Raw genomic sequence first — 57,671 nt, forward strand, 5'->3', positions numbered from 1 at the left:
TCGTCGAGTGTGATGATTGCTGGGAAACCAGCTGCAAGAATGGGAGATTCCACCGCGCACGGAGGAAAGATCGTGATAGGATGCCCCACCGTATTAATTGGATGATAAAAAGATATCATGGAACAAGAAGATTTTTTAGGCACGGGATGGAGTTTTCCACCCAGTTTCAACCTCAGCGAAAAGAGTGTGAACATGGTGAGTGACGAAGAAGATATTCGTCAGAGCCTCGATATTCTACTTTCTACGCGCTTAGGAGAACGCGTATTGCTTTCCGAATATGGATGCGGAATCAATACCATGCCTTTCGAAAATATAACGGTGACATTTCTAACCAAAATGAAAGCCATCATCAAGAAAGCGATTTTGCTTTATGAGCCCAGAATAGACCTGGAGGAAGTATTCTTTACCAGTCCGAAAGCCGAGGAAGGAATTGTGAAAGTTCAGTTGCAGTACCGCATTCGGGCCACCAATTCCAGGCTCAACTATGTATATCCCTTCTACTTAAAAGAAGGTACTTACATCAAAACCTAAGAACAACCATGTCCAATTGTGATATAGACATAGCGACCCATAAAAGAACCGCCTGCAGCCAGACGGGACGGATGCCTAAGGCACTCCATACCGATTTTGTTGCCGTCGATGAGCGCACAATCGCCGACCTGATTGTGAGCACCAATACCTTGTCCCAGCACATCAACTTTTACAATAAGGATAATGTGTTGTTGGATAATTGGGATACTTTCTTTCAATGGGAAACCACAGCCATTTTGGCCCAGATTGCCAGTTTGGATATAGCCAAATACCTTTCCGACTTTCAGCTAAAACGAAGGGAATTGCTGTTTGTGCCCGATTTGGGCGATCAGCAGGATATCATTCTTCCGTTTTTTGAAGGTATTGGAAACCATGCTCAGGATCTCTTCAAAAAAGTGGAGCACCTGCCCAAGGATTTCGACCTTCGGGAGTATTTGATGGGGACACAGGCCCGATTGGAATTGCTACTCACTACCATAGAAAGTGAATTGGCGGCTTCTACCGATCTGTTGTATACCCTTCAGCATCACCTTTTCAATAAGAACATTCAGAATTTCTTCGGATTGTTGACCCAATGGAAGGATAAGAGCGAGACCAAACTGTATGATAATTTGGAGAACTATCCAGAGCATTCACCACAGTATGCCCTGTATCTGGCATTTCTGAAGTTATTCGGCTTTGCCCAAGAGAACCTAAACGAATACACCCAGCGCCACCTCGATTTTTACTATCGAAAGATCCTTCGGTTAAGTCCGGAAGGCGCACAACCCGATCACGTTCACTTGTATATAGAACCGCATAAAAATGAAGCTCCATTTTTACTAGAAGAAGGAGCCGTTTTTAAGGCTGGAAAGGACAGTGAAGGGAACGAGAAATACTACGGAGCTACTTCCGATGTGGCCATCAACCAAGCCAAGGTGTCTACTTTGTATGGCGCTTCCAAGGAGTCCAGTAAGTATTACTTTCAGGATAGCACAGAGCTGAATGCCGCAGGCGACAGTTGGAAACCCTTTCCACAGCAAACACTATTCAGTGATATCGGTTTTGTATTGGCAGCACCCATACTGTTCCTTAGAGGAGGAAGCCGGGAAATACATTTGACCTTCAAGGATGCTTCCAACAAAATTGTGGAAGTTCCTACCGATAAATTCGACTTCTTCTTAAGTGGGGAAGAAGGTTGGTTAGAACCTGTAGTGGGTAAGGACCGAGATAGCGTGACCCTTTCCCTGAATCCAGACGACAAACCCATCCTTCCTTTCGATGCAGAGATTCACGAGGGCGTAGATTTGGAAACTCCGTTTCCTGCGCTAAAGATCGTTGCCAAAGATGGAACCCTGACCCGCGTAACCTTTTCGAGTGTTACGGTTAAGGTGGTGGTTACCGGATATGATCACTTCAAACTTTTCAGTAATACGGGAGAATTAGATCATACCAAGTCTTTTGAACCCTATGGAGCATTGCCCAGAAATGGAATGGGGCTCATCTTTGCCTGTAAGGAATTCTTTCAGAAAAAGAATGCCAAAGGAACCCTCTGGCTGAAGGCCGATACAGATGAGTGGTGGGCGTACCTAGTAATGCTTGTGATTTCCAGACTAACTTTCTTGGAAGACGGAAAATGGTTGGACGGAAACCACTGGGATTTTACCAGTGGATATGCATTCACGAATAAAAGCGCTATCCCTTATGACTTTAGTGAAAATGAAGAATTGGTGCCTGGCAAGACCGAAGGATTTGCCAATTTCTTTCTGAACTGGTTCAGTTTTGAAGGCAACTCGTACTTAGAAGATTATATAAATGCAGCTAAAGCCGAAGGAAATACGACATTACCTTATTTACCTGTCTTGGCATCTGTATTATTCGATTACGAAGCCTCGGCCACATTCAGCTCAAGCGGCGGAAGAACGACCTCAGATTTCTCTTTAATGCACTTGTATCCCAAAGGGTACAAAATGTTGAAGGGATCCAAACTAAGCTTGTTGCCAAGCATTAATAACGATGGAGAACTGTTTATAGGTATTGGCGATTTGGAAGGTGGAAATAGTGTAAGTCTATTGTTCCAAGTAGCCGAAGGAAGCGCCAATCCAAGGCAAACGCCTATCGATCTAAAGTGGAAGTATTTGAGTGGAACCACTTGGACCGAATTCGAGCCCGAAGACCTAGGCGACGACACCAATGGGCTTACACAGTCGGGTATCGTAAAAATGAATAGTCCTGAAGACTTAAAATGGGACGAACAAACCGAGCTTCCCTCGGGATACTGGTGGATAAAGATAGAAGCCGCAGAACGTATCGATGCCATTTGCGATCTCATCGGGATTCATGCCCAAGCCTTAAAAGCTGTCTTGACCGATTTTGAAGAGGCCGGCACGCAGTTCATCGAGAACACACCGGAAAAGACCATTTCCAAACTCTACAAGACGCGAAATGAGATCAAGAAAATAGAACAGCCCTATCCTTCTTTTGGAGGCAAGTTGGAAGAGGACGATAATATGTTCTATCAACGGACCAGTGAGCGCCTACGCCATAAAGGCAAGGCTATTACCATGTGGGATTACGAGAAACTGGTATTGGACAACTTTCCAGATGTGTTCCAAGTGAAATGCTTGAACCATCACCGTTACGATACGGCCGAACTTTCTAACACCAGTGCCGGGTATGTTACTATCATTCCTGTGGCCAAAGGCGGTACTATAGATGTTCCCGACTATTGGAAACCCATTGTGGATTTGGGGACGATGAAGAACATTCAAACCTTCCTAAAGGAGAGAGCGACACCGCATGCCCGCATCGCAGTAAAACCTCCAAAATTGGAAAAACTGGAGTTGGATTTTAAAGTGAAATACATTGAAATCCCAGGTGCCGATACCCGATTGTACGCCCAGCAATTGCAGGATGTGATCAATATCTTCTTAAGTCCTTGGGCCTATAATGATGAGGTGGTTGCAGACTTTCAGGAAGAGATCGAGAAGTCGCGATTAATTCAATTGATCGAGCACCAGAGCTATGTGGATTATATCTCAGACTTCAAAGTGAATCACCTTATTCTGGAAGAGACCACAGATGATATTAAACAAAGAATGAACGACGTGGAACGAATCATCCCTAAGACTGCATACAGTCTTTTCGTACCACATACGCATAAAATAGAAACCCTAACCGTAGAATGCTGCTCATGAAAACGGAATATTACATAGATAAGACCCGCAGCTTAACGCCCTCTCAGGACTACGAATACCTAAGGGAAGCAGGACAGCAGTATATAGAATCGTTGGCCCATAAATTGTGGACCGATTATAACGCACATGATCCAGGGATCACCATACTGGAGGCTCTCTGTTATGTGATTACGGAATTGGGGTACCGAACCAATTTTGCCATAGAAGATTTGTTGACGAATGAGGATGGTAAAATAGATAACGATTCCTTTTTTACGGCGCGCGAAATCCTAACCAATGCGCCCTTAACCGTTTTGGACTACCGAAAGGTCCTTATGGATATTGAAGGCATAAACAACGCTTGGCTCATCTACAGCAATGGCAAAACAGACGACTTGGGGTACGAGCAGCCTTTGGAAAATGAAATTCCCATTTACATAAATCCCAAAGAAGACAAGCTAAGCTTTAGCAACTTGGATAAGTATGGGAATTCCTTGAACCGATTGGCGCTACGAGGACTCAATAAGATCGTAGTAGAACTGAGTGAAGACATGACTCTGGGCGAACTTAATGAAGTAGCCCTAGATCACTCTTGGTTCGATGGAGATCGCTTTGTGGAAGTGCATATCACGTTAGAATTCGATTCGTGGAATGATCCCAAAGCAGACTTGCTTCGATTAATGAATAAGCCCACCAAGATCAAGTTCAAGCAGATCGAGGAATTAGAGGACACCATTAAGATCACTGTCGAGAGGCAGATTAAACCTACAGATACCTTAACGCTTTATTTTACGCCAAGGGATCCGGACGAATTGCAACAGGTAAAGGACTACTTCGATGTGGAGAAGACTATTTGCTACGCCATTAACCTTATGGCCGAAAAGAAGAAAAAGGTCGACGCCATCTTTGCGGAAGTAAACAATGTACTTTACGAAAACCGAAACCTTACCGAAGATTGGTTGTGCGTGGAAACCATTTGTGAAGTAGAAGTGGGAGTCTGTGCCGATATTGAATTGAACAATGAAGTGGATGCTGAGGAAATCTTAGCGCAGGTACAACAAACCATCGACGAGATCCTTACTCCACCCATTCCTTTCTATACCTTGAACCAGATGTTGGATATGGATAAGGACCCACGGGAAATTTTTAGTGGGCCTTCCTTACAACACGGGTTCTTATTGGATGAAGAGGTGCAAAATGCCCAATTGGCCGATTGCATTCATGCTTCGGACATCATTGCGGCCATCATGGACCTTCCCGGAGTTAAGGCGGTAAACAATCTCTTGATGACCGCTTACGATAAAGACGGTACGCCTATAGAGTCTGCCATGAACCAACCGTGGTGCCTTAATTTGGATGGGCAGAAAAAGCCCGTTTTCGCCTTCGATAAGTCCAAATTATTATTGTTTAGGGATGGAATTCCTTTCCTAATTCCCGAAAAGGGCGGTTTGGAGCTTAGTCAAGGTGTATACTATTTAAAAACACAGAACAATACCTTAAAGCTACAGAATCCGGAGAACGATTTTGCCATTCCGGAAGGACGTTTCTATCAGTTGGACGAATACCACAGTGTACAGAACGACTTCCCTGTTACTTATGGAATTGGAATGGGACAATTGCTGGATACAACGCCGGCACTTCGTAAAGCCCAAGCCAAACAGTTGAAAGCTTATTTGCAGCATTTCGATCAGTTATTGGGCGATTATTTCAGTCAGCTGTATCACGCCAAGGAACTGTTCGACCTTAAAACGATTCAAAAAACCTATTTCCCCAAATACATAGATAATATTCCTGGAATCGACGAGGAATTATTTGCCGATGAAGCCTATGCGGCCCTCTTTCAAACAACCTTAATAAACGGAGAGGAAGATGATGACCGCTCACTCTACGAAAACGATCCCACTTTTTACGATAGAAGAAACCGTTTTCTGGATCACTTAATGGCCCGTTTTGGCGAATCCTTCAACGATTATGTCTTCATGAGCTATGCCATGCAGGAAAATGCCAATGGTATTGCAGAATTGACCTTTCAGGATCAGGAATTGATCGAGGACAAGCAACGATTCCTATCGCAATATCCCAAATTGAGCTATGCACGGGGATTAGGTTTCAATTATTGTCAAGCACTTTCGGCAGATCCAGAACACCCTTGGCAATTTGCCAAGCGTGGCGGATACGAAAAAAGGGTAGCTGCCTTGTTGGGAATCAATTCCATCGTGCTTCAAGACATCGTGGACGATGATCCCAAGAACAATTGGAGTTATGAAACCGATATCGGAACCTTGGAGTTTCAGTTGCTGAATACAGTTCCCCTTTCACAAGCGGAGCGTTGGGAATTGGCCCATCAACTCATGCACACCATTAGTGCCTATCGCATCGATACCTTTTCAAAAAGCTATATCTACTTTGTGAACAAGGATCATAAGAAAATTGCCAAGTTCAAGCAGGAATTCGATACCGAAAGAGAAGCCAAGGAGTTCATTCCGAAGTTATACCAAGCCTTGAATTCACATCTGGAAAACTTCTATTGCTTGGAGCATATTTTATTGCGTCCCATGGTAGAGGATGATCTTACCGATGAGGATTTGCTTACCGTATGCCTAAACGATGATTGCTTTTCTGAAGATCACAATGATCCCTATTCCTTTAAAGCGACCATGGTCATGCCCGGATGGTTGGCCCGTTTCAGAAACCGTTACTTCCGGGACTATGCGGAACGAATCATTCGTCAAGAAGCACCTGCGCATACCATGATAAAGGTTTGTTGGGTAGGTCGGGACGATATGATTGCCTTTCAGGATGTATACAGAAAATGGATTTTGGCCTACCAGAAATTCAAGGCCAAGTTCTGTGGTGGCAATTTAAGCACCACTGCCAAAAAACAATACAACAAAGCGTTGTCCGACTTGATCGAGCAGGTCAAGGAGCTAAACACCATTTACGACGAGGGTACTTTGTACGATTGTCAGGAAAGTGAGTTGGACAACCCCATCATATTAAATAACAGTTCTTTAGGAACCCTTCAAAATATTGAGCCATGATACTTATAAATGATAGTTATCCCGTTTTTGAAGCAGATCAGGTACTCAGTCAAAAACACCTAAACCGATTGATAAGCTACCTCGAGGAGCAGGACAGGGCTTCCCGTACCCAACTATTGGGCATGGGCGTGGTATGCGGATTGGAAATTAGCAAACCCAACGCCACGACAGTAGCCATTAGTTGTGGAACCGGGATTACCTCTTTGGGGTACTTGGTACCCTTAGAAGATTCCAACTTCACACATTTCAAGAATACGACCATTTCAGAAAATTTCTTGAATCCCGATATAGAGCAGCATCCGTATTTGGAAAACCTGTACCAATACACCCAGATGTATCAACCCTTCGAAAATTGCATGGAGCTGTTGGAGGCCGATTCTGACGATGAAGACAAGCAATTACTTACGGAAGAGGTACTGGATAACAAGGTTGTTATGCTTTTGGTAGAGGCGTTGCTTATCGATGAGAAGAACTGTATTACATTAGATTGTGCCGATAAGGGAAAACGTTTGGAGTTTAAGATCCGTCCACTATTGATCGATGCCGATCTGTTGGTGGAATCTGAATTCGATTTGGAGATCTGCAATCGCATTTATTTCGATAACCTTCGATTGCCTCGTTATAGCGTACCCAAGGCCACCCTTACTACAACCGCCGATGTGCTCAACGCATACAATTCACTCATTTCGGGCTCGAAGGGACAATTGAACGATGCGGTGCATGAGTTGCATAATCATTATGCAGATGCCTTTAGTTCTTTAGACAATTACATTGTACTGAACAATGTAGAAGGCCGAATCAACACCGTACATACCCAAACCCAAGACGGCATTTATTTGCAATACGTTTGGGATTGGATGAACGATCTAACGGCTACCTACAATGAAATTGCTCAATTCCATGCCTGCAATCCAAGTTTGTGCTGTCCCGATAAAGGAAAGTTCCCTTTCCATGTATTATTGGGCTCTGCCGAATTTGCTACCGAAGAGATATTGCCGGGCAACGATCTGTTCAAGTTTAGAACCCCGTTTATAAAAACAGGAATTCTAGCGGCGGAAGAAAAGGACCAGAAAGAAACCTTGAAGGGACTTTTGGAAAAGCTGATCCGTTTGGTCACTACGTTCGATCTCAATTTGGAAATCACCCAAACACGGGGGATCAAAATAACGCCTTCCCATGTTGGGAGGACTCCCCTTTCCGAAAGAGCCATTCCGTATTACTATTCAGAAATTGATGAATTGAACACAAAATGGTCGCCAGCACTGACCATGGAGGGGCTTAACCAAAACATTTTAAGCTACCATTCAGACGAATACAACACCACAAATCCAAGTGTAACCGATCCATTGGAATACGATGTAGAACCCTATAATTTCTTTAGGGTAGAAGGACATTTGGGAAGGAATTATTCCGAAGCCTTGACTGAGATCATCGCCCAGCAGGAAGGCAATCGATTGCCTTTTAAGGTGATTGGTCTGAATGCGGTCGACTACTCCAACAATACCATCGATATTTCCAACCAAACGGAGATTTGGGACGATATGGAACTCGACTACGATTTGGCCAAGGAAAAGACCTATAACATTACCGAATATGTAATCGACTGGATAAAGGATAACAAAGATGAGATACAGGAGCACTATCCTGCCATGACCGACCAGACCATAACCAATTTGGAGAGTATTTTGGTGGAAACACGTGATCTATTATCTGAAGACCTAGCCGATTTCCTTCCTAATTATGAGGCCTTTTATGAAGTATTCGAGAACCTGAACGATCTGTTCTTATTCCACAGAAGATGTATTAAAATTAGTGGGGAAATAGACGAACACGCCATTATCGAGGATTTGGTAGATCACTTGGATGAGATCAACAATCTCTTTTTGGAAGACCCTTTTACCATCATTCACGAAGAAGCCAATCGTAGATGGGAAAACTCTTTTAAAGAGACCTTCCTTTCTTCTTTCTTGGAAAAGCATCCGGGCATTACCCATGAAGCAGGTGTGACCAAAGGAGGAACGTTCATTTTGGTGTATGCCGATAGCAGCGTATTCGAAACTGACAGAGCCGTTATTGGAACTGTTGCTTTGGTGGAACGAATTAAGAGCTACAAGCGATTGTTCCGTTTTTCTGAAGTGGAGGAGCGTGAAATACAAAGCAAGAATGTAGTTCGTAAACGAGCACTTGCCAAAGGTCGCAAACCCGCGGAGCAGACCACAGGTGAGTTGGCAAAGCACGAAAAGGCGATGAAGTCCAGAGTAATGGAAGCAGCTAAGAAAGACATGCAAGGTTTGCCAAAAGCAACCCGTGCGTTCATGGAAGAACGTTTTGCTAAGGCCTTCGATTCCCGAATTGTTGGAAAAGTTCCAGGAGGAACTCCAGGTAGGGTTACGGGAGAAGAAATTCTTGTTACCGGAACACGTAATCCGGTCAGGAGAATTCCAGAGCGCGTGATCATTGCAGACTTCTATTTGCCATACATCTGTTGCTCTAGTGGAAATAACATCAATATTGTGCTTCCTACACAAGATACCGAGCCCATTGTGGCCGATTTCGAAGGAGTAGATTTCGACGAGAACGACTTTTTTACAAACGATCAATAACCTTTAAAATATAATGCCATGTCAACAAGACCTATAGTAGAACAAGCCATAGCGGCTATAGAAGACAACGGTAACAACACCGCATTCGAAGTACGTGATGTACTCACAAAAATGTTGGATTATACCGAAAATGAAGATACAACGCCACCGCCACCACCTCCCATTGATTTCTTCCATTTTTTCAACGATGGAAACTTTGTGGAAGACCCAAGGGGAGCCCGTATGTGGTACTCCTGTAGAGGAATTAAGAACGCCATAGATGTGGGAGGTACAGCAAACTTCACCTTCAGAATACGCATTTTGGAAGGCAATTTGGGCGATCCAGAATTTCCAATTGAGCCTGAGTTTTATCAACTCTTAAAGGAGATTGTTTCCACAGATCGGGAACTAACCTTTACGGTGCCGTTCCTACGCGGGGCAGGAAGTGATTTCCCAGAAACAGCCAATATTCGAATTAATATTAAGAATCAGGATAGGATGGCCATTTTCATTCAAACCGAACAAGGGATATCGAGGGACAGTGAGATTTTCACCTCTATTCAATTCCATGCACCAGAATTCTTTAATGGATAAATAATAATGCACCTTATACGGAAGAATCATATCGAAGTTCAGTGCTCCGAAAAACCCTTCGCCAATCTCCTTAAAGATGAATTGAGTGGGGTTTTTGAGCATGAATTGTATCCGAAACTCGAGCAGCTTTTGGATCGGTATGATGTGGCCGATAGGGTCTGGAGCATAGAGCATCTTTCTGTAGACATTCCTGCCATTTCCAAGAAGCATTGGAAACAGGAATTGGTAGATAATATCTTATTCCAAGTAGAGGAATACCTAAAACTACATGCCTTACTTCCTCATGATGAGGTAGCGGCAACGGAAAAAAAGAAGCACCCTTCTATTTCCAAAAAAAAGGCACTACAAGAACTTTTACTGTATTATCTGGAACGAGGAACATTACCGACCAATGCGCTATTGCAGGAGTTGGATGTTCTTTTTGAAACGGTTGAAATCGACTCAGCATTTTGGGAGCAATTGCTTACTAAAGTGCAAATGGAACCCGCGGTGGTATTACGATGGACTTTCAACGTTCCACAATCGGTAAAGGCTAAGTTGTACGAAGCAGTCGATATTGATGCAATACGCACATGGGGAAGCGTTCGGAGTATACTTATGAAAGCGGTTGAAGAGGAATTCAGTGTCGCTCCGCAAAAGAGTATTGAGGATTTTGGACATTTCCTTTTTTGGATGGCCGTATTTCAACGAGAAAAGGGTGAGCGGAAGGATACGATCTTATCCGAAAAGATACTTCGGCTTGCAACATCCTATTTTCAACTTTCCCCTGAAATATTAGGCACTGTCTTGAGTCTTTGGGAAAAACAGGAAGCAACCATACCATTACCGACGCTTTCTAAAACAATATTGTACCTTAAAACCTATCTCGCTGAAAATGAGTTTGAAGTATTCGGCGCAGTTAAAGAAGAAGTCAACGAAAAGGACGATATAGAGGCCATTTTGGAGGCGCTTCAGGGAAGCCGGGAAGAGAGTCAAAGTCATACACAATCACCCATGGATCATTCCGTATACATACAAAACGCTGGATTGGTATTGCTCCACCCTTTTTTGGCACCCTTATTTCAGAAATTAGGGTATCTGGAAGATACAAAATGGAAGCGTGTCCAACTGCAACACCGTGCGGTCTTGGTATTGCAATACCTCAGCAACTTTGACATAGAGATATTTGAAAGCGACCTCCTATTAAACAAAATTCTCTGCGGTGTAAAGCCCACGGACACGGTTCGTACCGAATGGGAAATTACAGCGGAAGAAAAGGAGGAATGCGATAGTCTGTTGCAAGCGGTGATTGATCATTGGTCCATCTTGAAGGATACTTCGGTGCCTACGCTGCAGGAAACCTTTTTACAACGCGACGGAAAACTACTGGAATACAAGGAAAACAAATACGAGCTCACTTTAGAACAGAAGGGCTTGGACATATTATTGGATCATTTGCCATGGGGAATTGGAACGATAAAAACCCCCTGGATGGAGCATTTCTTATCATGCTATTGGAATTGAATATAACGAACTATGACAGGTGGATTTGTACAGAAAAAGGAAGCACCAACGGCTTCAAAAACAAACCCAAGGAAGGCCACTCCTTTCATTGGGGGAGTTACTGTGCAACGAAAATTGGCCATTGGTTCGGCAGAAGATGCTTATGAAAAGGAAGCAGACCATGTAGCAGATCAAGTGGTGCAAATGAAGTTAGCTCCCAAAAGTATACCTACCACTGGAGCCCTTGTACAGCGTAAATGTACCGCTTGCGAAAGGGAAGAGAAAGTTCAGAAAAAGCCCATTGCTGCGTCTATAACCCCGATGATTCAGAGACAAGGAGGTTCGGGAGAGGGAATTGCTTCTCAGTCGCTCACACAGCAAATTAGTAGCAATAAGGGAAGTGGTCATAAAATGGATCACAGTACCCTGAGTTTTATGGAAAGTCGATTTGGGGCAGATTTCTCAGGTGTTTCCATTCATACAGGTTCTCAGGCTATTCAGATGAGCCAAGAACTGAATGCCCAAGCCTTCACGGTTGGAAATGATATTTATTTCAACGAAGGGAAATACAACCCTTCCTCTACCTCAGGCAAACACCTATTGGCTCATGAACTAACACATACATTGCAGCAAAAAGCAACCAATAGCGCAATCCAGAGACGTCTATTTGTCAGCCCAACACATCATTCCGCTTTGAATGCGGCAGATCCTGCTGCGGGTCTAACGAGGGCCCAGCGATTTTCTATGATGGATACATTGGTACAAGGGCTTTGTCCGAATTTTGAAGTGGATACATCGACAGGAGAGGTAGTAGATAAGACAAGAACTTCGCGTCTTTCTTCAGAATACAGCTCGTCCTCGTCTCCTGTGGGCTGCTGCTGCCTTGCATTAATCACAAAATCGACTAATGATTGGACCATTGCCGTAAGTGAATTGGACGGGCCACATACGCGGATTGGTAGTAAATTGATCGTAATGTCCTCTTCGAGAGTGCCTATAGAGTTCGGTTCTTTTACAGCATCGAATACACTGGCATTTCAAGGAGAAATTTCAGCATTTGGCCATGAGTTATGCGGTCATGCTGTATTGGCCGATATAAATGCCCATCCCCCACATAGGGATCGCACCACAAGCGATGTCCATGATCCTACGGTACGAATTGAAAATCTTATTTCTACCGAACAAGGTGTTCCCGCCAGCGAATTGAGAGGGTTGGCACGATCAGGGTCGCACCGCGGGGAGTCTGTGGATAAGATTACGGTTAGAAACTTTCCTTCTGGAGGAACTGCAGTAGCTTCATTGCCCTCTAGCGAACAGGCTAAAATACGCTTTGCGGCCAGTTATATTATGGCTAATAGTTCTTGGGTGGATGTAATTGGACATACCGATAGTTCCGGAAATGCTACGACAAATGATAGGATTAGTAGGGATAGAGCGAATAATGTAAAGAGCCAATTGAATACTCTTGGGGTTCCCAATACCATAACAAAATTCCGATTGAGAGGCGTAAATCGCTTTACACGCGTAGAAGGCGTTCGTGACCGCTTCCCTCCACGTCCCCCTTTAAATGCTTCACCAGGGAATTGGAGAAGGGTAGAAATTTTAATTGCAGGATTCCCTGCGGGAGCACAAAACCCTGTTCCGAGAACACCTACACGCGTTGCAGCCGTTCCCAGACCACGAACAGTAGGAGCACTATCGAGGTCTTCGGATTCCTGTGTGTCGCTTTTGGTGCGTGGAGCCTATGCAATACCGTAGCAAATGAAACGATAAGGAAGAGCATCATCATACAATTGAAAATGAACGCAGTTGCACTACATAAAACAAAAACGCCTACTTCGAAGATCACAACATCTTCGCCATTTGTTGGTGCCCAGACCATTAAAAGAAAATTAGCCATTGGTGCTTCTAATGATGTGTATGAAGTAGAGGCGGATCGTGTAGCAGACCGTGTGGTAGGAATGGGGAATTCGCAAGTGGATTCACTTACACAAACTGGATCCCTGGTGCAACGTAAATGCGCCAATTGCAACAAAGAAGAAAGCATACAGAAAAAGCCGATTGCCGAGACCATCACACCTATGATTCAGAAGAAAGGGGAAGGTACGGGGATTGCATCCAAAGCTTTAACCCAGCAGATTGGTCAAAGTAAGGGAGGAGGTCATAAAATGGATCAAGGCACCCAAAGTTTTATGGAGAACCGATTTGGTGCGGACTTTTCCCAAGTAAATATTCATACCGGTGCCGAAGCGATTCAAATGAGTCGTGAACTGAGCGCTAAGGCGTTTACTGTTGGCAATGATATTTATTTTAATGAAGGTCAATATAGTCCGGAGTCCCATTCGGGCAAGCATCTATTGGCACATGAGTTAACCCATACCATTCAACAGGGAGGAATAGGGAAAAACAAAATACAACGACTCCCTTTTCAAGGAGGCGATCCAATTCATGATCCCATTTTAGATCAATATAGTGAGGAAACAGGCATGCCGAGAGATTCGGCTTCTCAACATGATCCTTCATACGCACAATGGCTACAGGGAAAAATCCCTAGAAAGACGATCTGGCTTAACATAGGATTCGATTCTAGTGCAAAATTCAATAAAACGACTTTCGATAAGCTTAAAAAGTCCATTGCCGTAGAAAGAAAAGCCCTTACCCATTGTTGTGTGACCCATGCTAAAGCATGTAATATTGATTTAAAAGTGCACTACGATTATAACAAGAAAAACAAACCGGCTCCCAAGGACGGTGATTATGATAGTGATGTAGCAGCCGACAGAAAATTAAGGGATAAAAATTTAGACAATATTACGGCCCCAAATGGAGGTGTAAAAGTTCTTGTTACAGAATCTACGCTGAGCCAAACTTGGCAGGGAAAGAGAATTTTCCCAAGGGCCAACGCACCCGCCAAAGGTGTGGTTTGGAACAGGAAAAAGGCAGCAGATGATACCATAGCCCATGAATCTGGGCACAAAGCCGGTTATGTAGGAAATGTTCAAAGCAATAAGCATCACTCCGATCCGGATAACTTAATGAGTTCAGGAAAGATTCGAAATGCAAATGCAAAACCCGATGCCGAGTGGTGCAATAAAATGGCAGCAACTGCAGTATAAGAAGGCTTTGCAAAGGGAGTAAGTAGTATAAATTCCTTCAATAGGAGAAAAAACAAAGCAATGAAATTAATCGCTCTTATCGTTTTTATAGCATTGGCGGTAATTACGGGTGTTTTTCTTCTAACCTGGAGAAAAAAGAAGAAAACCATCGTAGAAAAACCAAATACAGTTACACCACAGGTCAAGGAACCTTCAGTTAAGGAGTTGCCGCAAGAAGAGCTTCCCACTACAAATGAAATTGTAAGTGGAACCTATCGTTTGGTGGATCAAGTTTTTATCAACAGAATACAGTACACGGCCAAGGCCAAAATCCCGCAATCGCATCTTAAGACCATAGCTAAGGAATTGGAAGTCATTAAGCAAAATGAAATTCTTATTTCCGCTATTGTCAAGGGGAATCTCACGCTTAACTATACGGATGGGAAGTCTATAGAAGTAGGGACCGTCTACAATATGGAAGAAAACCAATACGATCCCATAATTTACTTGGAGGGAAAACAATATAGCATTTCTGAAGAGTTCAGAAAAAGCATTCAGCAATTATCGGAGATCCATTAAACAGCGAAGCATGCAAAGCTTGGTGCCACAGCATAAAAAACAACCTTCCAGCAAAAATTCCTCTTTTGTTCCACCCGCTCCTACCATTCAAAAAAAGCTAGGCATTGGTGCTTCCAATGATCCCTATGAAGTGGAGGCAGATCAGGTAGCGGATAAGGTAGTACGTATGCAACCCAGCCCGAAAAGGATTTCCACCCAAAAAAGGGCCTTGGTACAACGAAAATGTTCAGCTTGTGCTAAGGAAGAAAAGATTCAGAAGAAATCCATTGGCACATCTATAACACCCCTTATACAGAAGAAAGGTGTTGGCGCCAAAGGCGGAACAGCATCAAAATCGCTTAGTCAACAAATACATACGAGCAAGGGAAGTGGATCTAAGATGGATCGCGGCACCCGGGACTTTATGGAAAATCGTTTCGAAACCGACTTTTCTGAGGTCAACATACACACCGGTCCACAAGCCATCCAAATGAGCCGTGAACTGAATGCACAAGCCTTTACGGTAGGGAACGATATCTATTTTAATAAAGGCAAGTACAATCCTTCCAGCACTTCGGGAAAGCATCTATTGGCTCACGAACTTACACATACCATACAACAGGGAGGAATTCAACGGAAGATGATCCAGCGGGATTTTGCACTGGAGCCACCCAATCCCGATGCGGAATGCAATGACCTTACCGAAGATGAGGTGAATGAAGCCATTCGTTACAATCAGAGGCAGCGTTACCAAGAACGGGATATCCGATTAATGAGGGATGTACTTGGTGTTTCTCCAGAACCGGTAGAATACGATGCGGCATTCATCAATGCCATTGCGTGTTTCCAAGCACAGAACAATTTGGATGTAGATGGAAAAATAGGACCTACTACGGGAACTACCATTGGACGGGAGGTTCGTGCCGAAGGTCAATTTTTGGGAAGACCGGACGGAAATGATCTGTTAGCAGCGGCACGTAGACTTTGTGCCGACGGTTACAAGACCGTAACCATAGACTTTGTTCGATTGGATGGGGCCACACGTTCTCCCACGGCAGATTTAGCCGTTGCCAATAGGGTGTTTAGACAATGTTGTGTTCGGTTTGTTATGCGAAAGAATGTTAGGGCTTCCGCTGCGGACACGCGCACTTGGCTAGGAGGTGATACAGACTTGAATCTTTCAGGAATTACGTGTCCAACGCCTACAGTAGAGGAAAGAACCATGTATACACAAGCAACGGCTACTCATAGCTTGTCCAGCGATGTTAGGGTATTTTATCCAGCTTCAACTTCGGGATATGCTGCATTGGCCTTTAGCCGTCCACCCTACTGCGCCGGAGGTTTTTCACACCATGCGGTTATTTACCCAGGAGCGCTACGGGATACATTAGCCCACGAACTGGGGCATATCTTCCTGAACAGTGGAACGCATGCAGGAATACGAAATCCTGCAAGTACTAGGAACCTAATGTTTGCTCCGGGACGAACAGCCTCTGTATTGGACCGGGATCAATGCAGAATAATACGAGGAAATGTATAAATAGATTGAAATAGAGAACAATGTTAGCCATAGAAACCATATCTAGATATTCTGCTTCATCCCCTTCTTCACAAACAAAAAAAGGAGGATTCATCAAAGGATTACCGGTGCAGCGAAAGCTCTCCATTGGGGCATCTAATGATGCCTATGAGGTAGAAGCCGATCGTGTGGCCGATAAGGTTGTTGGGGTAAGTAGTGGTCAGGTAAATGTAAGTTCGCAAACGGGAGCTTTGGTACAACGAAAATGTACAGACTGCGAAAAGGAGGAAGGCATACAAATGAAAGCCACTTCCCAAACGGGAGCGGGAGGAACGGCTTCTTCGGCACTTACACAACAAATTCAAAATAATAGGGGAGGCGGAAATGCCATGGATGCCTCCACACAAAACTTTATGGAAAGTCGGTTTGGCGCTAATTTTTCTGGAGTTAAGATTCATACAGATTCCCAGGCCATTCAAATGAGCCGGGAGCTAAACGCGCAAGCTTTCACCGTGGGGAATGATATCTACTTTAATGCTGGGAAATACAATCCGAACAGTATCTCGGGGAAGCATCTTTTGGCGCATGAGCTTACGCATACCATACAGCAAGGAGGAAAGGCAATGGGGATACAGAAAGCTGCCGATACTGGAGATCCCATTCACGATCATTTGGAAGAGCAGTTTCGCAGGGATAGGGGAATCCCAGAAGGGCATCCTGTGTCGCACCACGGAAGGGAATATGGTTCTTGGCTTAGCGATAGTGTAGCTGCTTTAAATGCCTTTGATAGCTTTCAGTTGCGACCGCATCATTTGAGAATCCAATCTGTACGGGATCGATTTCAGCGCATGACCTTGGATCAACTTCATCAATACAGGGAAAATTACATCATTAGTGGTGCGAACATCACCCAAGTGGTAAACCATATAGCTAGTATTATGCTGGGAAGGCCCTTACAACCCTGCACGACTGCAGAGCAAAGGACAACGGAACAAAAAGCAAGGCGAGCATTGGGCCAAATGCCATCCATTCTTAACAAAGCAGACCGAGCCATGACCCGATTGCATAGTGCCTGGATAAATCACAAAGCAGATTTGTTGCGTGGAACAAGGCGACTTACCGGTCAGGTTCCCTGTGCGTTTAGAAGTAACTTCAACGTTAAAGAGACCGATGCCGATTTTGGAGTGGCACACATTCGAGTGATGTTTCGTTTAAGGCGTCTTCGAGGTAGGTTACGACATCCGGTGGCATTTACTTGCGAAGCGATTAATAATCCCATTTGTTTATCTGGACAGGGACTGGACTCGGACGGGTATGTTGTGAACCATAGAAGTCCCATCCATCTTTGCCAAGGGTTCCGAAGTAGTGTAGATCAAAATCACCAAACGGCACTCATTATTCATGAATTCTTCCACCTTATTCCTGGAGTTCGGGATCAAGGAGGATATTCTCAATTTGGAACAAACGCCATGTCCTGTACCACAGGCTCTAAGTTTTCGGCCACTATGAATGATCTGGTCGGATCTGCAGATTCTTTAGCAGGATTCCTAATGCATATAGAACAAACGAACCCCAATGATATTAGAGTAAGATGATGTCCTTTGCCACATACGAGCCATCAAGGAAATATAAAGTGCAATCTCCTGCATCTAAAACTCCTTTTATTCAAAAAAAGCTTGCGATAGGATCTTCCAACGGTCCGCTCGAAACGGAAGCCGATCGGGTAGCCGATAAGGTCGTTGGAATGAGCGAGGGTAACGTAAGCGTTGGGACTCAATCAGGAGCCTTGGTCCAGCGTAAATGCACAGACTGCGAAAAGGAGGGAGGCATACAGATGAAAGCTTCTTCTCAAGGTAGAGACGGAGGTATGGCCTCTTCGGCACTTACACAGCAAATTCAAAGTAGTAAGGGTGGAGGAAATGCCATGGATGCCTCGACCCAAACATTTATGGAAAGTCGGTTTGGCGCCGATTTTTCGGATGTGAAAATACATACAGATTCTCAGGCAGTGCAAATGAGCCGTGATTTGAATGCGCAGGCTTTTACCGTAGGGAATGATATTTATTTCAATGAAGGAAAGTACGATCCTGCGACCTACCAAGGAAAGCATTTATTGGCACACGAGCTTACCCATACCATTCAGCAAGGAGGGATACAGCGAAAAATGATCCAAGCCAAGAAGGATAAGAAGCCCAAAAAACCGAAAAGAATCAATGTCTGGGGGTTCTGGGTACGAAAGCGAATGTGTAAGTGTGCTCCCGATGTTCAGAGTGCTATAGACAATGCTGTGTATTTTTCTAATGAGTACAAGGCCTGTGATACCGCTGCGAACAAAACGGGGAGCGATGTGGAGGATTGCGTAGACAAGCGGAATCCGACTTCTACCGTTGCAGGCAGCACCTCAGCAGGTGGTGGTATTAAGATAAAGGCGAAGGTGCGGAGTCTATGCGAAAGGGTGGTGTATCAAGGCACAAAACGCCATGAATATTATCATGCACGGCAGGCCGATCGCTACGCCAAAAGCGTAGGAGGAAAATTTTATACCGATTGGGTGAAATTAAAACGAAGAAAAAAACGGCGATTAAAAATATTGAAGAAACGGTACCCAGCAGAGCACAAAAAGTTTATGAAATTATGGAACAGCGGTCGCGAATGGGTAAAGGGAGAAGTGGAGTCTTACGGAAAAGAACGATTGTTTTTACTCGATGTGAAACGAGCGCTAAAGAAAATATGCTGATAAGATAAAATATATGGTTACAGGAGTCCAGAAATATGATTCTATCCCTCAGGGGAATACAGAAGCTAAGTCTTTTGTATCCCCTACTCCTGTTATTCAGAAAAAACTGAAGATTGGAGCCACAGACGATGCATATGAGAAGGAAGCCGATGCTATTGCCGATAAGGTGATGCAAGCAAATGCTGAGCCAACTGCTGCACCTTCCGGTTCGGGGCCCTTGGTTCAGAAAAAGTGTAGTAATTGTGAAGAAGAATTGCAGAAAAAGTCGCTTTCTGAAAGTATCACCCCATGGGTGCAAAAGAGGGCTTTGAGTTCTTCTTCGGAAGGAACGGCTTCGGATGCCGTTACCCAACAGATTCAAAGTTCGAAGGGGGGTGGAAGTGCCATGGATACCGGAACCCGCTCGTTTATGGAAAGTCAATTTGGAAATGATTTTTCCAATGTTCGAATTCATACGGGAAGTGAAGCCATCCAGTTGAGCCAGGATCTCAATGCAAAGGCTTTTACGGTAGGGAATGATGTGTATTTTAATGAAGGAAAGTACAATCCAAACACCCGACAGGGAAAGCACTTATTAGCCCATGAATTGACACATGTGGTGCAGCAAGGTCATGCATCTCAAAACACGATAAGAAGATTCCCTGTCGAGACTGGGACATTACCTACATTTGGTCAATTGAAAGAGACTTGCGCCAGTGCTTCGCAAATTTCGGCATTGATGATTCAGGGTAAGAATAGTAAGAATGACAGTTCCCTTATTGCCGCTATAGAAAATGTAATTACTTGGTTAATCCATTCTAAATCCACCTATGTAGATAATCTAAAGGCTAAAGGCTATACCAATGCAGAGGATCTTCAAAAGATAGCCGTTTCTTCTTGCTATGATATAAGGGATAATTTACTGGCAGGTACTCCTATGACCCAAGATAATTATCAGGAGCTGGCTACCATACTGCATTTGTATTATTCCAGTACTGGAAATCTGAATGTTGGGCTTAAGGTGAATGAAATGGATAATGTAAGAACCCGATTGGGTATCGATGGAGGTGCTTCCGACGGACTAAATAGTGGTAGTGATATCTTTAATAATTCCGTTACGAATGCTCTTTTGCCTGGCCAAACCGCTCAAGTAGGCTGGTTTGTTAAAATAAAAACGTATTCCGATGGTACGTATAAATATGGTTATCACGCCTTCTTAATAGGACGTACTTCTATAGGAGAATGGTTCCTTCACGATCAAGCTTATACTCCGGCGAAAGCATTTGAGGATACTTCAAAATCTGGATTGGAGGATCAGGTTAAGAAAGCTGTTAAAGAGGGTACATATTGGTTAATGTTTAATAAGCCAAGCTTTTCTGCGGCTGGAATGTGGACAGGAATCAAGTTGCTTAATACTGAAACAGGACCGCAATCCAAACAAGGAGAGCTTATTTCTAAAGGCACCCATCTTGCCGAAGTCGATTACAGCAGTGTTCGTTTTGGAGATCATGTGTATGCAGGGGATTTCTTAGGGGCAGCCCATACCATAAAGGATGCCTACAAAGTAGCAAGAACGGCTAGTTCTGGAAAAGGGGTTGCCTTGGTCGAGATGCCAAAGGGTACATTTTTATTGTATGAAACGAATGCGGTTGCTACCCACAATTTGCAAGTCGATTCTATTGATGAGAGCGGTGGAGGGAAATTGACTAGGAAAATATACTACAGAGCTTACTTATTCCTCACAGATGGTAGCTCCGAAAAGATAATCAAGGTGTATTGATGTCAAGTAAAGATTTTGATCATGAATGAGATGAAACAGGAACATAAGGTACAGTCTAAGGCCCAAAGCCCGTCGAAGGCGTTTATGGAGCCCAACCTTGTTATTCAAAAGAAATTGACTGTGGGTGCTTCCAATGATCCTCTTGAGGCGGAAGCCGATCGCGTGGCCGATCGCGTTGTGGGAATGAGCGATGGTCAAGTAAATGTCGGTTCACAATCGGGAGCCCTGGTGCAACGAACATACACAGACTTCGAAAAAGAAGAAGGCATTCAGATGAAAGCGACTTCACAAGGGGGAAATGGAGGAACGGCTTCTTCGGCCCTTACGCAACAAATTCAAAGCAGTAAGGGAGGCGGTCGGCCAATGGATCAAGGTACACAGAGTTTCATGGAAACCCGTTTCGGGTCCGATTTCTCCCAAGTAAGGATCCATACGGGTCCAAGTGCCCAACAGATGAGCCATGATTTAAACGCAAAGGCCTTTACGGTTGGGAACGATATATATTTTAATGCAGGGCAGTACAACCCGAATTCTGGAGAAGGAGAACACCTGTTGGCGCATGAATTAACACATACCATTCAACAAAAGGGAATTCAAAGGAAGATTCAAAAGAAGGACGGAGATAAAGAGGATGATGGCAAAAAGAAAAGCTCATTCGACTATAAATTACTCCCGCCAGAGATAAAGTGGCGTATTTCTTCTTTTATGCTTTTGGCCGACGTCTCCAAGTTGAAACTGGATTACGATTCCAATTTCTTTATTCGAGGGCTTCAATACAAGTATGGCAGCACCTTGAGTTTGCTCATGCAGCATAATGACTTTAAAATGAATGTTGGGGTGGTTCCACAAACCCCAGAGTTAAAGTTGGGAGCTACCTACAATAAATTCTACTTAGGGTCCTCCTATAATTTCGGGACTTCAACATTTGGATTGAACATGGGTTGGGGTGCTAAACCCTTACCCTACAACTACGAAATGTATAGCATTTTTAACAAAGCAGGGGGTTCAATACCCACTCTTATCGGCAATACACCCACGGCACTGGAAATGCCACCATGGACATTCTATCAACAGAACAAGGATGACATTGGCAATGTTACCAAAGCAGTGTCCACCATAAAGAAAATCACCGATCATGGTAAAAAGGATATCCATTTGGGTGCGAACTTTAGATTAACCTATGATCCTATAAATAAAACAGCATTTATGTTCACCCTCGTCGGACGCTTTAGATAGGCGCTCGCTGTAAGGGTTTTATGAAAATTAATAGTTGAATGCAGACACCGGTCCAAGAAAATACAAGGCAATCGAAAGCACGGGCAAAAACCAAAGCCTTTGTGCCGCCGACTCCTGTGATTCAAAAAAAGCTGAAGATCGGTGCAGTAAATGATCCCTATGAAGCGGAAGCGGATGCGATCGCCGATAAGGTGATGCAATCCAGTTTTGAACCAGCGACCCCACCTTCCAGTTCTGGACCTTTGGTTCAGAAAAAATGCAGTAATTGTAAAGAAGAACTACAAAAGAAACCGCTATCCGAAAGTATTACCCCATTGGTGCAAAGAAGTGCCTTGAGTCATACTTCAGGAGGAGAGGCATCGGATGCCATTAGCCAGCAGATTCAGAATTCGAAGGGAAGTGGAAGTATGATGGATAGGGGAACCCGTTCGTTCATGGAAAGCCGGTTCGGAAGTGATTTTTCGGGCGTGCGCATCCATACGGGAAGTGAGGCCATTCAGATGAGCAAATCATTGCATGCACAAGCCTTTACCGTAGGCAATGACATCTATTTCAATCAAGGAAAATACAATCCTTCCAGTGCTTCCGGGAAGCATCTGTTGGCACATGAATTAACGCATACCATTCAACAAAAAGGAGCACAAAGCATTCAAAGGATTCCTACGGAAAGTGGAATAGAGGACGATAGATACGATTATTCTACCCATTGCGGGTGGATAGATTGGAGCCATGCCAGTCCTGGAGTTGCCCGCAGATTGATCCAAGAAGTACAGGCCGCTTCAGATAGAATAGGAGCTGGAGATCCAGCACCACAGGCAGTAGCTGCACCAGCTATGCAATCCAGTGTACCCGTAATAGGTACTGTATTGAGTTCGGTGACACCGCATTTTAATGTTACTAGACAATTAAGCTCGAGTGAAGTAAACAGGGTGGCCTTACGCGCATGGCAAATGCAGTCCTTAGGTTTCGAATCACTACAACAATGGACACAAAGTATAGGCTCTTCGTCTTTTTCTGAAGAAGATCTTACCTCCAATATAATAGCCTTCTACATGGCGGTGAATGGGCATACTCGCTCAGGGATAGAACAAATATGCGATGTTTGGAGCAATGAAAGGTCGTTAACGCATTTCGAAACCTATAATTTTAGAAGATGGGGTAGTTTTACTCCTCCTACTTTGCCTTCTGGAGGCTCATGGCCTTTTAACTCCATCACTCCCGCTCCGCTCGACGGTAGTATGATGAGTGTGCCTGAGGCTACTTTTGAAACCACTACGAGCTCTGGCCGCTATTCTTTAGGAGGCATACACCTTATCATGCAAGGAGGGTTGCATATTGTTTCCTCTTCCGGAAATACAGTCGATATAAGCAGTACTTCCACAGATATTGCCGATGCCCCAGAGTTCAGTATCAGCCCACTTACTATTACAAACGATTTACAGTTTAGATGGATTATAAAAGACAGTTCGGATCGACGCTATTTAATGTGGGGAACTTCTGGTTCTGTAAAACACTTTGGAAATCACCCCCAGGCCTTTATACAGCATCGTACAAGGGATTTACTACGTCGACGTGGAATAACGAGGGCTACTATTTTGTGCCGAGCGATTGCTGGACGCGGTAATCCAGGAGGTGTTCAACGCTTATTTGAAAAGGATGTAAACTTTACTTGGTAATTGTATGCAAACCGCATCTCAGGAACATATCACCCAATCCAAAGCACAAGCCCAACCCAAGGCTTTTGTACCACCTGTCCCTGTGGTTCAGAAAAAGCTAAAAATTGGTGAGTCAGACGACCCGTATGAAGCAGAAGCCGATGCTGTGGCCGATAAGGTAGTCCATCAAATGGATACTCCACCTATTCCCCCGACGAATACGGGAGGACCCTTAGTGCAGAAGAAGTGCAGCAATTGTGAGGATGAGGAATTACGAAGGAAACCGCTTTCCGAAACCATTACGCCTTTAGCGCAACGAAAGGCCTTGGCGAGTCAAGATTCGAGAGTGGCCTCACCTGAAGTTACCCAACAGATCAACAATTCGAGAGGTGCCGGTAATGCCATGGATGGCAACACCCAGTCCTTTATGGAAGATCGTTTTGGGAGCGATTTCTCCGATGTTCGCATTCATACCGACAACAATGCCACACAGTTGAGTAAGTCCCTGAATGCACAAGCCTTCACCGTGGGGAATGACATCTACTTTAACGAAGGCAAATACAACCCTGGTACTACCCAAGGAAAGCACTTGTTGGCGCATGAGCTAACGCATACCATTCAGCAAGGAGGCGCTATTTCAAAAAAGATCAATAAGAAGTCCGGGAAACGGATACAGCGTAATATTCTAGATGATATAGGAAGTGCTATTGGAAGTGCGGCCGAAACCACATGGGATTATACGGGTGGCGCGGCTATACGGTTTGGAGGACGTGTAATTGAATGGGCCGAGGATCGAGCCGAAGAGATTATTGAAGATATCGCACCGGGATTGTTGGATTTCCTGCGAAATGGTTGGGATAGCCTAAAAGAAATGTTGGCCAAATCCTTGGACCGAATGACGGGCGGACTTTTCAGCCAATTACAAGCGGAGGGATTATCGGGTATTCTGGAGGAATTCGTTTCCAGCATCATCGATTCCCTAAGCGGGAAGATTGCCGATGCCTGTACCGCCTTTGCCCAATTGGCCCGAAAGATTTTCAACTTCATTGAAAAACTCACGGGAAGGGCCCTGCAACGGATCCGTGCCATTTTCAACAAAATATCTGCGGGACTTTCATGGCTCTGGACCGAAGTAGGAAAACCTGTGGTCGAAGCTGTGAAATCGGTGGCTCGCGATGTTTGGGATTGGGTAGTGGAGAAAGCCAATTGGGTATGGGATCTTATTAAACCAATCCGGGATGCAGTGGCCAGGGCCTGGGAATGGATTAAGGATGCTTTCAATATTGCCTGGAATACCGGAAAGTCGGTATTGGATTGGCTTACAGAAAAACTAGAGGACGCCTGGAATTGGATCGTATCTGCCATAGAGCCCATTAAGAAACCCCTCATGGTCATTGGGAGTATTCTATTATTACTATCTCCCCTCGGACCTTTCGTCCTCATCGGTGCAGCGGCCTATGGTATTTATCGAGCGGTGATTTGGGTGAAAGACAATTGGGACAACGAGGTATTCGTGAAGTTCCGTGAAATGATCAAGGAGAATATTCTGGATCCCATTGCCAGTGGCATCAATCAGTTACAAAACCTAGCCGTACAAGCCTTCAATTGGTTAAGTGGAGCCTTCGAACGATTGAAGCAACAGGTCATGCAGCTTATGGAGTCCTTGGGTATTTTAACCCTCTTCCAGACCATTAAGAATGCCTTGCGTCGATTTGGACAAGCCATTAGCGATGGTATCGACAAGGTGAAAAATAAGTTGAGCGAAATTTATGCACAGGTAAGTCAGGTCGTTTCAGACATTTGGAACGAAATCCGTCCGTATGTAATCATCGCAGCCAAGCTGTTTTACCTCGCACTTAACCCATGGTTGTGGCCCATTGTACTTTCGGCTTGGTTTTGGAGGGCACTTCCCGATTGTTTCAAACCCGCCATTGTCGATTTCGTCATCAAAGTGATGATTTTGGTACTGCGTAGCATGCCTAACTTCAAGAATTTCGGAGAAACTTGGTTCCAGGTAAAAACACAGATGATCGAATTCTTGCAGGACCTATTGAAGAAATCGGACGAAGAAAAAATCACTGCGAGTAACCGTGTTGCCAAAATGGTATCCGAATTGGATCTGGAGATTATCAGCAATCAAGTAGAAGCTTTGATCGCGATGCCAGGTGAGATTGAAGGACAGATGGAGGAGGAGTTATTGGGTATGGATCTTACAAAACCCTTGCCTTTTGAAATTGGAAGTCAGGTAGCCAGTTTGGCGACTCAATTTGAAAGTCTAGGTCTGGGAGATCAGGTTGGGGAGGATGATGCCGCCCTATTCTCTAAACAAACCTATGGCGACAATGATATAGGGGTAGATAGCGTTGGAGAGTTTGCACCGAGTGCCGCATTGATTGCCGATATTCAGAGTCGTACGGGCGATGATGGGGTATTGGAATTTGGAAATGCCGCCGATGCCGATTCGCGTACAGTACATTCAGAATTGAGCGACATTATTAGCCATACGGGAGGCACCCATATTTCTAACTTTACTGGTGGCGATGCTGCTGGGGGTGGTGATGCTGGTGCAGATCCCGGACCCGATCCAATGGCCGATTTAAGCCCGGAAGAACAAACAGAGTTGCGTTTGCAGCATATGATGGCTCAGAGCGAAGAAAGTATGGCCAATCAGGCATGCGATCCACCAAAACAAATGGGACAGAACGAAGGCGCCCAGTCCTTTCCGGAGCATGCCAAGTTTGGACCGCTTACCCGAGGACAACGGGCACGATATACCTTAAATCAGATGTGGTCCGGTATGAAACACTGGTGGAAGTGCAACCGCCATTGGCTCATTCCTACCCTAATAGGAATCATTGTGGTATTGGTTGTGGCCGAAGTATTGTCCGGAGGATGGGTAACCGCGGCTATTCCTGTGATTTTCGAAGCGCTCATTCCATTAATGATTGGGGTGGCTGCTATACGTAGTGCTTATTATATAGGAGAATACGTTTATAAGTCCATCAAAGGAGATATTAACGGAGCTGCCAAGTCATTGGCGCGATCGTTAGCCGTGGTGGCTGTAGAACTCATTTTTGCCTTACTGGGAAGTTCTGCCTTCTGGAGATCTGTAAAGACCGGAGCCGCTGGTGCGGTGAATTTTGCACGAGGTGCTGGAAAGGCTATTTCCAGGGTGGCTCCTAGATTGGGTCGTGCTGGATCCATGGCCATGCAAGGTGCAAGACGGGTTGGGGGTGCTGTAATGACATCGGGAAGAGCGATGATTCAAAGAGGTAGATTGGTAATGCGTGGGGTGAGTGGTCGTATTGGACAAGGAGTGAGAACCTTGGAGGAATTGGCAGAGGGACTATTTAGGCGTGTCCGTTTCAGAAGGTTTAGAATCCGTTTCCAGCGAGGTTGGTTTAGACTGGAAGGATACATTAACCCTTGGGTGTTACTGGCCACTGGGAATGTTCGGGAGATAGACGATGCGACGATGCAAGCGGCTCGTGGAAACAGTAAGACGACTTTAGGTAGGGAAGTAATGGTAGACGGACAACGAGGAGTCATTATAGGCGCAACTGATGATGCTTCTCGATTAACTCAGCATTTGCAGAATAATGCAGCAAGAGGAGGAAGAGCTTTGGATGAGAATCGAGAGATTTTCGAAGGCATCATGAGTGGGCGTCTCACAGGATCTACAGCGGTATATGCGCGTGCTGTAGATACCATAATTGATAACTCGCGTGCCGCTACCCGATTGATACAAGGTAGGGTTCCAAGAGAACAGATACAGCGTATTGTAATGAATGCGTTGAGTCATCCGGGAGCGGACGTTCCTACAATACTGAGTAGACTGCAACGAGTGCAACGATTCAATATAAACACGTTTAACAGATTGCTTTCCGAGCTTTCTCACCCCATGCGAAATAAGTATATAGGAGGTGAGTTCGTATTGGCTTTCTTGTCCCGACAGAGCAATGAATTCATTGCTGGGGTACGTGGATTTGAGGTGGTACAACGATCGAGAAGGATCGATGTGCTTATCAACGGATTGGAATATGAATTCAAGAATTGGGGAGATTTCACAAACGCCCAAGGCTTAGTGAACCAGATGGTAAACGATTTCGTTCCTGGGGTTGGTTTATTGAATTCCCGATATGTAATTGCCTCAAGAGCCGGAAGTACTACCGATCTTATAGCGGCGCTCACCACTAGAATAAATAATACATTTACAAACCCTGCCGATGCACAGCGGGCAATTAGTCAATTAAATCAAGTAATATTACGTTTCTAATGAATCATACCTGCTACAAAGGAAGTTATGAACGCTGTGTTCCTCTTAAGGGAAGCATCCAAAATGCCGATACGATTCGTTTGCGGTATACCGATGTATCCGCGTCACCTTTGGTTATGGATGGGAATCTGGTATTGGCTAAGGCAGATAAATCCCTGCAATGGATTTCTATGGAGTCCGATACCACTATTTGGAAGTTGAGCTTCTCTAAGGCCATACGGGAATTATTTCAGACAGGAAATCTTCTCTTTGCTTCCGATGGTGGTACATTGTATGCCATTCACTTAGAAGATGGTTTATTGATCAAGGAGTTTGCCGATATAAACCCTAGCCTTCTTTTTGCCGTTGTAGCGAATAATGCGCTTGTTTTTCCATCCTTTAAAGAAGGTTCGCGTTTATGTTCCATTCAGTTATCGAAGTTAGAATGGAAAGACCCCATGGCACTAGAGGGATTGGCTGATTTTTCGTTGAAATATCACGAACATTTCATTATAAACGAAGCCCCTAATTTCCTGAAATGTATTGATCCAGAAAATGGAAGAGAGCTTTGGAAGGTGGATGTATTGAAAGACACGGTCCAGGGAAGCTTTGTAAACGAAGTGCCATTCGTAAAAGATGGGAAGGTATTCGTTACCGTTTTTCCCGATCGTATATTGAATATCGATATACAGACCGGAACCGTGCATTGGAATAAAACATTTGGAACAGGGATGAATACCTTTTCCGTTCCAGACTTTGAGGAAAACACCTTATGGGCGTTATCTGGTAATACCCTTCTGGAGATCGACCGATCTACGGGAGCAATTATTTCTAAAGTTTCCATCCCTTTGGAAGGGAATTTTAAGCTATCCCATTCGGGAAGTGATGCGCTTATTGCGTATTCATCTCATAAAAATGAGGTAATTTCCCTTCAGAAACGATCCAATACCTTTCAAAGGCTGTTGAATTTGAAGGACGGTGCTACCCTTCCTCCTATAATTGCGAATGGTCGGTTAGTGGTGTTGGATAAAAAGAACAACCTATATTTTTAAATAGACGAACATGCCCTTTCAGAATCTCAAAAAATACATTCTACAACGTTTCGATCCCGAAGCGAAGGAAACCGCTTTTTCTTTTCAGAATACCTTTTCCGAAGTCTTGGGACGGGAAACCACCCATGAGGAAGGACTCATTATTCTACTAGCGATGGCCCCTCATGTGATCCCTGGATTTTATGACGGTATTTTAAAGGAATTGTTCCCCGAAGGAGGCGAATTTCCGGAATGGGGTGGTGTAAAAGACGATACCTACCGAAGTATGCAGGCTACAGGGGAAACCTTGCAGCACATTATTGCCCAGGATGATATGCAGAAGCGATTGCGATTGTTGGATTATTTTCAGGAAGAACATTGGTTTTTTAAAGAACAACTCTTGTATATCGCACCCGTAAATGAAGGCATGCCATTTATGAGCGGAAAAGTAATCGTTCCACCAGAAAGTTTGCACCTTCTCATGTTTGGGGAAGAATTGAAGCCCAGTTTTGGCCCCGATTTCCCAGCCAAGGAGATCACCACCCAAATGGATTGGGAAGATTTGGTGTTGAATCCCATGACCCAGGAGCAGATCCATCAGATCCGACTGTGGATAAAGCACAAGGATCTCTTACGTGAAGATTGGGGCATGGCCAAGCGTATGGCGCCAGGATATAAGGCCTTGTTCTGTGGACCTTCGGGAACGGGAAAAACATTGACGGCTTCCTTGTTGGGAAAAGAGTTTGAGCGTCCTGTATATCGAATCGATCTATCGCAGGTAATTTCCAAATACATTGGGGAGACCGAGAAAAATTTGGAAAAGGTATTCATACGCGCAGAAAACAAGAATTGGATTTTGTTCTTTGACGAGGCCGATGCGCTTTTCGGAAAAAGATCGGCCACCCGTAGTGCCCAAGATCGATTTGCCAATCAAAGTGTGAGTTATTTGCTGCAGCGTATTGAGTATTTCAATGGCGTGGTGATTTTGGCCAGTAACTACAAGAATAATATAGATCAAGCCTTTATTAGAAGGTTTAATTCCATCATCAGCTTTGCCAAGCCCAATGCAGAAGAGCGTCTGCGTCTTTGGGAAATGGCTGTTCCTACCAATATTTCGGTACATAGGGAGATTCTCATCCAGATTTCCGAAAATTATGAGCTTACAGGAGCTCAGATTAACAATGCCCTGTCCTATTGTTGCTTGCATGTAGCGGAAAATGGAAGGAGCGATATTGGGATGGAAGACTTCCTGAAAGCCATTAAGGTTGAGTTCAATAAGGAAGAGAAAATCTTTGTGAATTTGTAAGGTACTAGGGCATCTCGATACATCACGCTTCTAGCGTGATACTCGATGACCCTCCTCGGGCTTTTTCCCGAAGACCCTTGAATGTGAAGGGACTTCGAGTGATTTTTCTGGTCCCTGAGCCTGCCTGCCCGCAGGCAGGTGATCTGAAGGATTGTATCGAGAAGTCAAAATCACTCGGCGACATGGGTTTTGCACACGTATTTTTCTCTCCAAAAATGTAAGGTCCATCTTGCCCTTTCGTCATTTTATATTGCGTAATGAAAGATGTACTTTTGTCTTTCGAAATTTACAATGTAGTATACCGATGAAATTCAACACCAAAACAATACATGGGGGTCAGAAACACGATCCCGCTTACGGTGCAGTAATGCCCCCGATTTATCAAACTTCTACCTATGCCCAGTCCACGCCAGGGGGGCACAAGGGGTTCGAATATTCCCGTACCCATAATCCTACAAGACAGGCCTTGGAGAATGCTTTTGCAAGCATTGAAAACGGAACCTACGGATTGGCCTTTGCCAGCGGATTGGCAGCCATCGATGCCGTGATCAAATTATTGAAGCCAGGCGATGAGGTGATCTCTACCAACGATTTGTACGGAGGAACCTATCGTTTATTTACCAAGGTATTCGAGGGTTTTGGAGTAAAGTTCCATTTCATAGGTATGGAGAATGCCGATAAGGTAGAGAGCTATGTAAATGAAAACACCAAGTTGATTTGGGCCGAAACCCCAACCAACCCAATGATGAACATTATCGACATCAAGGCCTTGGCCGAGGTAGCAAAAAAGCACAATATCTTATTGGGTGTGGACAATACCTTTGCGACACCCTACCTGCAACAGCCTTTGGATTTAGGAGCGGATATCGTAATGCACAGTGCCACCAAGTATTTGGGAGGGCATAGCGATGTGGTTATGGGTGCTTTGGTTGTGAAGGATGAGGCTTTGGCTGAGCGTCTTTATTTCATCCAGAATGCCAGTGGAGCCGTTTGTGGTCCGCAGGATAGCTTTTTGGTATTGAGAGGTATTAAGACCTTGCATGTACGTATGCAGCGCCACTGTGAGAATGGGAAGAAGGTAGCCGAATACTTGGCAAACCATCCGAAAATCGAAAAAGTATACTGGCCAGGATTCGAAAGTCACCCCAATCATGAAGTAGCGAAGGCGCAGATGAAGGATTTTGGGGGAATGATCTCCTTTGTGACCAAAGGAAACGATTATGACGAGGCGATTCGCATAGTAGAAAACATGAAGATCTTCACCCTTGCTGAAAGCTTGGGAGGTGTGGAGAGTCTTAGTGGGCATCCTGCGAGCATGACCCATGCCAGCATCCCGAAAGAAGAACGTGAAAAGACAGGCGTAGTAGATGCTTTGATTCGACTAAGTGTTGGGATTGAAGACGCCGATGATCTTATTGCCGATTTGGAGCAGGCAATCGGCTCCTAAGAAATAGTATGATACAATGGAAAGGGCGGTGCAATGCACCGCCCTTTCTTATATAAAGTGTATCGTTTTTAATCTAGATAATAGATATAACCAATATTCAACCAGAAAATCCAGTCATTGGCCTTGTTTTCTGGCACCTCTTGAACACCATTATTCTCTAAACTTGGGTTTAGTCCATCTACCCAGTTGGAAAAGTAGTACTGCCAACGGGCGTCAATCATAAGGTCGCTTAATGGGCTCAATTTATAACGTGTTCCGGCACTCATTACAATAGACCAAGTAGAATCCCCTTCTTGTTGAAAGGCATTGAAATACTTCACAGGCGTCGTCGAGACTGTGTTAAGAGGTCCAAGTTCACTATACGCTTCCGGATCGAAACTTACCCAGTGTACACCAAAACTGCCAAAAGGAGCAAATCTATAGGCCCCAGCAGCATAATCACGGATACTCAGAGGGAAGTATTCCAATTGCGCTCCAATATCGAAAACACGTGTAGAACCTTTCATTCCCCGCAGTTGTTCTGCCCAAATAGAGGTCTTGTCCGGGTCCACCCATTCTCCTAGGTGTTCGAAATTGGTCACATGGTAATCTATCTCACTTCTAATTTTAAAGTGATCGTTGAAATAGGTATCTCTCGTATAACAGTTACAGTCTGCTCTATATGAGAAGTTCAGGTAGTGAACGATTCCTACCCCAAAACCTACATTTCCAATGTTGGTCTCAAAATCATAGCGCTGTCCATAATCCGAATAAAAAGCAACCGGACCGGTTATGATACCGATCTCGTGCGAGAAGCCCAATTGGGCAAAAACCTCCTGTTTAGCAACAGCGAGGGTAAGAAATACCATAAGCAATATTCTGGCATTCATTATATATGTGGTTTAGATTGAGACGTAACAAATATATAAAAACATATCTAACACAGAAATATATTCAGTGTAATTGGGTTATTTACACGAAATAACAACTTTCTTTTTTATAGATAACTTATATTTGCCAACAATAACGAAAACGTTTTCAATTTATTGAATTCTCAGTTTGAAAATGTTATTTCAGGAAATTTTAAAGGATTATCATTTTTTCGACCTTTTTTTATTAATTCAAAGATTTTTATTGTGAAGCAAAGCATTAAAGATTTCATCTCCTACGCGGAGAATTTAAATCCCAATGAACCCGAATTTATCCAGGCAGTTACTGAAGTTGCCGAAACCGTAATCCCTTTTATCGAGGAGAACGAAAAGTACCAAGGAAAGATGCTTTTAGAGCGTATGGTAGAACCCGAAAGAACCATTATGTTTAGGGTTCCATGGACCGATGATAGTGGGAATATTCAAGTAAATAAAGGATATCGTGTAGAGTTTAACTCCGCGATTGGACCTTATAAAGGAGGACTTCGATTCCACCCAAGCGTTAATTTGAGCATTTTGAAGTTTTTGGGCTTCGAACAGGTATTCAAAAACAGCTTAACTACCCTTCCTATGGGGGGCGGTAAAGGAGGGTCTAACTTCAACCCAAAAGGAAAGAGCGATGCAGAGGTAATGCGCTTCTGTCAGAGCTTCATGACCGAGCTTTCCAGACATATTGGGCCTAATACCGACGTTCCTGCGGGTGATATCGGTGTAGGAGGACGTGAAATTGGTTATATGTTTGGTCAATACAAGCGTTTACGTAATGAATTTACTGGGGTTCTTACTGGTAAAGGAATGAGCTATGGAGGATCCTTGATCCGTCCAGAGGCTACCGGGTATGGAAACGTATACTTTGCCCAAAATATGTTGGAAACCAAAGGCGAGAGCTTTAAAGGTAAGACAGTAGTAATTTCTGGATCTGGAAATGTAGCCCAATATGCAGCTGAAAAAGCCATGCAATTGGGAGGAAAAGTAGTTACTTTCTCCGATTCTTCAGGGTTTATCTATGATGCAGAGGGAATTAACGAAGAGAAATTGGCTTTCGTTATGGAGCTGAAAAACGTAAGACGAGGGCGAATCAAAGAATACGTAGAAAAATATCCGTCCGCTAGTTATACCGAAGGACAACGTCCATGGAGTGTGGCTTGCGATATCGCCTTGCCTTGTGCTACTCAAAATGAATTGAACGAGGAAGAGGCCAAAACATTGGTGGCCAATGGCTGTATATGCGTCGGAGAAGGTGCGAATATGCCTACAACTCCCGAAGCGATTGCTGTTTTCCAAGAAGCGAAGATCCTTTTCTCACCAGGAAAGGCATCTAATGCAGGGGGTGTAGCCACTTCCGGATTAGAAATGTCCCAAAACTCATTGCGCTATAACTGGACGCGCGAAGAAGTAGATCAGAAACTTCATGGGATTATGAACGACATCCATGCTGCTTGTGTTAAATTTGGTAAAGACGGTGATGGATACGTAGATTATGTAAAAGGAGCGAATGTTGCAGGTTTTGTGAAAGTGGCAGATGCCATGTTGGACCAAGGCGTTGTTTAATTCCCTTTATACCTTATAATAGAAAGGTTGTCCGTTTGGGCGACCTTTTTCTTTTGTATACCGCAATAATTCCTATTTTAGCGTGTTTATGAAAAGAGAAAACCAAGGGACTTCCTTTATGAAGAAAATCATAGCACTGGCACTGTGTTTTCTAAGTGCATTCGCTACAGCCCAAAATTTTGAGGATAGCTGGAAGGGATTTTTCTCCTATGTGTCTGTTAAGGACATTTCGCAAGGGAATGGAAAGGTCTATGTGGCTGCCGAAAACTCGGTGTTTGCCTATGACCTTTTAAGCCAACAAATCGAAACCATTTCCACTATCAATGGGTTGTCTGGGGAAGTTATATCCAGTATCTATTATAGTGAAGATTTTGGGGTATTGCTAGTAGGGTACGAAAACGGCCTAATGGACGTGATTGTAGATGGCGATGAGGATATCCTAAATGTAGTAGATATATTCGATAAGCCTACCATTCCGCCCGATAGGAAAAGAATCAATGACTTTTACGAATACGATGGCCGTGTATACATTTCTGCCCAATTTGGTATTACGGTCTACGATCTTGCTCGCTTGGAATTTGGTGACACCTATTTTATTGGCGATTTGGGAACCCAAATAGAAATTACCCAAACCACTGTGGCCGACCCCTATATTTATGCTTCCTCTAGTGAAGGAGGCGTTCGACGGGCTTTGGTAGACGACGAAGACCTTATCGATTTTGCACGATGGACCACCCTTACCGCTGGAAATATCCGTGGAGTACAAACCTTGGGTACAGAGGTATTCATTGCCAGAAATAACAATATTATACAACGCTATGACGAAGGTGTTGGTTTTGTGCAAGTGGAGAATCTGGGAACCCCTATCCTTGATTTTGAAACCGAAGGCGATATTCTCGCCATTACCACCGAAGAATCCATTAGAGGATATGGTATTGGGTACAGTTTGGTAGCCGTAGTGAACAACACCCTTCCCGGTTTCGATTTTCAGTTACAATCGGGTATGGGATTCAACAATACCTTCTTTTTGGGAACCACCAACAATGGCTTGCTCATTGTTCCATTTGGAAGTCAGGATGTACTCCAGGCACTACCGGATGGGCCTATTCTTAACAAACCCTTTTCCATAGATACCTCGCCGGGACAGCTTTGGGTCACTTTTGGAGACTTAACAGCTACTAGTAACCCCTTTCCACTTAGCCGATTTGGTATTAGTAATTTAAGGGAAGAAACTTGGACCAATATTCCTTATGAAACGCTAAATACGGGTCTGGGAGGTAGTGTGCGAGAACCGACCGATTTGGTAAACGTTACCATAAACCCTAACAATCCCAACGATGTATATATGAGTTCCTTTATTGGAGGATTGCTTCATATAACCGATCAGACTCCGGATGATTTTTTGGATCAGGTATCCAGTAACTTGCTTGAAGCTACTGTGGATGGTGATAATGCCGGAATCCGTTTGTATGGTACTACTTATGACCGTCAAGGGAACCTTTGGGTGTTACAGTCTAAACTGGATGAAGGCTTGCTCAAGCTAAACAATGGGACTGGAGATCAGTTTGAAAGGGTAGATCTCTCCGGTATCATGGACAACGTTTCGGAACAGGCATTGATCGACGTGGAAATAAGTCGTGAAGGATTTGTGTTCTTCGGCTCGGCAGAGAATGGGCTTATAGGATACAATCCCACCAATGGGTCCTTAAATCGTATTGTCGATGGCCCAGGAAGTGGAAACCTTCCGCTACCCAATGCTAGAGCGATTGCATTCGATAGGCAAAATCGTCTATGGATCGGTACTTCCCGTGGACTGCGTGTGCTTTTCAATGTAGGTGGATTCTTCGATGAAGAAGCCAATACCGATGCACAGGAGATCATTATCGTAGAGAATGGAGTGCCTCAGGAATTGTTGTTTCAACAAACCATCACCGATATAGAGGTAGATGGATCCAATAATAAATGGATTTCTACCGCCACTTCAGGAGTGTTTTATCTGTCTTCCAACGGACAGGAAACCCTACTGCGTTTTACAAAGTCCAATTCACCTTTGCCTTCCGATAATGTGCAGGATATTGCCATAGACGGTTCTACGGGAAGGGTATATTTTGCGACTGTAAATGGACTGGTGGCCTTCGAAGGAACCTCAACCGCTCCTAGGGAAAATTTAGAAAATGTATATGCTTTCCCTAATCCCGTGCGTCCCGGCTTTAATGGTAATGTAACCATCGACGGGCTTACCGCTCAGGCCAATGTTAAGATTACCGATATTGAAGGTAATTTGGTGTTCGAAACAACGAGCGAAGGGGGAAGTGTACTTTGGGATACTACGGCTTTCGGGCAATATCGAGTAGCATCGGGAGTATATTTGGTGATGATCACTACCGAAGATGCCTTGGAGACCAAGGTTTCCAAAATCATGATAGTGCGTTAGCCATGCAGGTTTCTACGCGTGCATTGGTGTTTTCTTCCGTAAAATATGCCGAAGCAGACCTTATTGTAAGTTGCTTTACCGAAGATTATGGGCTAAAATCCTATTTGCTTCGGGGTATCATGAAGTCCAAGAAAGGAAAGCTGCGGGCATCGCTCTTTCAGCCCCTTACCCAATTACATTTGGAAGCCATTCACAAGGATAAGGGAACCTTGGAACGTATCAAGGAGGCAAAGGTGTTAGTACCTTATACTACTTTGCATACCCAAGTCGTAAAATCTTCAGTTGTGTTGTTTTTAGCAGAAATGCTGAAGAACAGCATTCAGGAAGAAGAAGCCAATGGAGATTTGTTCGAGTACATTTCGGTATCCCTTCAATGGTTGGATGCGCACGAAGCCATTGCCAATTTCCACATACTTTTTTTACTGAAATTAACCGCCTATTTGGGGATTTATCCGGACACTTCTGGGATGGAATATCCCTACTTCAATTTGTTGGAAGGAAATTTCGAAAAAGAACCCCTGGGCGACTATTCCGAATCGGGGGATGCCGTAGACACCTTAAAACGCTTTTTCGGCATAAATTTTGATGATTTAGAGGGAACAAAAACCACCAAAAAACAACGTTTTGAAGCCCTCAATTTGCTATTGTCGTATTATCAATTACATTTGCAGGGCTATAAAAAACCGAAGTCGCTTTTGGTCTTGAACCAACTATTTAATTGATGATGCGTGTTGTACTGTTCATCCTATGTTTCATAGGATTTTCTATATCTATTTGTGCCCAAAACATTCGAGTGGTCGATGAGGATAATGGAGATCCACTTCCCTCTGTGGCGATTTATAATGAAGACAAAAGCAAAAATGCCCTAACCGACTTCGACGGAATGGCAAATATCTCTGGTTTTAGCGATAGTGAAGCCATCTTTTTTCAATATCAAGGATACAGTTCCCTTTCACTTACCAAAAATGAAATTATAGCTGCTGGTAATCGGGTTAGATTATCGGCTGAAACCAATCAGTTGGATGAAGTAGTACTTTCCATTTCAAAATTTGGTCAGAACAAGCGCGATATTCCACAACAAATTACTGCGGTGAATTCTGAAGATGTGATTTTCAGAAATCCACAAACCGCTGCCGATCTATTAGAAGGCACTGGCCAAGTATACGTTCAAAAAAGTCAGTTGGGAGGAGGAAGTCCATTGATCCGTGGATTCTCGACCAACCGATTACTTATTACTGTGGATGGGGTTCGTTTCAATAATGCAATTTTCCGTGGTGGAAATGTACAGAACGTCATTTCTATCGATCCCCTTTCTGTAGATCGTACCGAGGTAATTTTAGGCCCCGGTTCGGTAGTGTATGGTAGTGATGCCGTGGGAGGTGTTATGAACTTCTACACCAAAAAGCCCAGTTTTTCTTTTCAGGAAGGATTCGATCTTTCCGGAAGTGTATTGGCTCGCCATGCGACTGCCAATAAGGAAAAGACCGTACATGCCGATATTAATATAGGCGGTAAGGAATGGGCCTTCTTAACCAGTGTTTCCTATAGCGATTTCCAAGATTTGAAGATGGGGAGCAACGGTCCCGACGATTATTTGCGTAATGAATTTGTAGAGACCATTAATGGGGTAGATACGGTATTGACCAATAGCGATCCGAAAGTGCAAAAATTCACGGGTTACGAGCAGATCAATATGATGCAGAAGGTACGTTATATGCCTTCCGAACAGTGGGATCTTAATTTAGGACTGTTCTATACTACTACCAGCGATTATGATAGATATGATCGTCTTATACGAAAACGTGATGGACATTTACGCTCTGCCGAATGGTACTATGGGCCCCAAGAATGGATCAGTGGAAATATTCAGGTATCCCACCAACAAGATGGGGTCGCGCTATTTGATGATAGTAAATTGACGTTAAGCTACCAGCGATTTAAGGAAAGTCGAAACGATCGTGATTTTGGGGGTACCGTATTGTTCGAAAGCGATGAAAAAGTAAGTGCCTATACAGGAGGCTTGGATTTCACTAAAAAAGTAGCCCCTAAGAGTACCATTTTCTATGGCGTGGAATATGTATATAATAAGGTGAATAGCGAAGGTACCCAAACCGACATTACGACCTTGGTGAGTAGTAAAGACGCTTCGCGCTATCCGGATGGATCCACTTGGCAATCTATGGCGGCCTATGCCAGTTTGCAGGCCAAGTTGTCGTCTACCGTTTCGTTTCAGGGAGGACTGCGTTACAATCATATCTTGATCGACGCAGATTTCACCGAGAACAATCAATTTTTCCAATTACCATTTAACGATGCCGAAGTAAATACAGGTGCCCTTACTGGAAGTGCAGGGTTAACCTGGCAAGCAAGTAAGCTATTGGGCTGGCGTTTCAATTTCGGAACTGCCTTTAGAGCGCCCAACGTAGATGATATTGGAAAGATTTTCGATAGCGAACCCGGAAGCGTAGTCGTCCCCAATCCCGATGTAGAGGCCGAATATTCCTATAACTTCGAAGTAGGTGCCAATCTGAATTTCGAAGATGTGGTGAAGTTCGATTTAGCCACGTATTACACCATTTTAAAAGATGCTTTGGTACGTCGTGATTTCAGTTTGAATGGACAGACCCAAATTGAATATCAGGGCGAATTGAGCAATGTGCAGGCCATTCAGAATGCTGGGCGTTCCCGTGTGTATGGTTTTGAAGCTGGGATGGAAGTCAATTTCTCTGAAGATGTGCAGCTAACTTCCCAGATCAATGTCACCGATGGCTATACCGAAGAGGAAGACGGAAGTCGCGTCGCGGTGCGCCACGTTGCTCCCATGTTTGGAAACAGTCATTTGTTGTTCAAGAAAAAGAAATGGAAGTTAGATGGCTTTGTGGAATACAATGGCCAATTCGATTTCGAAGATCTGGCACCTAGCCAGCAGAACAATGCCTTTTTATATGCTTTGGACGACAACGGAAATCCGTTCTCTCCTTCATGGTACACGGTAAACTTTGCGGGGCAATACCAGGTGACGGATGCCTTGCAACTTACCGCTACTTTAGAGAATATTACCGATCAGCGGTACCGTCCCTATTCTTCGGGAATTGCCGCTCCCGGACGTAATTTGATTGTGGCAGCGAGTTATTCTTTTTAAGGGAATTAAGTTATTGAGGTAGGGCTGGAAAATTGTTTCTTACCATAGAGGTAAATGCGGCTTCTTTCTTTGCGGCTTGATCTACATATAGTTTAGCGGTATTGATAATTTCGACGAGAAAAGTTTCGTCATGAATGCCAAGTAGGGCAAAAATTTGATCCTTTTGATCTTGTGTAGCTGTACTAAGATCCATCCTCGAAAGAACAATATTCTTCCTAACTTCTACCAAGTGCTTCCTTCTTTTTTCATTTAATTTCGTTCTATTAAGACCAAATGCCTGGATGGACTTTTTACCCTTATCTGTCTTGTGAAAAGGGATTTCTTCTCTAAATCCTATTTCATTTTCTGGATTTTCGAAAGAAGGATGCGCTAAAAGTGTATTGCTTGTTTGCTCTTGTGGCGCGTGGTGATCTACGGATCGTAAGGTTTGGTCTACCAAAGGAAAACGATTTTTCTTGTGACGTTGATTGCAAATCTGACAGGAAAAAAAGAGATTGGTCCATTCGTAGGCAAGCCAATAATAACCAGGATAACTTAGTGTGTCGTTGGCTTTTTGCTGGTAGGCGCCTTTGGGTCTAAAGTGTTCTACATCGCCAAAAGCAATATCATCAAAGTCTTTGTTTTCGCAGAAACAGCACTTATTAAACTGCTCGTCTTTTAGTTGATTTTTTACGTTGGCATTACCATAAATTTTTGAATCAAACGTTAGTTTAAACGGATTGTTCACCTTATGGTATTTCTGTTTGTAAACCGCTGGATTGGCATCATAGAGCGCTTTATGCGCATCCGTAGCAGGAATGCCTTTATTGACTAAAACCTGCGGAACGTTAGCTGATTTGTGGATTCGGATCATTCTCCCCCTTTTTTTCAAGTATTTCGGCAATTTTGTCTACCGCGCTGTAGGCATCCTTCTCTACTTGGGTTTCCCAAACAGGAACATCGCCTAAAGATTCGCCGATTTGCCTTAATTTTACTTCATCATGTGGGGAGATGGTTCGACTACCTAGTATTCGTTTTCGTTCTTTAAGTAGTTCTTCGGTATTCTGAGAATGGCCGGAGGAAAGCCCAAACAGATCACTGGTCAGTATCTGATCGATCCTCCAATTTTGTACACTTTCTGGATTATTGTCCACTACGACCTGATTTCCTTTTTTCTTCACGAGAATAAGGTTTCCGTCATTAATGGTTTGTGCAATTAATGGACTATGAGCGGTGGCTATAAACTGAGTTCCTTTAAAGGTTTCCAATAAAAAGCTCACCACATCGCGCTGCAATTTAGGATGTAAATGCAGATCTATTTCATCAATAAGACATACGGCTGGTTCACTAAGAGGATCCTTGCTTTCTGGGTAACGTTCTATAAGTCCTTTGGCAAAGTCTACCATCCAGGCAAGGAATGTCTTATAGCCCAAACTAAGTTCATGTAGAGGCACCCATCCATAGGCAGTTTTAAAAAGTACGGCAGTTCTATTGTCCAACAATTCGATTTTAATGCTGGTAATTTCATTCCGCATGATCTTTCGCAAGGCTCTAAAGATGAGGTTACGGGTTTTTTTGGCGCCATCCTTTTTAAGGGAATGATAATCCGCTCGTACCAACCATTCTTCTACATTGGTCAATTCCTCGTCTTCTTGAAACAAACTTATCGCGGGAAACTCCGATTCGTTGGTCATGCTCTTAGAACCTATTCTGCGAGCAGCACCGTAGGCATAAAGCACGAGATCCTCATAAAAATTAGGAGGGATAGCATTCAGATTTTCTGGCTTATGCATCACTTCGAACCCTGAAGAAGACAATTGAATCTCAAAATCTACTTCCGTTCGGGATCCATTGTTCAAAACAGCATTAAATCCTACTTCTGGACTTCTTTTGGAGTTGCTTCGGCGGAATGAATTCCAAGGGATAAAACGATGGTATCGAAAATCCATGGGGTCCAGCATAGACAAAGCCAATGCTCTTAAAATTGAAGTTTTGCCCACACCATTGTCTCCGAGAATTACATTCCATCTACATGCTTCTTCACGATTTTGCTTTTGCGAAAAGTTCAAGGTTTGCTTTTTGCCGAAACACCTAAAATTTTCTATAGTGAGTTTGGTAAAGTATATCTTACTTCGTTTTTGTCTCATACTTACACAGTTTCGCCCATGGCGATTCTCAAAAACATTTGTACCATAAAGATACTAATGTTTGGTGGTTTTGCGACCATTTTTTTGAGAGCTTTAAGACTTACGCACTATTCCGACTCGCGTTGATATTCCCGAACAACGACCGTGTCACCATCTTTTCGAACACTTCCAGTTGTTCTGGAGGCGCATTTTGAGCCCGTAACTGCTGAATCTCTCGCAAAGCATACTGCTGAATCGTAAGAAGAGGAAGAACAATCTTTTCCCGCACACGAATAGAGGCGCGCATAGCTTTAGAATCTTCCATCAACGTTTCATAGCCCGTTACTTTTAGTAGCATGCGTTTGCTGCGTTCGTATTCGGTATTGATGAGCGACCAAAATTCCCCGTATTCCGGATCGTCCTTCATATAAGCGGTGAGCGGGAAGAAGGACTTGGTAAGGCTCATCATACTGTTTTCGAGCAGCGTTCTAAAGAAAGGTGAATGTTGGTACAACGATACCACCTTATCGAATACTCCATTTCGTTCGAAGGTCTCTAGAGCGAGTCCCACACCATAGAAACCGGGAACGTTTTGTTTTAGCTGACTCCAACTTCCCACAAAGGGAATGGCACGCAGGTCGCTAAAGACCAACTCGCTGCCTTTGCCCCGTTTGGAAGGCCGACTTCCAATATTCGTTTTGGCGTAGTATTGTAGGGTGCTCATCTGCTCCAAATAGGATAGGAATTTGGGATGACTTTTAAAGTCTTTATAAGCTTCGTAGCTCATGGAAGCCAGTAGGTTCATGGTTTCCCGATCTGCGTCCGAAAGAGCGGTGTCTTCATCGCTGAATACCTCATTGGCAATCCCGGAACTAATGAGCTGTTCCATATTGTATTGGCAGGAATCGATGGTTCCGAAATTGGAAGAAATTGTCTGTCCTTGCACGGTAAGCTGTACCTCTTCATGTTCTATGGTATCGCCTAGGGAAGCATAGAATTGGTGGGTTTTTCCGCCACCACGGGCCGGGGGTCCACCACGACCGTCGAAAAAGAGGGCCGTGATGCCATATGTACGGGAGACTTCGGTAAGGCGTTCTTTGGCCGTGAAAATACTCCAATTAGCCATGAGATAGCCTCCGTCTTTGGTTCCGTCGCTAAAGCCTAGCATGATAGACTGTCGATTGCCACGCCGTTTTAAGTGAGCGGCGTAATGCGGATTCGTATACAGGGTTTCCATCACTTCGTTCGCTACTTGCAGGTCATCTACGGTTTCGAATAATGGAATGATATCTACGGTGGGTGCTTCCCAATCACAAAGACGCACCATAGCAAAGGCTTCGAGTACGTTTACGACGCTACCATTGTTACTAATAATGTATCGATTGCATCCCTGTTCCCCATTGGATTTCTGAATCTGCTTCATAGCATGCATGGAAGCCAAGGTTTTTTCGGCCATTTCGTCCGTTAGGGAAGTAGGATTTATGCTCCCAGTTAGGGCTGCCAATTGTTCGATCTTTTCTTCCTCCGAAAGTTCCGAATAGTTGTTGGTAAACAGTTGCGGATGGCACTCTGCGATGTTGGTCATCACTCGGGTATGCACTCTAGAGTCCTGACGGATGTCTAAGGAGGCAAAGTGCGTCCCAAAGAGCTGTACTTTGTGAATGAGGTCCTGTACCTCGTCTACAAATAGGGATTGGTGTTCATTTTCCAATAGGACTTTCATGGCTTCCAATTGCTCCCGCATACTGGCGGCTGTCAATGTCGCTTTTTCCGCAGGAAGGGTAAGGTGTTCGTAAACCGAACTTTCTAAAGCGATAATAAGCGGCTCTACCCCTTTAAAGGTGAGTCTTCGCCGAAGGTTTCGTAGGTCTTTATAATAGTTCTTTAGCAGTGTAAGACGGAGTCGCTCCGCTACTTTTAGGGTGATCTCGGTAGTAACGAAGGGATTTCCATCACGATCCCCTCCGGGCCAGAACCCAAGGTTGATTACCTGATTGTCGAGGTTTTCGCCTTCAAAGATGTTGTTTTGTATGTAGTTGTAAATGGCACTTACACTGTGGTAAAACACATTCTCCAAGTACCAGATGAGGCTCACCGCTTCATCATAGGGAGTGGGTTTCTGTTTTTTAAAGAAGGGTGTTTTTCCCAATTGCGCCAGTAGCATTTTAATGGCATCGAGGTCGTTGTCTTCTATGGCAATGGCCAGATCGGTAATGATTCCCAGTACCGGTCCCGGATAGAATTGCGTAGGGTGAGCGGTAAGTACGGGACGTACCTTAAATCGCTCCAAGTATTGCTTTAGGGCTTCCTTTTTGTTTTTGTCCTCGGCCTCTTCCCGAACGTTTCGCAGGGTTCCCCGCCCGTCCATATTGTTGATAATGGTAAAGGTGGCGTCTTCTATGGCATCGAAGAGTACGACTTGCCGCTCGATGTATTGGATAAAACGAAACAGCAGATTGATCTTTTCTTCTTCAGATGGTGCCTCGGCATACCGACTGAAAAAGTGGTTTACGATCTCGGTAGGGTTCTTCTGTTTTTCGAAGCCCTGTTGGCACACTTCCTGAAATAGGGGGAGCAATGCCCCGGTATGAGTGATTTCATCGAAGGGCAGCGTCATAAAGATGCTGTTATAGATCTGGTATTTGGAGAGCACGTATTGGTTAAATCGCTCCTCTTTGGTGTACCGCATATTTCTGTGTTTTTACCTATATAAAGGTACCGAAAAAGCGAGTGCACACCCTAGTTTTTCCTCATTTTCCCATGATTTTCGGGGCGAAATCGTTTTAGGGATTTGTCACCCTGAGCTTGTCGAAGGGTATGATATGTCAAAGCACTTTCTGATCCCTACTCCCAAGGCATCAATTCAGGCTCGCAAAACGATTGTTTTGCGGATAAGAAGTAGCCTAAATTAAACGAGAATTCTAATAAAATGACCGCGTTGTTTTTTTGGATTTTATAAATGGCAAATAATGTATGAGGCCTTTGTAATCCGTCCATATACAGAATACAGACAACGGAAAAATGCCGAACCTGGCTTATGCGATTTTCTTTTTCTTCTTTTAGTTGTCAAACCCAAAAACCCCCACCATCCGGCAGGGGCTCACTATACTTATAAATAGATTTATGTTATTCCTTCAAAAACCGCAGCACTTCCTTTCCGTAGTCTGAGGTGATTTCCACGAAATAGATGCTCGGAGCCAAGGAACGCACGTCTATGGAAGAAGCTTCTGAGGCGACTACCTGTTTTACAATACTTCCCGAAGGGGAATAGATAGTTGCCGTTTCCCACTGTGTCCGTTCGGACGACAAATACAAGGTTTCCGAAACCGGATTGGGACTTAGGGTGAAGAGTGATGTTTGGAGCTCATCTACACCTAGACTGCAAGTTCCTGAGAAATCGGGATTGCAGATATCGTCTACATAATACAAATGATCCACGCTATCCGACCTAAAATTGATGCCGCCTAACGAAGTAGGCGTGGTTCCCGCTTCATCTTTAAAATCCGTTCCTGGTGGGATCACTTCAACTCCATTCATATACAAAAACCATGTAGCCACGGAAATCCCCCCGCTAATATCAAACCCCATATATACCCGAAACCATTGATCGTGCGGAAAAGTGAAGTCTACCTGCCCCAAGGCGGTGTCCTCGATATATCCTTCCCCAGGGGAACCAAGATCTGGATTAAACCGCAAGTCGCCCACGAGATTCTCCCCCGGACCTACGGGAACCACTCCTTGTATGTTAAAAGTGGCTTCCTTGTTGCTAGGGACATACATCCAAAAGTCTAGATACCACACCCCGAAAATCTTGTTTCCCAGATTGAAAATGGCATTGGTGGTCTCATCCCCTGGAACCATACCGGATTGGGTGCCAGAACGTGCCTGTTCGTCGGTAGCAATAATCCCAGCATCGCAGGGACTGTTCCAAGAAGACCAGCTGTTTTCGCAGATTGCTTCCCCTAAGGTGTAGCTTTCCATGTTGTCAAATTCTTGTGCGCATACATGCACATGGTACACTAATAGTACCATCGCCAAAAAGTACTTTGTTTTCATAATAGTTGGTTATAAATGATGAGCCTAGAAATTACAACATATTAAAACACAGCGTCCTTGTTATCATGAAAGCCTGTCTGGATTCTTGAAATCGCCCAGACAACGTAACAACTTTTACCTTTCCTCGTCTTCCTATAGACAACCATTTGTAACACCATGACGTCTTTTAAGGAAAACCATCTTATGAAGTTTCATTTACCCCTATTCATATTACTATTTAGTATCACAACGGCCTTTGGGCAGTCCTTCTCCGCCAAAGTGGTCGATGCCAAAACCGGAAAACCCGTTTCTTTTGCCACCGTGCAAACGGGCGAGCACCAAGGCCTCATTACCAACGAGGAAGGGGTGTTTACCGTGCAGTTGGCCGATCTACGGCATCCGCAGGACTCTGTGTATGTATCCTCCATGGGCTATGAGAAGCTTGGCTGGATCGTTGCTAAACCTGCCGATACGGTCATTGCCCTTGCACCCAAGGCTTTTGAGCTAAAACAGGTATTTGTAAGCAATACCAATCTGGACGTTCGGGATATTATCGATAGTGTGAAGTACCGCATGTACGATAACTATAAAATGGACCTCAGCAAAAAGAAGATCTTCTTTCGGCAGAGCGATAACAATCAAATGCACACCGTAGATTTTGGGTTTCAGAAGTCCACCATTGCCGAGCTGAACAAACAACTTATCGATAGCATTGCCATGCTGGTGCCAAGACAATCCTATAATTACAAGGAAGTGGCGGGTGAATTCTATGGGAACTACCAGAATCACAAACTGTATATAGACAAAGCCGCAGAATTGTATGACAAGTCCAAAGATGTGTCTTTCGATGGACTTTCGGACAAGCTGGAACGCATCTTTAAGGAGAACGTAAAGCCGGATTCTTACCTCAAGATCAAATCCGGAATCTTTGGCACCAAGGTAGAACTGGATTCCATTACCGAAGCCGAGGAAGACGGTGCTGCCATCAAGGCCGAAGTGGAGAAGCAGCAGGCCCCGTCCCACTTTCAACAAGGCATCATCGATCGTATTTCTGAGTTGTACGAGCAGCTGTTCTTTCACGAAGGTAGCAAGCTCGATATGTTCGAAAAATCCAATCGTTATCGCTTTACCAAGCGTGACTATACCTTTATCGATAACGAACCGGTATACATCATCGATTTCGAACCCAAAGGCAAGAAAGACTTTAAAGGAACTCTCTACGTAAACACCAGCGACTTTGCCGTGGTGCGATTGGAATTCGATAACGTACGGCCTTTAAAACGTTTTGGTCTGTTAGGCATCAAGTTCCGTCAGAATGTATTCCGCGGAAAGATGCTTTTTGCCAAGGAAATGGACGGTACCTATGGACCTCGTTACTTAGAGCTGGAAGACGGTAGTTTCTTTGGGGTGGATCGCCCGTTAAAGGTGATTGAAAAGAACAAACACGTTAAGGGACGACGTAAGCAGAACGAGCTTTCTTTGGAGTTGAAGGTGGAAACTTCTAACGTTATTAAATACGAGCTGGTCGTTTTCGATTCGGAATACATTTCCCAAAGTAGATATGACTCGGCTCCCGAGAACCCAGATATAAAAGCGACGTATCTATCTCAATACGATCCCAGTTTCTGGCAAGGGCATACCATTATAGAGCCCAATGCTGCGATACAGGAGTTTAGGGTTGTAGAGTAGTTTTTCCGTTCATTTCTTTTGCCTGCCCAAAAGAAACGAACCAAAGAAAAGGGCACTTTTATGAGGAATTTTTCAGCATGGCTGAAAACCGACTTGTCAACTCCGCGGCCTTTTCAAGGCCTGAATCCCGGAACTTGACGGTGTCTATTCTGCATAAAAGGTTTTAAGGGGATCTATTTTATGGACACTGATTGATTTTGACCAAATCAAAATTGTATCGAAGTGTTACCTCCCAAACCCAATGACAATATTTTTTACACATGTTAATTTTTTTGTCATTGCATGGGTTTTGATGTCTTTTTCGCCCAAGAAGGGTGGTGTTGAGGGGATATTTCAGGAAAAATCCCCTGCACTGGGTACCTGCAATACAATCGGGTTTTTATAACTTAGCTGTAAATCAGCTAGCTATGTACCGAATAACATGTTACAAAGAAGATTGCGACACCCCTTATTTTTATGTGGATCCTAAAGGTGGACGCATTCCCATTACCGAAGCTCCGGATACTTCTGGGATAACCTTCGCCAAGGCAAATATCCCCAAAATGAAAGTACTCCTGGAAAAAGTAGAGGAAAAACCGGAAGAAGAATTCTCCGAAGAAGACAAAGCCTTGCTCAAGGAATGGTGTAAACAATTGGGCCCGAAACCTGCAAACAACACAGGTAAGACCAAAGTGGAAACCGAAGAAGATGTGAACGATTATCTCGTGGTGTACTGTGATAATAACCACAAAAACTACGTTCCTTTTTACAATCCGAAACGAACTTCCTAAAAACCAACCATCATGAGTGACGAAGTTAAAAACAACGAAACCGAAACACCGGCGGAAACACCCTTCGTAAGGTACGACGAGTATTGGTTAACCAAGGCCCGGACATTGATAGACGGAAGCATTGAAACCTTTAATAAGCGTCTTAAAACACTAAATAACTTCCTTAATTACCTTGCTGGGGGAACCTTTTTAGCGGGAGCATCCTTTGCTACCTATATGAAATCCACCGAGCTGGAAGTGTATGTATTGGCTGCTATTCCCCTATTGGTGATTGCCGTTGCCAAAATGTTTGTAGGGGTAAAAGGTTCGGAACCCGCTATGGAAGATACCAATATGCGGAGTCCCGCAGAAATAAATGAAGATTATGCCAAGTTGCTTACAAAGCTATCCGGACAGGTAAAAGAGGCAGGCGTTTGGGTAGGAATCGCCACAGCGTTTACGTTGGTATGCCTACCGTTTTCCATTTACTTTCATAACAAACATGCTGCGGTAGAACAACCGGCTTCCTATGTGCATATAGAAAGTGACGGAACCGAAGTGCGAGTTACTGGTTTGTTGCCTAAAGGGGAAGACATTAGTGTCTTTTTGCATGGTAAAAATGCCAAGAAGGAAAAAGTGCCAGCTTACACCACAACCTTGCTAAAGGAAGAAAACGGAAGCTTTAATGCGGTCTATTCCATAAAGGATTTAGGCCTTACCCTAGACAGTGTTGTGGTACAATATGGAAAGGACAATAAGCTGCATAGTTACACCTATAAATTGGTAAAGGGAGGTGCTTCGGCCAATCCAGCTCGCGCGGAAGATAAGCCCAAGAAAGACCCTAAAGCAGATAAAAAGAAAAAGGATACCACCAAAGTAACGAAGAAGGATACGGTGGGGTAGCACTAGGCATAAAACATTGGGACGGCTTCTTTTTATGAAATTTTAATGTTTTTGAAATGATTAAGTGGCATAAAGTTTATCGGGGAGTGGCCATGTTACTTCATGATTTTTACAATAAACATCGGGAAAACCCGGGCAAGGATCTTTTTGAAATTCTCAGGGAGGATAAACCCTTTCGGAAAAACAACCCTTGGGCCGATAAGTTCTTTGAACCCTCAAAGAGCCCTAGTTTCGATCCCATTCATCTGTTTTCTAGCTTTAGTGGAAGTAGTCAGACAGAAAAATCACGGGTAGACCGTATTAACATTCTTGTCCGCATTTTAACTTCAAGCAAGAGTTTTCAGCAGTTCAAAGAAATCGACTTTGAGGGATGCCCAAGTCCGGTAACGGTAAACCTTATTAGCAAGAGGAATCTGGAGGACCAGAAAGACATTTGGTCAACCTTTGCCTCCGTATATACCAAAAAGCAAGCGGCCCTAAATGCTGAGGTTTTCGATAAGGCCCGTAAATGGTACGGCATAGATACTATTTCCTTTACGCAATTTCTATTTTGGCTAGATTCCAGGAATTTCATTCCGTTAGACACCTATACGATTAGTTTACTTATGTCGGCCAAAAGGATTGAACATAGGCCAGAAACCTATGAGGACTACAAAGATCTGTTGAGTCTACGTGAAACTTCGGTGTACCGGGATGTAACCCAGATGGCCTACAAGGTGATGAAGGAAGGTAAGCAAGTGATTATTTATACCCGTAAGGTTGGTGCCTATTTAAAAGCACCAACAGAACATATACGAAAGACCCCGTTTCGTCTTATCGCGGTAAAACCTGTAAAGGGACTTGCTACAAAATATCGCAAAATTCTAGAGGAGGATAAACTGTATAAATTTTATAATGCTTTTTCCTTTCACGAAAATGAAACCAAGGTAACTGTAAAAGGCCCTTCACTGGACTTGTATAGGGTCAAGGGACTTCCCAATATTTCTATATCTGCCATAGTTGGAAAAAATGGACAAGGCAAGAGTACGATATCCGAATTGGTGTACATGGCGATTTACAACCTATCGGTCGCTAAAGGGCTGTTGGATGATGCAGCCAAACTACTTGAGGATTTTTGTATCGATCTGTATTATCAATCCAATTATTTCTACAAAATGGAATTCAGGAATGCCGATATTCAGATCTATAGGTATGAGCAAATTGAAGATTCCTATTCCAATCCAGAAAAACTGTCTTTGGAAAACTTTAGGCTGGATCAGTTTTTCTATACCGTGGCCATTAACTATTCACATTATGGATTGAATTCTAGAAAATTCGATTACGACTGGATCACGCCACTCTCCCATAAAAACGATGGTTACCAAACCCCTGTGGTTATTAATCCTATGAGGACCGAAGGGAATTTTAACATCAATCGCGAAGACGAATTGTTACGGGCACGACTATTGGCCAATGTTCTTGAACCCATAGGGGACGAAACATTTACACTTCGGGATATAGCAGAGAATAAGCGGGCCGTAACCATTACGCTAAAATTAGATCACGAAAAAATTGAAAGACTACAAAAGGTAACCGGTTCCAAAAGCGCAAAAACCCGCCAGATGAAAGTACTTCCCTTAATATACGATCACTTCGATATAAGATCGGTAAAGGGAGTCCCTTTCAAGGACGAGATAGAGTCTTATATAGTTCAGAAGCTTATCGAAATTTGCCTTCGATACAAACAAATATACAGCGGGTACTATAGTGAAAAGTCCAAGAATTTCTATGTGAAGAAAATACCGGATCTATTAAAGTTGATCGATCTGGACAAGAGTCATATAACCTATAAATTGAAAAGGGCGATCAATTATCTTAAGTATAACCATTACGATTCCTTTTTGAAGGGTTTCAAAGATAAAGTGGCTATCAATGTTGACAAACTCTCACTTGCTATTGAGGATATTAAGGCTAACGAATCTGATGTACAATTGGAGACCATTACCTTGATTCCGCCCAGCATTTTTTATGCTCAGATTGTATTAGAGGATGACTCCAACCTAGATACAATTAGCTCTGGTGAAAATCAGATGATCAATGTGATCAGTTCCATTATCTACCACCTCAACAATTTGGAGTCCGTTTCCATATCGGATAGTTTGTACAATTATGGTTTTGTCCAAATCATGATGGATGAAGTGGAGCTGTATTTTCATCCCGATTTTCAACGAAAATTCATCAAGTATCTTTTGCAGTATTTAAGCAAGATGAACCTTGATAGAATAGAGGGAATCAACTTGTGCTTTATCACCCATTCACCCTTCATACTTTCCGATCTTGTAAAGGATAATATTCTGTTTTTGGGAGGTGAGAACGGAACGTCCTCTCCTACTTTTGGGGCAAATATTTACAATTTGCTTTCGGATTCCTTTTTTATGGAGGAAGGGACCATAGGTGCCTTTGCAAAAGATAAGATCATGGAAGTGATCGATCATTTAAGTTCGGATGCCGAATTGGATGAAAAAACCTTAGAAGAGGTAAACTATATCATAGATAATATTGGCGAACCCCTTATAAAAGCCCAGTTGGAAAAACTGAAGCACAGGCGAGACGATAACCTCGAAATTGTGAGGTTGAAAAAGGAAATTGAAGAATTGAAAGCTGGGCAACAATCATGATTACAATAGCTAAAAATCCCGCCAAAGCACAAGAATATGCCGATCTTATATTGACCTCTAAAGGGAATTACATTTCTCCATTGGATAAACTGAATAATTGGAACGGTAATTTGAGCAATGAGGAGCAAGAAGTTCTCGATTACCTTATACAGAATCTACGCAAACTTTTGGTTGCAGAACCGGAGGAACAGCAGGAAATAATCGACAGTTTTAAAGAGGATACTGGGGGAACGAGTTTTCAGGATCGTATATATGATAGTGTCTCAGGGAATCTTACTCCTTTTGGCGAGGGAATCAAGAAAAAATTTAATTACGAAGGCTTTAGGTCAAGTGCAAAAGCCATTTGGCTTGCCAAGCAGATTCCTGTTAAATCCTGCCCCTACTGCAATGCCCAGTATACCCTTAGTGTAAAACAAAAGAATGCGAAAACGAAATTGTTATTTCATTTAGATCATTACTATCCAAAAAGTGTTTATCCCTATCTAAGCCTTTCTTTCTATAACCTTATTCCAAGCTGTGCCAGTTGTAATATGAGCAAATCGGATGAGCCATTTTCACTTTCGGATTTTTTGCATCCCTATGTAAACAGCGTAGACGACATTGCTAGGTACGAAACCGATAAGGGAAATTTGGTGAAGTTTCTCACGGACATGAACAACTTTGAGGAGTATATAAATTTAACGCTCGAACTTCGGGAGCAGTTTTTGGGTGATGCTAAATGGAGGGAAAAGCTGGAAAAGTATAAGAAGATGTTCAAGGTAGAATCCCAATACAATGAGTTTAAGGATGTGGTAGCAGAAACCTACCTTAAGGGGATTTTTTATTCCAAAAGCCGTAAGGATGAGTTGGTTGATTTTTTTAAGGACCACCAGAATATCACCTTGACCGAAGAAATGATCAATAGATTTATAATCGGTAATTATACAGATAAAGAAGACTTGCTGAAACGTCCCCTAGCCAAGATGATGAGGGATATAAGCGAGGACTTTGGGCTACTATAACAGCATTTCAAATCACAAAGCTTCCTTCATAATCGCTTCCACCACTTCGGGATTAAGTAAGGTGGAAGTATCGCCTAGGTTATCGGTATCTTGATGGGCGATCTTTCTTAAAATGCGTCGCATGATCTTTCCACTACGGGTTTTGGGCAATCCAGGCGTAAACTGAATCTTATCCAATTTGGCAATGGGGCCAATGCGTTCGGTAATGAGCTGATTGATCTCCTTTCGGAGATTATCGTTGTCCCGTGTTTCGCCCACTTCCTTCAGAATGACATATCCGTACAAGGCGTTTCCTTTAATGTCATGCGGGAAGCCTACAATGGCACTTTCGGCTACAGCGGGATGTTCATTAATGGCATCCTCAATAGGAGCGGTTCCCAAATTATGACCGGAAACGATGATCACATCGTCTACGCGGCCTGTGATTCGGTAGTAACCTGTCTGATCACGAAGCGATCCGTCGCCTGTGAAGTATTTGTTTTTGAAAGCGGAAAAATAGGTGTCCCGATAGCGCCCGTGATCGCCCCAAATGGTTCTAGCCATGCTGGGCCATGGGAATTTTATGCACAATCGTCCGCTAGCTGGATTCTGTGAAATCTCCTTGCCATTTTCGTCCATAAGGCAGGGCTGAATCCCAGGCATAGGTAAGGTGGCAAAGGTTGGGATGGTAGGGGTAGCATACGGAATGGGTGAAATGAGAATACCTCCTGTTTCGGTTTGCCACCACGTATCTACAATGGGACTGTTTTTCTTTCCGATATTATCATTGTACCAATGCCAAGCTTCTTCATTAATGGGCTCTCCTACAGTACCCAATACTTTTAGGGATGAGAGGTCGTACTTTTCTACATAGCTCAAGTTCTCCTTAGCCAAGGCTCGAATGGCTGTAGGTGCGGTATAAAACTGATTGATTTTATGCTTCTGAACGATTTCCCAGAATCGCCCCCAATCGGGATAAGTGGGAACCCCTTCGAACATGACGGTGGTAGCACCATTGGCCAACGGGCCATAGACGATATAACTATGTCCGGTAATCCAACCGATATCGGCCGTACACCAATACACATCGTCCTCCTGATACTGAAATACATTTTTGAAGGTAAATGCCGTATACACCATATATCCAGCTGTGGTGTGTACCATGCCCTTGGGCTTTCCGGTAGAACCGGAAGTGTACAAAATGAACAGGGGATCCTCGGCATCCATTGCTTCTGGGACACAGTCTTTGTAGGCATTGTCCAATAAGGGCTGTAACCAATGGTCGCGCCCTTCTTTCATGGAAATTTTGGAATGGATACGTTGGGCTACCAACACATTTTCTACCCCTTCACAGGACGTAAGGGCTTCGTCTACAATACCTTTTAAGTCGATTGTTTTGGGACCGCGGAAAGAACCATCGGCCGTAATGACCATTTTGCAATCACAATCATTAATGCGCGTCGCCAAAGCAGTTGCCGAAAAGCCCGCAAACACAACGGAGTGAATCGCTCCAATCCTTGCACAGGCCAATACCGAAATAGCCAATTCGGGTATCATGGGCAGATAAATACATACGCGATCCCCTTTACCTACACCCATTTCCTTCAGTACATTGGCAAACTGACACACTCGTTTGTGTAATTGCCGATAGGTGATGTGTTCTGCAGGCTCTTTGGGGTCGTTCGGTTCAAAAAGGATGGCGGTTTTATCGCCACGATGGGTTAAATGCCGATCGATGCAGTTTTCGGTAATGTTTAGTTGTGCCCCTTGAAACCAAGATACCTCCGGCTTTGAAAAATCCCACGAGAGTACTTTATCCCATTTTCGTTTCCACTGAAAATGCTCTTCGGCAATTTCTTCCCAAAAAATCTCGGGCTGGGCAACGCTTTTTCGGTATACTTGAAAATACTCTTCTAGGTTTTTAATGTGGTATTGACTCATGGTTCGGCAACTTCAATAAAAATGGTGAGCAACGAATTTAAACAAGATAATCCATTTATGGGCATAGGAAGAATGATATTGCTCAGGAATTTACCTCCAATTTCATGACATAGTCACGTTGGGGTTCGTCCCCAAGCATAAAGGGATGGATCCCGTCTTTGTAAAACCCATTCCGTTCGTAAAAATCGATGGCTTTGGTATTCTGATCCCAAACACCCAACCAGATATATGGGAGCTTTCTTTCTTTGGCTACTTCGATGGATTTCAACAGCAGGGCATGTCCCAAGCCTTTACCATGGTGTTGGGGTGAAACGTAGATACGCTCTATTTCCAAGGAATTAGGAAAGCGGGCTTCGGTTTGGGTTTCGCCTTCATTCAGTTTAATGTATCCCGCCAAAGTACCTTTGGACCGAATGAAGAAATAGTGAATGTCTGTATTTTGAATTTCCGAAGCTAAGTGGGCCGAATTGAAATGTGTAGCGATATAGGACTTCATATTCTCGGGCGTATTGAAGGCGGCGTAGGTATGGATAAAGGTGGCCACGGCCAGTTCCCGAAGTTGTTCAACCTCAGCCAAAGTCACAGGTGTGATATCAAAATCCATTTGCTTCATATAGACTAGGACCCAACGATTAATTGCTCTAACAGATCGCCCACAAAATAAGCCACAAAGGCGGCAATGGCACCTAATGCTAGGGTTTCTAGGACTCCTTTCCAGATTTTAGTTTCGGTCACATAGGTTTTCAAAAAGCCGATGAAAATAAATCCGATTCCAGCGAGGACACAAGTAATAAGGAAGCGGTCTCCCGATATGGGGTAGAAGTAATCCCAAACATAGGTAAGCAAGGGGATAAGACCAATTAAGAGGAACGCCATATAGGTAACCAGTCCCATTTTAAAGGGAGATTTGGTTTCCTCGATCATTCCCAATTCTTCTTTCATCATAGCATCTACCCAGCGGTCACGATCGGCCGTAATCACCTCGACCACCTGTTCCAGTAATTCTCCTTCAAACCCTTTGGCCGCATAAATTTCCCGAATTTCCTCCCGCTCCACATCGGGAAGGTTATCGACTTCCCAATATTCAACCTGCTTGTGTTTTTGGTAATTGTCTTTTTCCGATTTGGATGAAAGGTAAGCCCCAATGCTCATGGCGAAGCCATCGGCCAGTAAATTGGCAAATCCAAGGATGATGATCACCGCACTGTCCAATCCTGCACCCACGGCACCTGCTACCACGGCAAAAGTCGTAACGCAGCCATCGATCCCACCATAGACGAATTCACCAAGGTAGGCCTCATACTTGCTTAAAAAGCCTTTTTTGGAGTGTAGTACGTCTTCGTTATGCATGATGCGGATATTATAAGTGGTTGTAACCTACTTCTTAAACCTGTTTTTCTTTTCGTTCATTTTGTCTTGATACAAAACCAACCAAAAAATCAAGAAGTTTTCAAGGAAATTTTTGTGATTATATCACAAAACCACTGTCAAATCCTTTCGTTGCATGCTCCTTTTTGCTGCGCAAAACGCAGTTCCACTCGATTTGCAGTTATTTCTGTGAAAACTTCGGTCGTGAATAGGTTAAAGGTATAAAATTTAAGAGGAAAATTAGATCGGTTTTTTAAAACATCGGCTGGTTTCTACACCTATGTATTGTCCATAATTTGGGATGGGCGAAAACCCATATTTTTGATAGAGGGCAATGGCGGCCTCAAAACTAGCACCGGTTTCTAAAATGAGATGGGTATACCCCAATTCCTGAGCCCAAACTTCCAATTCTTGAAGGACTTTACGGCCAAATCCCTTTCCTCTTTGGCTGGGAAGCGTGTACATCCTCTTTATTTCTACCGAATCCTTATCGAAAGGTTTCATGGCGCCACAAGCTGCTGCTTGGTCATCTTCGTAGAGAACGATCACATGATTCAGGTTTTCAATGCTATTGAATTGATCATAGTAGTCGTGCATATCGCCATCCTTAACCGTAAGAAAGGCGTCCAGTTCGGCTACGAGTTGTACAAAGTCGGGATGGGTGGAGTTGGTTCGTTCTAGTTTCATGTTGTTTTTTGGGTTCCTATGAGATAAAGGACCACTCCGGGTCCGGATTTTACCTTTCCGATGTTCCAATCGAATTGATCATGATTCTTTACTTGTGTAACTAGTCCTTGCATTTCTTTTACCGAATAGGTGCGAAGTGAACTCACCATCCCATCCCACCACACGAAACACGGAACAATTGGGAAAAGATAGGTAAAGAAGATCCTTCCGAATTTGAAGGGTCGAATAAAGGGGGTCGTTAGCAAAACCGTGAGAGGTGAAAAGAACATGCCCAAGAAGCTGGGAAGGCTTCGTTCCTGCCCTTCGAAAATGGCAATGGCATTGTTCGAGTCCACCGCATTCTGAAGAATTTGCACCGCATCTTTCGGCTTAAAATGATGTAGGGAAAGGAATTGGGTTCGCAATCCGGTAAGATGTTCAGGGACCTCACGAGCATCCACACGATTTACTTCATAGTCAAAATTAGGTGCCTGTTTTCGGGAGTATTTGAAAGCAGGAATGTTGGGATAATAATCGGTTAGGGTAATGGTGAGTTCTGG

Annotated in this window: 39 protein-coding genes (2 of these 39 cut by a window edge); 29 read left to right on the top strand and 10 right to left on the bottom strand. The window is 43.8% G+C overall.

Translation table 11 applies throughout. The features are described from left to right. The 20 genes from POV27_RS14920 to POV27_RS15015 all read left to right on the top strand — a co-directional run. Positions 1-105 carry the end of a PAAR domain-containing protein gene (locus tag POV27_RS14920; RefSeq protein WP_272863590.1) on the top strand. It extends 183 nt beyond the left edge of the window, so only the last 105 of its 288 coding nucleotides appear in the window; its start codon lies off the left edge, out of view; the stop codon is at positions 103-105. Positions 106-117: 12 nt separating this feature from the next. Next, positions 118-531 carry a GPW/gp25 family protein gene (locus POV27_RS14925; RefSeq protein ID WP_272863591.1) on the top strand — a complete coding sequence of 138 codons (414 nt, stop codon included), beginning with the start codon at positions 118-120 and terminating at the stop codon, positions 529-531. 8 nt (positions 532-539) lie between these two features. Beyond that, positions 540-3,707 (top strand): baseplate J/gp47 family protein, encoded by a 3,168-nt coding sequence (locus tag POV27_RS14930; protein WP_272863592.1) that lies wholly within the window; start codon positions 540-542, stop codon positions 3,705-3,707. Continuing rightward, positions 3,704-6,727, top strand: a complete 3,024-nt coding sequence (locus POV27_RS14935) for a hypothetical protein (RefSeq protein WP_272863593.1) — start codon at positions 3,704-3,706, stop codon at positions 6,725-6,727. The genes POV27_RS14930 and POV27_RS14935 overlap by 4 nt, the downstream gene beginning before the upstream one ends. Further along, positions 6,724-9,330, top strand: coding sequence for a hypothetical protein (locus POV27_RS14940; protein WP_272863594.1), 2,607 nt, complete (start codon positions 6,724-6,726; stop codon positions 9,328-9,330). Before POV27_RS14935 ends, POV27_RS14940 begins: the two co-directional genes overlap by 4 nt. 18 nt (positions 9,331-9,348) lie before the next feature. Next, the gene (locus POV27_RS14945; RefSeq protein WP_272863595.1) at positions 9,349-9,903 is read left to right on the top strand and encodes a hypothetical protein; all 555 of its coding nucleotides are present in this window, start codon (positions 9,349-9,351) and stop codon (positions 9,901-9,903) included. A gap of 6 nt (positions 9,904-9,909) precedes the next feature. Next, complete coding sequence (locus POV27_RS14950; protein WP_272863596.1) at positions 9,910-11,406, top strand: contractile injection system tape measure protein; 1,497 nt, start codon at positions 9,910-9,912, stop codon at positions 11,404-11,406. Positions 11,407-11,418: 12 nt separating this feature from the next. Further along, on the top strand, positions 11,419-13,143 hold the full coding sequence (locus POV27_RS14955; RefSeq protein ID WP_272863597.1) for an eCIS core domain-containing protein: 1,725 nt from the start codon (positions 11,419-11,421) through the stop codon (positions 13,141-13,143). Positions 13,144-13,184: 41 nt separating this feature from the next. After that, on the top strand, positions 13,185-14,501 hold the full coding sequence (locus POV27_RS14960) for an eCIS core domain-containing protein (protein ID WP_272863598.1): 1,317 nt from the start codon (positions 13,185-13,187) through the stop codon (positions 14,499-14,501). Between the two features lie 60 nt (positions 14,502-14,561). Next, positions 14,562-15,059, top strand: a complete 498-nt coding sequence (locus POV27_RS14965) for a hypothetical protein (RefSeq protein ID WP_272863599.1) — start codon at positions 14,562-14,564, stop codon at positions 15,057-15,059. Between the two features lie 10 nt (positions 15,060-15,069). Next, entirely contained in the window at positions 15,070-16,578 is a 1,509-nt protein-coding gene (locus POV27_RS14970) for an eCIS core domain-containing protein (RefSeq protein WP_272863600.1), read from the top strand. Positions 16,579-16,598: 20 nt separating this feature from the next. Next, complete coding sequence (locus POV27_RS14975) at positions 16,599-18,152, top strand: eCIS core domain-containing M35 family metalloendopeptidase (protein WP_272863601.1); 1,554 nt, start codon at positions 16,599-16,601, stop codon at positions 18,150-18,152. Positions 18,153-18,190: 38 nt separating this feature from the next. Next, positions 18,191-19,294 (top strand): eCIS core domain-containing protein, encoded by a 1,104-nt coding sequence (locus POV27_RS14980; RefSeq protein WP_272863602.1) that lies wholly within the window; start codon positions 18,191-18,193, stop codon positions 19,292-19,294. Positions 19,295-19,307: 13 nt separating this feature from the next. Further along, a complete protein-coding gene (locus tag POV27_RS14985) occupies positions 19,308-21,053 on the top strand; it encodes an eCIS core domain-containing protein (RefSeq protein ID WP_272863603.1) in 1,746 nt (581 codons plus the stop codon). A 21-nt stretch (positions 21,054-21,074) separates the two neighbouring features. Beyond that, complete coding sequence (locus POV27_RS14990; protein ID WP_272863604.1) at positions 21,075-22,289, top strand: eCIS core domain-containing protein; 1,215 nt, start codon at positions 21,075-21,077, stop codon at positions 22,287-22,289. A 38-nt stretch (positions 22,290-22,327) separates the two neighbouring features. Then, complete coding sequence (locus POV27_RS14995) at positions 22,328-23,965, top strand: eCIS core domain-containing protein (RefSeq protein ID WP_272863605.1); 1,638 nt, start codon at positions 22,328-22,330, stop codon at positions 23,963-23,965. A gap of 4 nt (positions 23,966-23,969) precedes the next feature. Continuing rightward, positions 23,970-28,220 (top strand): eCIS core domain-containing protein, encoded by a 4,251-nt coding sequence (locus tag POV27_RS15000; RefSeq protein ID WP_272863606.1) that lies wholly within the window; start codon positions 23,970-23,972, stop codon positions 28,218-28,220. Further along, a complete protein-coding gene (locus tag POV27_RS15005; RefSeq protein WP_272863607.1) occupies positions 28,220-29,251 on the top strand; it encodes an outer membrane protein assembly factor BamB family protein in 1,032 nt (343 codons plus the stop codon). Before POV27_RS15000 ends, POV27_RS15005 begins: the two co-directional genes overlap by 1 nt. Before the next feature lie 10 nt (positions 29,252-29,261). Then, positions 29,262-30,536 carry an ATP-binding protein gene (locus tag POV27_RS15010; protein ID WP_272863608.1) on the top strand — a complete coding sequence of 425 codons (1,275 nt, stop codon included), beginning with the start codon at positions 29,262-29,264 and terminating at the stop codon, positions 30,534-30,536. 304 nt (positions 30,537-30,840) lie between these two features. After that, positions 30,841-31,983 carry a cystathionine gamma-synthase gene (locus tag POV27_RS15015; RefSeq protein ID WP_272863609.1) on the top strand — a complete coding sequence of 381 codons (1,143 nt, stop codon included), beginning with the start codon at positions 30,841-30,843 and terminating at the stop codon, positions 31,981-31,983. Positions 31,984-32,051: 68 nt separating this feature from the next. Here the strand turns inward: POV27_RS15015 and POV27_RS15020 are convergent, their stop codons facing one another. Next, positions 32,052-32,852, bottom strand: a complete 801-nt coding sequence (locus POV27_RS15020; protein ID WP_272863610.1) for a THC0290_0291 family protein — start codon at positions 32,850-32,852, stop codon at positions 32,052-32,054. A 246-nt stretch (positions 32,853-33,098) separates the two neighbouring features. Between POV27_RS15020 and gdhA the strand changes: the two genes are divergently transcribed. The 4 genes from gdhA to POV27_RS15040 all read left to right on the top strand — a co-directional run bounded on the left by gdhA (position 33,099) and on the right by POV27_RS15040 (position 40,018). Continuing rightward, positions 33,099-34,442 carry an NADP-specific glutamate dehydrogenase gene (gene gdhA, locus POV27_RS15025; RefSeq protein WP_272863611.1) on the top strand — a complete coding sequence of 448 codons (1,344 nt, stop codon included), beginning with the start codon at positions 33,099-33,101 and terminating at the stop codon, positions 34,440-34,442. Positions 34,443-34,530: 88 nt separating this feature from the next. Beyond that, positions 34,531-36,876, top strand: a complete 2,346-nt coding sequence (gene porZ, locus POV27_RS15030) for a type IX secretion system anionic LPS delivery protein PorZ (protein ID WP_272863612.1) — start codon at positions 34,531-34,533, stop codon at positions 36,874-36,876. A 2-nt stretch (positions 36,877-36,878) separates the two neighbouring features. Further along, positions 36,879-37,598, top strand: a complete 720-nt coding sequence (recO, locus tag POV27_RS15035; RefSeq protein ID WP_272863613.1) for a DNA repair protein RecO — start codon at positions 36,879-36,881, stop codon at positions 37,596-37,598. Continuing rightward, a complete protein-coding gene (locus POV27_RS15040) occupies positions 37,598-40,018 on the top strand; it encodes a TonB-dependent receptor (protein WP_336375840.1) in 2,421 nt (806 codons plus the stop codon). The genes recO and POV27_RS15040 overlap by 1 nt, the downstream gene beginning before the upstream one ends. Before the next feature lie 10 nt (positions 40,019-40,028). Here POV27_RS15040 and POV27_RS15045 read toward each other — a convergent pair whose 3' ends face one another. The 4 genes from POV27_RS15045 to POV27_RS15060 all read right to left on the bottom strand — a co-directional run bounded on the left by POV27_RS15045 (position 40,029) and on the right by POV27_RS15060 (position 46,179). Beyond that, the gene (locus POV27_RS15045) at positions 40,029-40,871 is read right to left on the bottom strand and encodes an HNH endonuclease family protein (protein ID WP_272863614.1); all 843 of its coding nucleotides are present in this window, start codon (positions 40,869-40,871) and stop codon (positions 40,029-40,031) included. Beyond that, positions 40,846-42,144: an AAA family ATPase gene (locus POV27_RS15050; RefSeq protein WP_272863615.1), complete on the bottom strand. Its 1,299-nt coding sequence runs from the start codon at positions 42,142-42,144 to the stop codon at positions 40,846-40,848. The genes POV27_RS15045 and POV27_RS15050 overlap by 26 nt, the downstream gene beginning before the upstream one ends. 100 nt (positions 42,145-42,244) lie before the next feature. Beyond that, positions 42,245-44,812 (bottom strand): phosphoenolpyruvate carboxylase, encoded by a 2,568-nt coding sequence (locus POV27_RS15055; protein ID WP_272863616.1) that lies wholly within the window; start codon positions 44,810-44,812, stop codon positions 42,245-42,247. A gap of 437 nt (positions 44,813-45,249) precedes the next feature. Then, the gene (locus POV27_RS15060) at positions 45,250-46,179 is read right to left on the bottom strand and encodes a T9SS type A sorting domain-containing protein (protein ID WP_272863617.1); all 930 of its coding nucleotides are present in this window, start codon (positions 46,177-46,179) and stop codon (positions 45,250-45,252) included. A gap of 183 nt (positions 46,180-46,362) precedes the next feature. Here POV27_RS15060 and POV27_RS15065 point away from each other — a divergent pair, with 183 nt between their 5' ends. The 5 genes from POV27_RS15065 to POV27_RS15085 all read left to right on the top strand — a co-directional run bounded on the left by POV27_RS15065 (position 46,363) and on the right by POV27_RS15085 (position 53,157). Further along, complete coding sequence (locus POV27_RS15065) at positions 46,363-47,847, top strand: peptidase associated/transthyretin-like domain-containing protein (RefSeq protein WP_272863618.1); 1,485 nt, start codon at positions 46,363-46,365, stop codon at positions 47,845-47,847. 407 nt (positions 47,848-48,254) lie between these two features. Beyond that, positions 48,255-48,617 (top strand): hypothetical protein, encoded by a 363-nt coding sequence (locus tag POV27_RS15070; RefSeq protein ID WP_272863619.1) that lies wholly within the window; start codon positions 48,255-48,257, stop codon positions 48,615-48,617. Between the two features lie 12 nt (positions 48,618-48,629). Further along, positions 48,630-49,499 (top strand): hypothetical protein, encoded by an 870-nt coding sequence (locus POV27_RS15075; RefSeq protein WP_272863620.1) that lies wholly within the window; start codon positions 48,630-48,632, stop codon positions 49,497-49,499. A 56-nt stretch (positions 49,500-49,555) separates the two neighbouring features. After that, positions 49,556-52,156: an AAA family ATPase gene (locus POV27_RS15080; RefSeq protein WP_272863621.1), complete on the top strand. Its 2,601-nt coding sequence runs from the start codon at positions 49,556-49,558 to the stop codon at positions 52,154-52,156. Continuing rightward, a complete protein-coding gene (locus tag POV27_RS15085) occupies positions 52,153-53,157 on the top strand; it encodes an HNH endonuclease family protein (RefSeq protein WP_272863622.1) in 1,005 nt (334 codons plus the stop codon). The genes POV27_RS15080 and POV27_RS15085 overlap by 4 nt, the downstream gene beginning before the upstream one ends. A gap of 12 nt (positions 53,158-53,169) precedes the next feature. Here POV27_RS15085 and acs read toward each other — a convergent pair whose 3' ends face one another. The 5 genes from acs to POV27_RS15110 all read right to left on the bottom strand — a co-directional run. After that, positions 53,170-55,077: an acetate--CoA ligase gene (gene acs, locus POV27_RS15090; RefSeq protein ID WP_272863623.1), complete on the bottom strand. Its 1,908-nt coding sequence runs from the start codon at positions 55,075-55,077 to the stop codon at positions 53,170-53,172. 82 nt (positions 55,078-55,159) lie between these two features. Then, positions 55,160-55,681 carry a GNAT family N-acetyltransferase gene (locus tag POV27_RS15095; protein ID WP_272863624.1) on the bottom strand — a complete coding sequence of 174 codons (522 nt, stop codon included), beginning with the start codon at positions 55,679-55,681 and terminating at the stop codon, positions 55,160-55,162. Between the two features lie 14 nt (positions 55,682-55,695). Further along, positions 55,696-56,427, bottom strand: a complete 732-nt coding sequence (locus tag POV27_RS15100; RefSeq protein WP_272863625.1) for a VIT1/CCC1 transporter family protein — start codon at positions 56,425-56,427, stop codon at positions 55,696-55,698. Positions 56,428-56,685: 258 nt separating this feature from the next. Next, positions 56,686-57,132 carry a GNAT family N-acetyltransferase gene (locus tag POV27_RS15105; RefSeq protein ID WP_272863626.1) on the bottom strand — a complete coding sequence of 149 codons (447 nt, stop codon included), beginning with the start codon at positions 57,130-57,132 and terminating at the stop codon, positions 56,686-56,688. Further along, a protein-coding gene (locus POV27_RS15110; RefSeq protein ID WP_272863627.1) for a hypothetical protein crosses the window boundary here: on the bottom strand, positions 57,129-57,671 show its 3' portion. Its footprint extends 234 nt past the window's final position; the window shows 543 of its 777 coding nt (coding positions 235-777); the start codon falls outside the window, past its right edge; the stop codon is at positions 57,129-57,131. Before POV27_RS15110 ends, POV27_RS15105 begins: the two co-directional genes overlap by 4 nt.

This window comes from Aureisphaera galaxeae (assembly GCF_028561275.1).
In the GTDB taxonomy this organism is placed as follows: Bacteria; Bacteroidota; Bacteroidia; order Flavobacteriales; family Flavobacteriaceae; genus Aureisphaera; species Aureisphaera galaxeae.

Bases quoted from the DNA above. Each gene is read 5' to 3' on its own strand.
- POV27_RS15050 (WP_272863615.1), bottom strand. From the start codon at position 42,144: ATGAGACAAAAACGAAGTAAGATATACTTTACCAAACTCACTATAGAA.
- POV27_RS14985 (WP_272863603.1), top strand. From the start codon at position 19,308: ATGGTTACAGGAGTCCAGAAATATGATTCTATCCCTCAGGGGAATACA.
- POV27_RS15015 (WP_272863609.1), top strand. From the start codon at position 30,841: ATGAAATTCAACACCAAAACAATACATGGGGGTCAGAAACACGATCCC.
- POV27_RS15055 (WP_272863616.1), bottom strand. From the start codon at position 44,812: ATGCGGTACACCAAAGAGGAGCGATTTAACCAATACGTGCTCTCCAAA.
- POV27_RS14955 (WP_272863597.1), top strand. From the start codon at position 11,419: ATGACAGGTGGATTTGTACAGAAAAAGGAAGCACCAACGGCTTCAAAA.
- POV27_RS14960 (WP_272863598.1), top strand. From the start codon at position 13,185: ATGAACGCAGTTGCACTACATAAAACAAAAACGCCTACTTCGAAGATC.
- POV27_RS14935 (WP_272863593.1), top strand. From the start codon at position 3,704: ATGAAAACGGAATATTACATAGATAAGACCCGCAGCTTAACGCCCTCT.
- POV27_RS14995 (WP_272863605.1), top strand. From the start codon at position 22,328: ATGCAGACACCGGTCCAAGAAAATACAAGGCAATCGAAAGCACGGGCA.
- POV27_RS14945 (WP_272863595.1), top strand. From the start codon at position 9,349: ATGTCAACAAGACCTATAGTAGAACAAGCCATAGCGGCTATAGAAGAC.
- POV27_RS15100 (WP_272863625.1), bottom strand. From the start codon at position 56,427: ATGCATAACGAAGACGTACTACACTCCAAAAAAGGCTTTTTAAGCAAG.
- POV27_RS14925 (WP_272863591.1), top strand. From the start codon at position 118: ATGGAACAAGAAGATTTTTTAGGCACGGGATGGAGTTTTCCACCCAGT.
- POV27_RS15045 (WP_272863614.1), bottom strand. From the start codon at position 40,871: ATGATCCGAATCCACAAATCAGCTAACGTTCCGCAGGTTTTAGTCAAT.
- POV27_RS14975 (WP_272863601.1), top strand. From the start codon at position 16,599: ATGTTAGCCATAGAAACCATATCTAGATATTCTGCTTCATCCCCTTCT.
- POV27_RS15070 (WP_272863619.1), top strand. From the start codon at position 48,255: ATGTACCGAATAACATGTTACAAAGAAGATTGCGACACCCCTTATTTT.
- POV27_RS14970 (WP_272863600.1), top strand. From the start codon at position 15,070: ATGCAAAGCTTGGTGCCACAGCATAAAAAACAACCTTCCAGCAAAAAT.
- POV27_RS14965 (WP_272863599.1), top strand. From the start codon at position 14,562: ATGAAATTAATCGCTCTTATCGTTTTTATAGCATTGGCGGTAATTACG.
- acs (WP_272863623.1), bottom strand. From the start codon at position 55,077: ATGAGTCAATACCACATTAAAAACCTAGAAGAGTATTTTCAAGTATAC.
- POV27_RS15060 (WP_272863617.1), bottom strand. From the start codon at position 46,179: ATGAAAACAAAGTACTTTTTGGCGATGGTACTATTAGTGTACCATGTG.
- porZ (WP_272863612.1), top strand. From the start codon at position 34,531: ATGAAAAGAGAAAACCAAGGGACTTCCTTTATGAAGAAAATCATAGCA.
- POV27_RS14930 (WP_272863592.1), top strand. From the start codon at position 540: ATGTCCAATTGTGATATAGACATAGCGACCCATAAAAGAACCGCCTGC.
- POV27_RS14990 (WP_272863604.1), top strand. From the start codon at position 21,075: ATGAATGAGATGAAACAGGAACATAAGGTACAGTCTAAGGCCCAAAGC.
- POV27_RS15085 (WP_272863622.1), top strand. From the start codon at position 52,153: ATGATTACAATAGCTAAAAATCCCGCCAAAGCACAAGAATATGCCGAT.
- POV27_RS15010 (WP_272863608.1), top strand. From the start codon at position 29,262: ATGCCCTTTCAGAATCTCAAAAAATACATTCTACAACGTTTCGATCCC.
- POV27_RS15005 (WP_272863607.1), top strand. From the start codon at position 28,220: ATGAATCATACCTGCTACAAAGGAAGTTATGAACGCTGTGTTCCTCTT.
- POV27_RS15095 (WP_272863624.1), bottom strand. From the start codon at position 55,681: ATGGATTTTGATATCACACCTGTGACTTTGGCTGAGGTTGAACAACTT.
- POV27_RS15040 (WP_336375840.1), top strand. From the start codon at position 37,598: ATGATGCGTGTTGTACTGTTCATCCTATGTTTCATAGGATTTTCTATA.
- POV27_RS15075 (WP_272863620.1), top strand. From the start codon at position 48,630: ATGAGTGACGAAGTTAAAAACAACGAAACCGAAACACCGGCGGAAACA.
- POV27_RS15065 (WP_272863618.1), top strand. From the start codon at position 46,363: ATGAAGTTTCATTTACCCCTATTCATATTACTATTTAGTATCACAACG.
- POV27_RS15020 (WP_272863610.1), bottom strand. From the start codon at position 32,852: ATGAATGCCAGAATATTGCTTATGGTATTTCTTACCCTCGCTGTTGCT.
- POV27_RS14950 (WP_272863596.1), top strand. From the start codon at position 9,910: ATGCACCTTATACGGAAGAATCATATCGAAGTTCAGTGCTCCGAAAAA.
- recO (WP_272863613.1), top strand. From the start codon at position 36,879: ATGCAGGTTTCTACGCGTGCATTGGTGTTTTCTTCCGTAAAATATGCC.
- POV27_RS15105 (WP_272863626.1), bottom strand. From the start codon at position 57,132: ATGAAACTAGAACGAACCAACTCCACCCATCCCGACTTTGTACAACTC.
- POV27_RS15080 (WP_272863621.1), top strand. From the start codon at position 49,556: ATGATTAAGTGGCATAAAGTTTATCGGGGAGTGGCCATGTTACTTCAT.
- POV27_RS14940 (WP_272863594.1), top strand. From the start codon at position 6,724: ATGATACTTATAAATGATAGTTATCCCGTTTTTGAAGCAGATCAGGTA.
- POV27_RS15000 (WP_272863606.1), top strand. From the start codon at position 23,970: ATGCAAACCGCATCTCAGGAACATATCACCCAATCCAAAGCACAAGCC.